Origin of the sequence: Cupriavidus alkaliphilus (assembly GCF_900094595.1) — a bacterium.
GTDB lineage: Bacteria > Pseudomonadota > Gammaproteobacteria > Burkholderiales > Burkholderiaceae > Cupriavidus > Cupriavidus alkaliphilus.
Genome location: NZ_FMAD01000006.1, coordinates 115,074 through 172,314, shown reverse-complemented (window position 1 = coordinate 172,314; position 57,241 = coordinate 115,074). Strand labels below are relative to the sequence as shown.

Here is a 57,241-nt window from a genome sequence, read left to right as displayed (position 1 = left end):
GCGGAATTGCCGGCCGTCACGGTGCGCGCCAACAGCGACGATGAAACCGCCACGGGCCCGGTCCACGGCTTTGTCGCCAAACGCAGCGCCACCGCCACCAAGACCGACACGCCCGTGATGGAGACGCCCCAGTCGATCACCGTCATCACGCGCGACCGCATGGAGGCGCAGGGTGCGCAGAGCGTGCAGCAGGCCATCGGCTATAGCGCCGGGGTCTACGCCGGTCCCTACGGCAATGACGCGCGCGGTGACTGGGGCAAGTTCCGTGGCACGGACTTCACGCAGTATCGCGATGGCTTGCTGAACCAGGTCGGCTTCTACAACAACGTGCGTCCCGACGTATACGCCCTGGAGCGCATCGACGTGCTGCGCGGGCCGTCGTCGATGCTGTTCGGGCAGGGCGCGGTCGGCGGCATCCTGAACCTCGTCAGCAAGCGTCCGCAACCGGAAGCGGCGCGCGAGATCGGGGTGCAGTTCGGCAACTACAACCGCAAGCAGGTGCAGGCCGACGTGACCGGGCCGCTCGATGCGGACGGCAAGTGGCTGTACCGCCTGGTGGCGCTGGCGCGCGACAGCGACACGCAGGTGGACTACGTACAGGACAACCGCTACCTGCTCGCGCCGTCGCTGACATGGCGGCCGACCCAGGACACCTCGCTGACGCTGCTGGCCAACTTCCAGCGCGACGTGAGCGGGACTTCGGTCGGTTTCTTCCCGTGGCGCGGCACGCTGACTCCGAACCCGGGCGGGCAGATTCCCGACCACCTGTTCATCAGCGAACCCGGCTTTGACCGCTACACCGCAGAGCAGCAGTCGGTCGGCTACGAATTCCAGCACAAGTTCAACGACACCGTGACGGTGCGGCAGAACCTGCGCTACTCGCACAGCTCGGTGGACTACCGCAGCATCTATGCCGCCGGATTCAACGGCGCCGGCCATGGCTGGGTGCCCGGCAGCAATTCGCTGCTGCGCCGCACGGTGTACGTCAGCCAGCCGACGTTGAACTCGTTTGCCGTCGACACGCAGGCGCAGACCAACTTCCGCACCGGCCCGGTCCAGCACACGCTGCTGACCGGCGTGGACTACCAGCACTCGGAAATCACCGGTAACGCCGGGGTGGGCGGGACTGCCGCGCCGCTCAATATCTTCAACCCGGTCTACGGCAATTTCACGCTGCCGGGCACGCGGGCCCTGAATCCCGCCACGCAGGCGCAGACCGGCCTGTACGTGCAGGACCAGCTGGCCTGGAACAAGTGGCTGCTGATGCTGGGGCTGCGCTATGACTGGTCGCGCGCCGCGCAGGACAACACGCCGTCGGCCAGCCGCGACGACAGCGAGCTGACCAAGCGCGCCGGCCTGATGTACCGCTCGGACATCGGCCTGAACCCGTACGTCAGCTACTCCGAGTCGTTCCAGGGGCTGGCCGGCTTCAACAAGGCCAACCAGGCCTTCAAGCCGCTGCGCGGCTCGCAGTGGGAGGCGGGCATCAAGTACCAGCCGCCGGGCAAGAACGCCACGCTGACCATCGCGGCGTTCGACATGCGCGAGAAGAACCGCAAGACCGCCGGCGTGGTCAACGGCATTCCCGATTCGGTGCAGGTGGGCGAGGCGCGCACGCGCGGCATCGAGGTGGAGGCACTGGCGTCGCTGACGAACCGCCTCGACGTGATCGCGACCTACACCTACCTGGATGCGCGCGTGACCGACGGCACCCCGGCCGAGGTCGGCAAGAAGCTGGCGAGCACGCCGTCGAACATGGCATCGCTGTGGGCCAACTATCGCTTCAAGCTGTTCGGGATACCGGGCTTCGTGGCGGGCGGCGGCTTGCGCTACGTCGGGCCCAGCTATGACGGCAACGATCAGAACCGGGTGGGCGGCGTGACGCTGTACGACGCCATGATCGCCTATGACCACGGCCCCCTGCGGGTCGCGCTGAACGCCAACAACCTGTTCGACAAGCAGTTCCTGACCACCTGCCTCGCGCGCGGCGATTGCTACTTCGGTGCGCGCCGCACGGTGGTGGGCACGGTCACCTATCGCTTCTGAGCGGGAATGGCGCAAAGAATCGAGCCCCCGGCCGGGGTGGTCGGGGGCCCGATCAGCAATCAGACGCCCGTCGGCGTCCAGCAACGAGTGTAGTCCGGAAAATCGCCATGGCAAGGGCAGCGGCGGATCGGGCATGCCGCCGCTTGCGCCCGTCGCGCTAATCCGCGTCGGGAATGGGCGCTCCCTGCACTTTGGGCGCCGGCTCGGACTGCATGGCATGGGCCGGCAACAGGCGCAGGAAGGTGCGGGCGATCTCCGGGTCCCGGCACGTCAGCCAGTCGTCCCACTGTGCGCGCGGCACGATGACCACGGCGCGCTTCTCGTCGCCCGGCTTGTGGAAGCGCTGCAGCAGCGCGTGCTGCGCCGAGTTGACGGTCAGCATGGTGAAGGACAGCGCCTGGTCCGGCCAGCCGCGCCACAGCCCGGCAATGCCGAAGGCCGGCTCGCCGGGCAGCCAGACGCGCCAGCGCACCGGCTTGCCCGGCGCCGCACCGTCCGCCGCATCCTCGGGGTACGCAAACTCATAGAACGCCGTGGCCGGTATCAGGCAGAACTGGCCCTGGCGCCAGTAGCGCGCGAAGGCGGGTCGCTCGCCCACGGTTTCGCTGCGGGCATTGGTGGTGTCGTAACGCCGTGCGCCCGGTGGAATGCGCGAGCGCGGCACCATGCCGAACGAGGCCAGGTCGGCGCTGCGTGCACCGCCGTCATCGGCGCGCACGATCGGCGCTGCATAGTCGGGGTAGGTCTCGGCCTTGTACCCGCCCGCGGGTGGCTCAACGCCGAAGATTTCCCGCAGGATGCGGCGCTGGACCGGGGCATAGTTGGTGCACATGCGCTGTCTCCCGAAGGTGATGCCCGTATCGTGTGGGGCCGGGGGCGCCGCGTCAAGGTCGCTTCGGCGCCCCGTTCGCATGGCAGGGATGGCAAAAACCGTCAGCCGCGCTGGCGGATTCGGTTATTGCCGGATCGGCGCGCCGTGGCGCACACTCTTGCGGCAGCCGTGGCGTGGCCAACGCGCACGGCCACCGACTACAAGGCACAAGCCGGATTCAGGAGACTTCATGCGCGACTACGCCCAAGCTTTCGACGGATTTTCCTATGACGACGCCGTGGCCCGACAGCTGCACGGCAGCCTGGCGGCGATGAACGCCTGCGTCGAATGCTGCGACCGGCACGCACAGCCCGGCCGCATTGCGCTGAACTGGGAAGGGCGCAACGGCGATGCGCGCAGCTGGACCTTTGCCGAACTGCAGGCGCTGTCGGCACAGTTCGCTGGCTTCCTCCAGGCGCAGGGCGTGCAGCCGGGCGACCGCGTCGCCGGCTTGCTGCCGCGCAACGCCGAACTGCTGGTGACGATCCTCGGCACGTGGCGCGCCGGGGCCGTGTACCAGCCGCTGTTCACCGCCTTTGGCCCCAAGGCCATCGAGCACCGGCTCAATGCGTCGGGCGCAAAGATGGTGGTCACCGATACCGCCAACCGGCCCAAGCTGGACGAGGTAGCGGGATGTCCTGCCATCGTCACCGTGGCCGGCACCCAGGGCAGCACGGCGCAACACGCCGTGAGCGCGGGCGATTTCAGCTTCTGGGCGGAGTTGGCACGCCAGCCGGCATCGTTCGCGCCGGTGATGCGGCGCGGCGACGACCCCTTCCTGATGATGTTCACCTCCGGCACCACCGGCCCGGCCAAGCCGCTGCTGGTGCCGCTCAAGGCCATTGCGGCGTTTGCCGGCTATATGCGCGACGCGGTCGACCTGCGCGACGACGACGCGTTCTGGAACCTGGCCGACCCGGGCTGGGCCTACGGCCTGTACTACGCCGTCACCGGACCGCTGTCGCTGGGCCATGCCACCACGTTCTACGACGGCTCGTTCACCGTCGACAGCACTTGCCGCGTGATCCGCAAATACGGCATCACCAACCTGGCCGGGTCGCCCACGGCGTACCGGCTGCTGATCGCGGCGGGCGAAGCCGTGTCCGGCCCGCTGCGCGGGCAGCTGCGCGCCGTGAGCAGCGCCGGCGAGCCGCTCAACCCCGAAGTGATCCGCTGGTTCGCCAGCGAGCTGGGCGTCACCATCCATGACCACTATGGCCAGACCGAGCTGGGCATGGTGCTGTGCAACCACCACGCCCTGGCCCACCCGGTACGCATGGGTGCGGCCGGCTTTGCCAGCCCCGGGCACCGCGTGGTGGTGGTCGACGACGCACTGCGCGAACTGCCAGCCGGCCAGCCGGGCACGCTGGCGCTGGACCTGAAGCGCTCGCCAATGTGCTGGTTCGGCGGCTACCACGGCACGCCTACCAGCGCCTTTGCCGGCGACTATTACCTGACCGGCGATTCCGCCGAGCTCAACGACGACGGCAGCATCAGCTTTATCGGCCGCGCCGACGACGTCATCACCACCTCGGGCTACCGGGTCGGGCCGTTCGACGTGGAAAGCGCGCTGATCGAGCACCCGGCGGTAGTCGAGGCCGCGGTGATCGGCAAGCCAGACCCCGAGCGTACCGAACTGATCAAGGCCTTCGTGGTGCTGGATCCGCAGCATCCGGCCTCGCCCGAACTGGCCGAGACCCTGCGCCTGCACGTGCGCCAGCGCCTGGCTGCCCATGCCTACCCGCGCGAGATCGAGTTCGTCGCCGAACTGCCCAAGACCCCCAGCGGCAAGGTCCAGCGCTTTATCCTGCGCAACCAGGAAGTCGCACGCGCGCGCGAGGCCGCGGGCGCCTGAGCCTTGCCGTACCGGCTGGCGGGGGCAGGGCCCGCCGGGCCCGCGGCGGACCGCTTCCTATAATGAGGAAGCGGTTGCCGGGGTCCCGGGGGTGAAGGAGGCCGCGGCGCCGCTCCCGCGCGCCTGCAGGCAGGGGCGCGCATCCCTCCATCTCCAGACCAACCGGCGAGGCGACAACATGCAGAGTAGCGAAGCGGTGCTGACGCAGGCGCGCGCAGCCCTGGCCCATGTGCCCTATCAGGGCCATGTCCTCCATCCCACCATCCATCTGCGGCTCTCGGACGGGGCGCTGATCCTCGAGGGCGAGGTGGCCGATATCGTCGACAAGACCCGGGCCGCGGCGACGCTGCGGCGCGTGGACGGCGTCACCAGCGTGATCGACCACCTGCGCGTGACCGACGGCGGCGCCCCGGTCGGCGACGGCGAACTGCGCGACGCGGTGTGCGAGCGCCTGCTCAATGCCGTCGAATTCCACAGTTGCAAGATTTGCGCGCGCGTCAAGGGCAAGCCGGAGGCCATGCGCGAGCCGGTGAACGAACGCAACGGCTGGATCGAGGTCGCGGTGCAGGACGGCGTGGTGACGCTGTGGGGGCAGGTGATCAGCCTGTCGCACATGCGCCTGGCCGGCGTGCTGGCGTGGTGGTCGCGGGGCTGCCGCTGCGTGGTCAACGAACTGGTGGTGGCGCCCGCCGAGACCGACCGCGACGATGAAATCACCGAGGCGCTGATGCTGGTGCTGGAGACCGATCCCTTCGTGGATGCCGCCCAGGTCAGCGCGCATACCCAGGACCGCGTGGTGACGCTGGAGGGCTGCGTCAACAGCGAGCGCACGCGCCGCCAGGCCGAGCGCGATGCGTGGTACGTGCAGGGCGTCGAGGACGTGGTCAACCACATCTCGCTGCGCCCCTGAGCGCGGACGCGGGACCGGCTACCGGTGCGCGCCGCGCTGCGCGGCGGTGTCTTCCATGCGCCAGTAGCGCCGCCGCGCCCGCAGCGCAAAGCGGGCGCGGTAGTCCGACATCGACATGCCGGTGGCACGCTGGAACAGCCGGCGGAACGCCGCGGCATCGCTGTAGCCGCACGCCTCGGCAATGGCATGGGTGCCGTGCAGCGTGACTTCCAGCAGCATGCGTGCGCGTTCCACGCGCAGCGTGTGCAGGTAGTCCAGCGGCGTCATGCCGGTGACCTGGCGGAAATGCCGCAGCAGCGTGCGTTCGCTGACCGCCGCCGCCTGTGCCACGGCGGCGAGCCGGTAGGGCTCGGACACATGGTCGCGCAGCCATTGGATGGCGCGGTAGACCGGGCTGTCGGCGGTGCGGCCGAGCCAGCGTTGCGACACCAGCGCCGGCACGCTGCGCTGGCGCTCGGGCTGGAACAGCATCAGCCGCGACGCCGCCTGCGCCAGGTCAGGGTCGTGCAGGTGTCCCAGCACGCGCAGCATGAACTCCACCTGCAGCGCGGGCGCCACGCAGGAAAACACTTGCCCGTGCACGCTCATGGCCGCGTCGCTGGCCAGATCGCAATGCGGGTACTGGCGCGCCATCCAGCTCTGGAACATCCACGGCGCCCCCACGCTGGCGCCATCCAGCAGGCCCAGCTGCAGCGGCAGGGCCATCCCCGATGCACACGCGGCGATCCAGCCGCCGGCGCGCGCATGGCGCTCCACCAGGCGCAGCGCCGCGGCATCGCGCAGCACCAGCTCGCCCAGCTGCGGCGCATTGCTGGCCAGCAGCGCGGGAATGACCAGCAGCGTGCGGCTGCCCGGCGCACGCGCGCGCCGCGTCGACGACACCAGCCCGGGCAGCTCCGTGGCCAGCGTGCGGCCGTTGGCGCCGCACAGTTGCCAGCTCAGCGTCGGCGCGGCGTCGGGGCGCTGCAGGCTGGCCACGCCTGCCACCGTGCGCAGCACGTCGAGCGTGGTGAACAGGCTGCCGGGCATGGCTTGCGGCAGCCACAGCAGGCGCACGTGCAGCGGGACGTTCTGTGACGATGGCGCGATGGAGGTGGCGGAGGCGGTGGGGGCTGGCATGCCTTGGGGCGGTTCGCATGGTTGGGGGTGCCGGGGGCGGCGGGACGCCTTGGCGGGATCGGCATCCGGATTGGCGATATTGAACCTCCCCATAGTGGCTGGCAAGGACTAGCATCGTGCCGTTGTGCCGCGGCGAAAGGCCAGGACCGCGGCACCGCCAACAAGACCACACCGAGGAGATTCCATGCCGTTTTCCGTTCGCCACGTTGCCATTGCCGCTGCCCTGACGCTTGCCGGGGCCGGCACGGCGGCCAGTGCCGCGCAGCCCGATGCCGTGCTGCTGTCGGCCGCGCAGGCCGCACAACCCAGGGTCGTGCAGTCGCTCAAGGAGATGGTGTCGATCGAATCCGGCAGCGCTAATGCAAAGGGGCTGGCGCAGATGGCCAGCTATACCGAGAAGCGCCTGCAGGCGCTGGGTGCAAAGGTGGAGCGCCTGCCCGTGACCAAGGGCCCGGGCACCATGGTCAAGGCCACCTTCACCGGCACCGGCAAGCGCCGCGTCATGCTGATTGCCCACCTTGACACCGTGTACCCCGACAACACGCTGGCGACGCAGCCGATCCGCGAGGAAGGCAACCGGCTCTATGGCCCGGGTATTGCCGACGACAAGGGCGGCATCGCCGTGATCCTGCACTCGCTCGAGATCCTGAAGCAGCAGGGCTGGCGCGACTACGCGCAGATCACGGTGCTGTTCAACCCGGACGAGGAGGTCGGCTCGGTCGGTTCGGCCGAAACCATCGCCACGCTGGCGGCGCAGCATGACGTGGTGCTGTCGTGCGAGCCCACCGCGGCCAAGGACGTGGTCAAGGCCGAGGCCCTGCTGCTGGGCGCCTCCGGCACCGCCACCGCCACCATGCAGGTCAAGGGCCGCGCCTCCCACGCCGGCGCCGCTCCGGAGCGCGGCCGCAATGCGCTGATCGAGCTGGCCCACCAGCTGCAGCAGACCCGCGACGCGGCCAGCCTGGTGCCGGGCTCGCAGCTGAACTGGACCCAGGCCCAGGCCGGCACGGTGCGCAACCAGATCCCGGAAAGCGCCGTGGCCTATGGCGACGTGCGCACCACGGCAGCCGGTGCCGCCGAAAAGCTGAAGGTGGCGCTGCAGGACAAGGTCAAGTCCAGCCAGCTGGTACCCGACACCCACACCACGGTGACGATGGAAGAGGGCCGTCCGCCGTTCGTGGCCGACGCGCGCGGCCGCGCGCTCGCCAAGCGCGCGCAGGAAATCTATGCCGAACTGGACGGCCGCACGCTGGCGCTGGCCGAGGGCACCGGCGGCGCCACCGACGCCAGCTACGCGGCTCGCTCGGGCAAGCCCGCGGTGGTGGAAAGCTTCGGCCTGGCGGGCTTCGGCTACCACGCGCGCGATGAATATATCGAACTGGATTCGATCGTGCCGCGCCTGTACCTGATGACGCGGATCCTGCAGGATATTGGCCGCAACTGAGCCGTCGCCACCGAGCCCGCCCCCGGGCTTTCCCCCATCCCGGCAAAGGCCAGCCACAGGCCTGCTACAGTGTCATGGCCGCCTGCCTGGCGGCCATGACAAAAGAGCATCCGGGGAGACAGCAGATGAATCGCAAAGGCCTGGTCGACGCCGCCATGGCGCTGGAAGACCTGGCGGCCGGCAACACGCCCGCGCCCGCCCAGGTGGCGGCGGGCGCCGCCGCACTGGAGAAGATCCATGCCGATTTCCCGGCCTGGCGCGACGTGGGCGATGCGCTGTTCGGCCTGAAGGCGCTGGCCGGCGGCAGCGGCATGGGGCTTGACGCGAAGGGGCGCCAGCGCGCCGGCCGGCTGGCCGATGTGGTGCGCAGCCTGATCGACCAGATCTGACCGCCCGCACCTGAGCGGCCGCGCGGCTACAGCATCGACTCGATCGGCAGGATCGACAGGAGCCAGATGCCGAGACGGCGCCACCAGCTGGTGTTCGGCTCGGTATCGTGGCGGATGACTTCATCGCCGCGCCGTTCCAGCCAGTAGAGCTGGCCGGACTCATCCAGCTTGACCTGGTACGCCGCTTGCGGAACCACGCTGGCGAAGGTGGATTCGATCCGGCCCGCCAGGTCTGGACTGTCGATGATGAAGCCGAGTTCGGTGTTGAGCATGGCCGAACGAGGATCGAAATTGAACGAGCCCACGAAGACCCGGCTGCCATCGACCGCAAAGGTCTTGGCGTGCAGGCTGGAGCCCGAGCTGCCGAAGGGTCCGGCGCGCTCTTCCTTCTTGCGGGGCGCCGCCGCGCGGCGCAGTTCGTACAGGTCCACGCCGGCCTCGAGCAGGGCCTTGCGCCGCTTGGCATAGCCCGAATGCACGGCGGCCACATCGGTGGCCTCCAGCGCATTGGTCAGCACGCGTACCGCGACGCCGCGCCCGGCCATATCGGCGAAATAGGACGTGCCGCCGGTCGACGGCACGAAGTAGGGCGAGACCAGGTCGAGCTCGCGCTGCGGCTCGCCCAGGATTTCGCGCAGCTGGTGCGCCACCAGCGTGCTGCGCGAGGCCTCGCCCAGCGCCTTGGCGGGGTTGTCGCTGACCATGCGCGTGCTTGCCCACTGGAACTGCAGCGTGCCGTCCAGCATCCGCCGTACGTCGGGCAGTTCGCGCACCGCGGCCAGGTAGGCCGCCGCGGCCGGGTTGCGCTCGACCTCGCGGGCGTGCCCGGCCAGCGCCTGCAGCCGCTCCACGCTGACCGGCGGCAGCAGCCGGTCGACCGGGTAGGCCGACGCACTGGACCAGTAGCGGTCGAAATCCTGCGCCACGTCGCCGGCCGCGGGCCCGACGGCGATCACGTCGAGGTCGGCGAACAGCACGCCGTCGGTGGCGCCGAAGTATTCGTCGCCGACATTGCGCCCGCCGATGATGGTGGCGACGCCGTCGGCGGTGAACGACTTGTTGTGCATGCGCCGGTTCAGGCGCCGGAAATCGGTCAGGAAATTGAGCGCCTTGGGGTGGCGGATCACGAACGGGTTGAAGATCCGCACTTCGACATGGGGATGCGCATCCAGCGCGGCCAGCAGTTCGTCCATGCCGGCAATGCCGTTGTCATCGAGCAGCAGGCGCACGCGCACGCCACGATCGGCGGCCTCGTGCAGGGCCTCGAGCAGCAGCGTGCCGGTCAGGTCATCGCGCCAGATGTAGTACTGCACGTCGAGCGTGCGCTGCGCGGTGCGTGCCAGCTGCACGCGCGCGGCAAAGGCGGCGTAGGCGTTCTCCAGCGGGTGGATGCCGCTCAGCCCCGGATGCCGCGCCGCTTCGCCGGCCAGCGCCTGGCCCAGCGGCGTGGCCCGGGCTTCGGCCGGCGTCAGCGCAGACGATTCGGTGCGGGGATCGAGGGGTGGCAGCGCGCAGCCGCCGAGCAGGGCGGCGCAGCACAGCATCAGCGAACTGGCGCGCAGGCGGCGGTGGGGGACGAATGCGGCGTCGGTCGGCAATGGCATTGGGCGTCGGGGCGGCCCCGTTGCGGGGCCCTGGGGTGGCGGCGATGGCGCCATGTTGCCATGGCGCGCCGCGGGCGTCGCGATTCGGGCAGTCGGAATGCGGCTGCGCCATGCACCAGACTGCGCCCTGCGTGCGCCATGGCGAAGCATGGCAGGGCAAAAGCCGTCGAGTCGTGGGGTACGGCGCTGGCCCGGAACCTGCATAAGCCGCGGCAAGAGTAGAAGCGTTCACCAGCCGCGTGCCAGATCGACGCGCATGCGGGCTGGCCGGGAATTGCTCTTGAAGTCCGTGCCCCGCGCCGTTGCGCAGGCTGGCACCGTCGACCTCAGGAGCGCGCTGTCCCGGCGCGCATTGTCGTCGGCGGCCATGCCTGGGCCGGCGCGGGGCCACCCCTGACCCGCCTGCCACTAGGAATGCCATGACCCAGCCAGACCAAGCCAGCACCCTGGACGAACTCCGCCGCGAATCGCGCATGGGCGCGTTCGGTTCCGAAACCCGCCAGCGCGAGATCCGCCGCATCGACCTGTCCGACTACGCGCGGCGCAAGCCGCAGATTGCCGACGCGCTGTGGCAGGCATCGGTAGACGTCGGCTTCTTCCAGCTCGCCAACCACGGCATCGACCTGGCCAGCGTGCGCCATGCCTTTGCCATGACCGAGCGCTTCTTTGCGCTGCCCGATGAAGTGAAGGCGCAATACCCGCTGCAGAAGGCCAACAACGCCGGCTGGGAAAGCCGCGCGCAGGTCCGGCCCTCCATCGGCACGCCGGACCAGAAGGAGTCCTACCAGATCACGCGCCCGCACATGGACGGCCTGTGGCCGGGTGAGGACGAACTGGCGGGCTTCCGTGAGGCCATGCTTGCCTTCGAGGCGCAATGCTGGGAAGTCGGCATGAAGGTGCTGTCATGCTTTGCCGACAAGCTGGGCTTCGCCAGCGACTTTTTCACGCAGGCGCACGATCCGCGCGCGCCGGACTACCAGAGCACCTTGCGGCTGCTGCACTACTACGCGATCCCGCCCGAGCTGCGCGACGGGCTGGGGCTGTGGCGCGCCGGCGCGCATACGGATTTCGACTGCCTGACGCTGCTGTTCCAGCGCCCGGGCCAGGGTGGCCTGCAGGTGTGCCCTGGCAAGGAGATGGCGGCGCAGGCATGGACCCCGATCGAGCCGGACGAGACCGTCATCACGTGCAATATCGGCGACATGCTGATGCGCTGGAGCGATGACCAACTGCCGTCGAACTTCCATCGCGTCCGCAATCCCGCGCCGGGCGAGTACATGGGGCCGCGCTACAGCATGGCCTTCTTCTGCCAGGCCAACCGCGGCGCGACGATCGCAGGGCCGGCCGGCAAGTATCCGCCGATCAGCGCAGGGGATTACCTGCGCCAGCGGGTCAATGCGAACTTCAAGGGGTACTGAGGAGAGCGCGGCAGCGCGGCGAGCCCGGACACGCGTGGTTCAGGCCCGCCCGCCCAGCGCGCGGCGCTCAGGACGCCGCCACCACGCCGCAGGCAATGCGCCCGCCCGCATTGCCGGTGGGCTGCGTCTTGTAGTCGTCCGGATCCTTGTGCACCACCACCGCGCGGCCGATCACGCTGTTGGCGCCCGTGCCCACCGACAGCGACGGCAGCAGCATGCTGACGCGCACGTTGCCGCTGGCATCGGCGGTGACGTTGTTCATGTCGCCCGCATGGTGGTCCGGCATGGTCATCTGCCCGTGGGGCTTGCCGGTCGGGTTGAAATGGCCGCCCGCGCTCATGGCGTCAGGCGCGGAACAGTCGCCTTTCTCGTGGACGTGGAAGCCGTGGACCGAATTGGGCGGCAGCCCGGTAATCGCGGCGGTCATCATCACGCCGCCCGGCTGCTGCTGGAAGGTGACGGTGCCCGCGGTGTTGGAGCCGCTCTTGGGCTGGAGCGTGGCCGACGCCCGGGCACCGCTGGTGGCGCCGGCGGCGGACGGCTGGGCCGCGGACGACGAAGGCATGCCGGAGCCGGCGCAGCCGGCCAGTGCCAGGGTTGCGGCAATGCAAGCCGCCAGGGGGAGAAGCGCTTGTTTCATCGGAATCCTCTTATTGTCGTGATTTCGGAAGAAACAGTATAGGTCGGCGGCCGCTGAACCGATTTCCGGTTTTGTCCTACATGCCGCCAGGCATACGCGCCGCTGGCGGATCGCGCCAGCGAGGCGCAGAGGCTTGGGCCAGCCTCTCAGGACAGCCCTCAGGCCGCCACGGGCAGCGGCTGCTGTGCCGCACCAAAATGCGGATGGCGCGAGAACAGCTCGGCCGCCCAGTTCACGAACACCCGCACCTTGGCCGACAGGTGCCGGTTCTGCGGATACATCGCCGAGATCGGCAGTTCATCGGTCTGCCAGTCGGCCAGGATTTCCACCAGCCGGCCGCTGGCCACATAGGGCTCGGCCATGGCGCGCGAGATGCGGGCGATGCCATGGCCTTCCAGCGCGCAGCCGAGGTAGACATCCGCGTCATTGGTGGAAATGGCGGAGGGCAGCAGCACCTCGCCGCGCTCGGTGCCGCGCGCCAGCGGCCACGGCATTTCCCGGCCGGTGCGATTGGACAGGAAATTGACCGCCTTGTGCTGCGCCAGTTCGGCCAGGTCGCGCGGCGTGCCGCTGCGCTTCAGGTAGATCGGCGAGGCGTAGAACGCCAGTTGCACATGGCCGATGCGGCGGGCCACCATGGCTTCGTCCAGCGGAATGCCGACGCGCAGCACTACGTCGACACCCTCCTGCAGCAGGTCGATCGGCTTGCCGTTGATGGTCAGCTCCAGCTTCAGGTCCGGATAGGCCTGGAAGAATTCATGCAGGTGCGGCACCAGCACCAGTTGCGCCAGACCGGCGGTGGTATCGACCGACAGCGTCCCGCGAGGAGAATTGTTCTGGCGCGTGAGCGACTGCTCGGCCTCCTCGACATCGGCCAGGATGCGCACGCAACGCTCGTAGTAGGCGGCGCCGTCGTTGGTCACGCTGATGCGGCGCGTGGTCCGGTGCAGCAGCTTTACGCCGAGGTGGGTCTCCAGGTTCTGGATCAGGCGGGTCAGCGTGGCCTTGGGCAGGTCCATCGATTCGGCGGCACGCGCAAAGCTGCCGACGTCGACGACCCGGGTGAATGCCTGCATTGATACGAGACGGTCCATGATGAGGTTCCGACGATAGATCCGAACGGCGTGCCGCCCGCGCTCGTGGCGCACGCGGCCTGTCTTGTTGTTGTTGTGATGGGGAGTCTGCCGGCTGCTGGCACTGGTGCGCGCTGGCTGGGCGCGATGCCGGCCTGATTCTGTCAGGCGTCCGGCGCCGCGGGGAGTCCAACGGGCGGGCCGGGCGCGCAACGGCCTGGCCAACCGCCGCGCGTGCCGAGAGCGGGAGTGAATCACAAAATCCAAGACCTTGTCATGCGTGGGGATTTCGTTTTGCAGACGTATGACAGGCCAGTTTGCGATTATTCCAATCCCGGAACAGTGCATTGGCGATCTCTCGCTTTATCCCATCCTCGTCAATCACCATAATCCGTTGCATCGCAACACTCAAGCGCATTGTCCATGCCGTGCGCCGATGCCATGTCACAGAAGCCAGGCCAACGCTCCGCAGCCGCCAGCGCCGCCACTGCCCCCGCGGCAGCCGGGCCGGGACAGGCGCGCGTGGCCGAGCACACGGTGACCAGCGACGGCCGCGAGATCCTGGTGCGGGTGTGCTATCCGCCGGGTTACCCGGCGCCGGGCATCGACAGCGCTGCGCTGCTGCCCTGGCTGGTGTACCTGCACGCCGGCGGCTTCGTCGACGGCGGCCTGGAACACGCCTGCCACCTGGTGCAGGACCTGGCCACGACGGTGCCAGCGGTGGTGGTAACGCCGGCGTATTCGCTGGCGCCCGACCACCCGTTCCCGGCGGCGCCCGAGGACGCGCACAGCACGGTGCAATGGGTGTTGCGCAATGCCCGGCGCCTGAAGGTCGACAAGACCCGCTTCGCGCTGGTGGGCGAGGAAGCCGGCGGCAACCTGGCGATCGCGCTGGCGCAGATGCTGCGTGACCGCGGCACCGCCCAGCCGCGCGGCCAGTGGCTGATCCGGCCGGTGACCGACCCGTGCCTGCAGCACGCCTCTTGCGCAGGGTTCGACGGCGGGCAGGTGCCGATGGAAACCCTGAAGCGCCTGGCCGAGAACTATCGCGACTATCTGCCGACGCCGGCCGATACGGTGCATCCGTATGCGGCCCCGGCGCTGGCCTCGCGCCTGGCCGGGCTGCCGCCCACGCTGGTGCAGGTGGCCGAACACGACGCGCTGCGTGCCGAAGGCGAAGCCTTCGCCGGGCGCCTGGGCAAGGCCGGCGTGCCGGCCCAAGCCATGATCATGCCCGGCGCCTGCGGCGACGGCGTGGAAGAGGCCCATGACAGTTGTCAGGCATGGGTCGACGAAGGTGCGCGGTTCCTGCGGCGATGTCTGGCCGTGGCCGACGCTACCTCACCCTGACTGAACGCCGCGCTGGCGCCAACGCCAGCCGGCCTGGAGCCAAGCCCGCCGGCTGAGCCGCTCCAGACAACCGCCAGCCGGCTCTGTTTCGGCCAGAGCCAGGACCGCAGCGCGCGCCGTGATGCGCGCGGTCCCAAGTCCGACCATCAGTTTGACCATGGTTCCGATCCGCCCGCGCGGACCGGCAGGCGGCGTTCGGCCATTTGCTTTTCCGGTTGAAGAAAACCCGATCCAGGAGTTTGAGAAATGCAGCAGCAGAAGCGACGTACCCTGATTGCCCTCGCCATCGTCGTGGTGCTCGGTGCCGGCGTGGCCGGTTCGATCCTGCGCCCTTGGCACAGCGGCGAAGCCCACGCCAACACGCCGCCGCCGGCGCCCGCCATCGAGGTGGCCGCGGTGGTCGGGCAGACCATCACCGAGTGGGATGAATTTTCCGGCCGCCTGGAAGCGGTGGACCGGGTGGAGATCCGCCCGCGCGTCGGCGGCACCATCGATGCCGTGCACTTCCGCGAAGGCGCGCTGGTGAAGAAGGGCGATCCGCTCTTCACCATCGACCCGCGGCCTTATGCCGCGGAGGTGGCACGTGCCGAGGCCGCGCTGGCCGCGGCGCAGGTGCGCGCGGCCCACGCCAAGAGCGAGGGCGAGCGCGCACAGCGCCTGCTGGACGACAACGCGATCTCGCGGCGCGAGTTCGACGAGCGCATCCATGCCGCGCGCGAAACCGGCGCCAACGTGCGCGCCGCGCAGGCGCAGCTGGAAACCGCGCGCCTGAACCTGGCCTACACCCGCATCACCGCGCCGGTGTCCGGCCGTGTGTCGCGCGCCGAGATCACGGTGGGCAACCTGGTGGCGCCCGGCGTGGCGACGCCGCCGCTGACCACCGTGGTGTCGGTGTCGCCGATCTACGCCAGCTTCGAGATCGACGAGCAGAGCTACCTGCGCTACACCGCTCCCGGCGCCGGCGGCGGACAGGCCAACCTGCCGGTCTTCCTGGGCCTGGCCAATGAAGACGGCCATCCGCACCAGGGCAAGATCCAGTCGGTCGACAACCGGCTCGATACGCGCAGCGGCACCATCCGCGTGCGCGCGGTGTTCGACAACGACGACGGCCGCCTGCTGCCGGGCCTCTACGCCAAGGTCAAGATGGGCGGCGGCGCGCCGCATGCGGCGGTGCTGGTCAACGACCGTGCGGTCGGCACCGACCAGGGCAAGAAGTTCGTGCTGGTGGTCGACAAGGCCAACAAGCTGGTCTACCGCGAAGTCGAACTCGGGCCCAACTATGAAGGCCTGCGTGTGATCCGCAGGGGGCTGAAGCCGGGCGAGAACATCGTGGTCAATGGCCTGCAGCGCGTGCGCCCGGGCGACACGGTGCAGCCCAAGGTGGTGGCCATGGCATTCCGCAGCGAACTGGAACCGCGCGGCACCGCCCCCGACCGCAAGCAGGCCGCGAGCGAGAAGGGTGAGGCAGACATGAAGCCGGTGAGTTAAACCATGCGCACCGATGGCTTGCTCCCCTCTCCCGCTGAGGGGAGCGGGGGGCCGCCTGAGCGATGTCTGATCGCGTCGTGAATGGCAACCACCTGAGCCCGCACACCCAGCGCCCCTAGTTTGCATCGTTTCCCAGGCTGTTGATGGTGCCCGCCACAAGCGGGCCGCCAGGGGAGCGCTTTTAGCAGAGACCAAGATGAATCTCTCAAAATTCTTTATCGACCGCCCCATCTTCGCGGGGGTGCTGTCGGTGCTGATCTTCCTGATCGGCGCCATCTCGATGTTCAAGCTGCCGATCTCGGAGTACCCGGAGGTGGTGCCGCCGTCGGTGGTGGTGCGCGCGCAGTATCCGGGCGCCAACCCCAAGGTGATCGCCGAAACCGTGGCGTCGCCGCTGGAAGAGCAGATCAACGGCGTCGAGGACATGCTGTACATGTCGTCGCAGTCCAACAGCGACGGCCTGCTCACGCTGACCGTGACCTTCAAGCTGGGCACCGACCCGGACAAGGCGCAGCAGCTGGTGCAGAACCGCGTCTCGCAGGCCGAGCCGCGGCTGCCGGAAGACGTGCGGCGCCTGGGCATTACCACGGTCAAGAGCTCGCCGGACCTGACCATGGTGGTCCACCTGGTCTCGCCCAACGACCGCTATGACATGACCTATCTGCGCAACTACGCGGTGATCAACGTCAAGGACCGGCTGGCGCGGTTGCAGGGCGTGGGCCAGGTGCAGCTGTTCGGCTCGGGCGACTACGCCATGCGCGTGTGGCTCAACCCGGAAAAGATGGCCGAGCGCCAGCTTGCCACCGGCGACGTGATCAAGGCCATCCGCGAGCAGAACGTGCAGGTGGCGGCCGGCGTGATCGGCCAGTCGCCGTCGCTGCCCGGCGCCGACCTGCAGCTGTCGGTCAATGCGCAGGGCCGCCTGAGCACGGTAGAAGAGTTCGGCGATATCGTCGTGCGCACCTCCGCCGACGGCGCCGTGACCTACCTGAAGGACGTCGCCCGGATCGAGCTGGGCGCGTCGGAATACGCGTTGCGTTCGCTGCTCGACAACAAGCCCGCGGTAGCGATTCCCATCTTCCAGGCGCCGGGCTCCAACGCCATCCAGATCTCGGATGACGTGCGCAAGACCATGGAAGAGCTGAAGCAGAACTTCCCGGACGGCATCGACTACAGCATCGTCTATGACCCCACGCAGTTCGTGCGCCACTCGATCGAGGCGGTGACGCACACGCTGTTCGAGGCGATCGCGCTGGTGGTGCTGGTGGTGATCCTGTTCCTGCAGACCTGGCGCGCATCGATCATCCCGCTGCTGGCGGTGCCGGTGTCGATCGTCGGTACCTTCGGCCTGATGCATCTGTTCGGCTTCTCGATCAATGCGCTGTCGCTGTTCGGGCTGGTGCTGGCGATCGGCATCGTGGTCGATGACGCGATCGTGGTGGTGGAGAACGTCGAGCGCAATATCGAGGAAGGGCTGACGCCGAAGGAGGCCACCTACAAGGCCATGCGCGAGGTCAGCGGCCCCATCATCGCCATCGCGCTGACGCTGATCGCCGTGTTCGTGCCGCTGGCCTTCATGACCGGCCTGACCGGGCAGTTCTACAAGCAGTTCGCGCTGACCATCTCGATCTCGACCATCATCTCGGCGTTCAACTCGCTGACGCTGTCGCCGGCGCTGTCGGCGCTGCTGCTCAAGAGCCACGACGCACCCAAGGACTGGCTGTCGCGCTGGATGGACCGCGTCTTCGGCGGCTTCTTCAAGCGCTTCAACAAGTTCTTCGGCCGCAGCGCCGAGAGCTATGGCCGCGGCGTGAAGGGCGTGATCCGCCGCAAGGGCTCGGTGTTCGGCGTCTATGCGGTGATGCTGGCGCTGACCTGGGGCGTGTTCCAGCTGGTGCCCAAGGGCTTCGTGCCGGCGCAGGACAAGCAGTACCTGGTGGGCTTTGCCAAGCTGCCTGACGGCGCCACGCTGGACCGCACCGAAGACGTGATCCGCAAGATGAGCGACATCGCGCTCAAGCATCCGGGCGTGGAATCGGCCGTCGCCTTCCCGGGCCTGTCGATCAACGGCTTCACCAACAGTCCGAGCGCCGGCATCGTGTTCGCCACGCTCAAGCCGTTCGAGGATCGCAAGAGCGCCGAGCTGGGCGGCGCGGCCATCGCGGCCGAGCTGAACCAGAAGTACGCGGCGATCCAGGATGCCTTCATCGCGGTGTTCCCGCCGCCGCCCGTGCAGGGCCTGGGTACCATCGGCGGCTTCAAGCTGATGATCGAGGACCGTGCCGCGCTGGGCTATGACGCGCTGTTCGAGGCCACCAACGCGTTCGCCAACAAGGCGCGCGCCACGCCCGAGCTGACCGGCATCTTCAGCAACTACCAGGTCAACGTGCCGCAACTCGACGTCAAGCTGGACCGCGTCAAGGCCAAGCAGCTGGGCGTGCCGGTGACGGACGTGTTCGACACGCTGCAGACCTACCTGGGCTCGGCCTATGTCAATGACTTCAACAAGTTCGGCCGGACCTACCAGGTCAAGGTGCAGGCCGACGCGCCGTTCCGCGCCCATGCCGAGGACATCCTGCAGCTGAAGACGCGCAACGCCGCCGGCGACATGGTGCCGCTGTCGTCGCTGGTGCAGGTCAAGCAAGGCTTCGGTCCGGACAGCGTGGTGCGCTACAACGGCTTTACCGCCGCCGACATGAACGGCGGGCCCGCGCCGGGCTTCTCGTCGGGCCAGGCGCAGGCCGCCGCCGAGCGCATCGCCGCGGAAACGCTGCCCAAGGGCATCAAGTTCGAATGGACCGAGCTCACCTACCAGGACATCCTGGCCGGCAATGCCGGGATCTGGATCTTCCCGCTGTGCGTGCTGCTGGTGTTCCTGGTGCTGGCTGCCCAGTACGAGAGCCTGACGCTGCCGCTGGCGGTGATCCTGATCGTGCCGATGAGCCTGCTGGCGGCAATGACCGGGGTGTGGCTGACGCAGGGCGACAACAACATCTTCACGCAGATCGGCTTCATCGTGCTGGTGGGCTTGTCAGCGAAGAACGCGATCCTGATCGTCGAGTTTGCGCGCGAGCTGGAGCATCACGGCCGCACCGTGGTGCAGGCCGCGATCGAGGCCAGCCGCCTGCGCCTGCGCCCGATCCTGATGACGTCGTTCGCGTTCATCATGGGCGTGGTGCCGCTGGTGATCTCCACCGGCGCCGGCGCCGAGATGCGTCATGCGATGGGCGTGGCGGTGTTCGCGGGCATGCTGGGCGTGACCTTCTTCGGCCTGTTCCTGACGCCGGTGTTCTACGTGGCGCTGCGGCTGCTGGCGACCCGGGGCCAGCGCCGCGCGCAGCCGGCGCAGGTCGAACACCAGGCCGTGGCTTCGGCTGAATGACGCATGCTTTCCGCCCTCTTCCGCGAGCGGGAGAGGGCGGCTACCTCGGCGGGGGTGCCCCCGCCCGAGCACAGAACAATGAAGGAAAGAACATGATTGCCCAGATCTCAAGGCAGTTGCCCCGTATCGCCACGCTGGCCGCCGCGCTGGTGCTGGCCGGCTGCTCGCTCGCGCCGACCTACAAGGTGCCGGAGACGGCCACCGTGCCGGCCTTCAAGGAAGCCGAGGCCGCCCAGGCCGAAGGCGCCCAATGGAAGACCGCGACGCCGGCCGAGGGCCAGCATCGCGGCGAATGGTGGAAGATCTTCGGCGACGCCGAACTGGACCGCCTGATCGCAGCGGCCGGCGAATCGAACCAGGATCTCGCCATCGCCGCGGCCCGCCTGAAGCAGGCGCGCGCCTTCACCGGCGCGACCGAGGCGGACCTTTATCCGCAGCTGAGCGTGGGGCTGGACCCGACCCGCTCGCAGCCGTCGGCGGCCTCGCAAGGCCTGCCCGACGGCACCCGCGTGCCGCCGCAGACGGTGCTGAAAGCGCGCGCCTTCGCCAGCTATGAGCTGGACCTGTTCGGCCGCGTCGCGTCCAGCGTCAATGCCGCCCGCGCCGAAGGCGAGGCTGCCGAAGACCTGTACCGCTCGGTGCAGCTGGCGCTGCAGGCCGACGTGGCGCAGGCGTATTTCGCGCTGCGCACGCTCGACAGCGAGCGCGATTTGCTCAACGCCACCATCAGGCTGCGCGAGGATGCGCTGTCGCTGCTGAAGAAGCGCTATGACGCCGGGGAAACCACCGACCTCGATCCCGCCCGCGCCGAAGCCGAACTCGGCACCGCGCGCGCGGACCTGGCCGGCATCGAGCGCCGCCGCGCCAACCAGGAGCATGCCCTGGCGGTGCTGACCGGGGTGCCGCCGGCGGCGTTCTCGCTGCCGTCCAGGCCGTTCGATGCCGCGCCGGTGGCGATCCCCGCCGGGCTGCCGTCCGAGCTGCTGGAGCGGCGCCCGGACATCGCCGCGGCCGAGCGCCAGATGGCGGCTGCCAACGCGCGCATCGGCGTGGCCAAGGCGGCGTTTTTCCCGCGCATCACGCTGACCGGGTTGTTCGGCTTTGAATCGGCTGACCTGTCCAACCTGTTCAAGTGGTCCTCGCGCACCTGGATGCTGGGGCCGCTGATCGGATCGAGCATCGCGCAGACTGTGTTCGACGGGGGCCGCAACAGCGCCAACCTGGCCGGCGCCCGCGCCGCCCACGAGGAAACGGTGGCTAGCTACCGCCAGACCGTGCTGGTGGCCTTCCGCGAGGTGGAAGACAGCCTCGCGGACGTGCGCTGGCTCAGCCAGCAGGCCGGCGCGCTGGACAGCGCACTCGGCGGCGCCAGGCGTGCGGCGCGGATCTCGCGCAGCCGCTATGACGCGGGCGCGGTCGACTACCTGGCGGTGATCGATGCCGACCGCACCGTGCTGCAGTCGCAGCGCGAGGCCAACCAGGTTGCCGGACTGCGCGCGGCCGCGACGGTATCGCTGGTGCGGCGGCTGGGCGGGGGCTGGGGCCCGCTGCCGGCAGCCGTGGCCGCGGCGCCTGCGGCCGAGGGCGCCGCCGCCCCGGTGGCGCGCTGAGCCACGCAGGGGACTGGCGCGATGCCGGGCAGTCACTACACTGTAAGCATCGCGCCATGCGTACGGGATGCACGGGTGCGCCCCGGTTGCGTCCTGTCCCGCCGCCATGCTTGTCCGACACAGGAAACTGCTCTGGGGATTCGTCTTCGCCGCGCTCACCGTGGGCGCGCTGGTGGCACCGCTGCCGGGACTGGAACGCACCGCCATCCATGACGAGGTGGTGATCGCGCGCCCGCCGGCGCAGGTCTTCGACTTTGTTGCAACGCCGCGCCACTGGCCCGCCTGGCATCCGGCGTCGCTGGCGGTGGCGGGCGCGACCGACCATCCGCTCCAGCGCGGCGAGCGCGTGGCCGAGACCTTCATGCTGGCCCGGCGCGGCGGCGTGGTGGTCTGGACCGTGATCGAAAGCCACCCGCCGCGCACGTGGTCGATCGAGGGCGTGGCCGCGGGCCAGCGCGTCGGCACCATTACCTACCGGCTGACGCCCGCGATGTCGCCCTCGCTGACGCCATCGGCCGAACGCACGCGCTTCGAGCGTGAGTTCCGCTACCGCTCGCCGACGCTGCTGTTTGCCCTGATCAACCGTCTGATGCTGCGCGACCAGCTCCAGGCCGAGTCCACCGAAGCCGTGCGCCGGCTCAAGGCCTTGCTGGAGACCCAGCTGCCGTCATAGCGCGACGCCTTGCGCGAGGCACCGATCCGGCCTAAGTTGGAGCCATCCCTGCGTGCGTCCAGCGAGGTCCGTATGCCATTCCAGCTGCAATCCACCGCATTCGCTCCCGGGGGCGAGATCCCGGCAGAGCACACCTGCGAAGGCGCCGATATTTCCCCGCCGCTGGCCTGGACCGGCGTGCCGCCCGGCACGGCCAGCCTGGCGCTGATCGTTGACGACCCCGATGCGCCGGACCCCGCCGCGCCGAAAATGACCTGGGTCCACTGGCTGCTCTACAACCTGCCGGCTCATGCCGGTGCACTGCCAGCGGATATCGCCAAGTCCGGGCTGCCAGCCGGCACCCGTGAAGGCTTGAATGACTGGCACCGCAACGGCTACGGCGGCCCGTGCCCGCCGATCGGCCGGCACCGCTACGTCTTCAAGCTCTATGCGCTGGACGTGGCGTTGCCCGACCTCGGCACGCCAGACAAGGCGGCACTGGAGCGAGCCATGCAAGGCCACGTGCTGGCCAAGGCGGAACTGGTCGGCACTTACCAGAAGCTGCAGCGATAGCCTGGCGGTGCGCAGGCCCCGGCCCTGGCGTTTGCCGCTGTTGCACAATACCGGCTTTGCAATCCTTGCATCGACCGGAGATACCGCATGGCAAAGCAGGGCGCACTGGGCCTCAGGGGCATTGCGTTGTTCGAGGCCGCCAAGGGACTGCTGGTGATCGTGGCCGGGCTGGGCCTGGCCGCACTGCTGCATCGCGATGCCCAGGCACTGGCCGAAGCCATCATCCAGCGATGGCATGTCAATCCGGCCAGCCGCTATCCCACCATCTTCCTGTCACTGCTGCAGCATCCCGACAATGCGCGCCTGTGGGCCATCGGCGGATCCGCCGCGGTCTATGCGCTGATGCGCTTTGCCGAGGCCTATGGGCTGTGGCGCGGACTGGCCTGGGGCAACTGGCTCGGGGTGTGGTCGGGTGGCATCTACATCCCGCTGGAACTGTACGAGGCCTTGGTTCATCCCAGCTGGCTGCATGGCGGGCTGGCCGCGGCCAACCTGGCCATCGTGCTCTACCTGGCGCGCGGGCTGCTGGCAAGGTCGACCACCAGGGGGTCGTGATCCGACGACCGGTAGGGGCCGGGCGCATAGAAGTCCGGCGCGGCGCCGGACCCCGGGCGCGGGGCATAGGAGAAGGCCGCGGGCTCGTCGGCATTGACATGCCACGCATGGACGGCAACCACACGCGCCGCGGCGCTGGCGTCGGCCAGCACGTGGTCCAGGTACCCCGCCTGGGCATCATAGACATAGCTGTAGGCGTGCGGGCCGGCAAAGCGCGCGACCAGATCGGCGTAGCCGTGCCGCGCCAGCAGGCGTATCGGATCCTCCATCGCGTAGCTGTTCAGGTCGCCGATCACCAGCACGCCCGCGTCCGCGATGCCGGTCGGCGCGGTGGCCAGCCAGCGGGCCAGGGTGTCTGCGGCCTGCACCCGCGCTGGGTTCCAGCAGCCCTGGCCGTCGCCCTGGTCCGCCTGCGCGCCCGCCGCTTCCACGCAGTTCTTGGATTTGAAGTGGTTGACCACCACCGTCACCGGCGCGCCGCCCGCCGCGGCATGGAAGGTGGCCGCGAGCGGCTGGCGGCTGCGCTCGCCCAGCCATGAGGTGGCGGCCCGCCCGGCGGGCAACGCGGTGCGCGCGTTGTACAGCAACCCGACCGCGATGGCATCGGCGCCTAGCGCAGGGCTGCCGGGATCGATCACGCGCCAGTCCGGCCCCAGCATCGCGGCCAGCTGGCGAATCGCGCCGGTCGGGCCGTAGCCATTGTTCTGGAGCTCCATCAGGCCGATCACGTCGGCGTCCAGGCCGCGCAGCGCGGCCACCAGCTTGGCCTGCTGCCGCGCCAGCGCTGCCGTGTCCTGGGCGCCGCGGTTGCCGGGCGCATCGAGGCCACCGCCCTGGCCGTCGCCATTGAAATAGTTCTGCAGGTTGAAGGCAGCCACCCGCAGCGCGGTGGCGGGATGGCGCGGTGGTGCGGTGCCGCGCGGGTTGGCGCGCTGGTAGACCGGTGCCCCGGCGCCACGCACCGGCTGCAGCCGCCACCGGCCGTGGCGCTGCTCCAGCACGCCCTGCACGCCGGTGACGGTGTCGCCCGCGCGTACCGGATGCTCTGCCGACAGGCGCGGGGGCGGGTAGGGCACCACGGCGGGAAACTGGCGTGTCGAGCCATCGTCGAGCCACAACCGGTTGCGGGCGTTGGCCGTCGCGGCTTGCCGCGCGGCCGGGCCCGGCAACGCCTGTTGGGTAGGCGCGATCGGTCGCCCGTGGCTCACTACCACCGTGCCATAACGGCCAAGTTCATGCGTATCGCTGACGGTCAGCGTCTGTGGCAGGCGCACCAGCATTCCTTCCATTGCAGCGAGGTCGGACTCGCTGGCCAGCGGCAGCGTCAGCGTCTGCGGCGTGACGGACACGCCCTGCGTGCATACCACCGGGGAGCCAGCGAGCGCCAGCTGCGTTTGTCCGAATTTTTCCTCGATCTTTCCGGACACGCGAACCATGTCGCCCACATTGGCGCGGGTGCGTGGCGCATAGACAAAGAGCCCCTCCGAACGACCTGGCCGATGCACGCGCTGCGCATCCGCTGTCTGCAGGAAGAAGCCGCGCAGCCCCCCGTCGCCGCTGAAATCTGCCGTGACGATGGCCTGCAATTCGACCATCCGTCCCGCAAGAGGCGAGGACTGGCCGGGGACGCGCACGTCGGCCAGCGCGGTGGCGGGGCTGCCGCATGGCTGCATTGCAGCATCGGCGCCGGACGGCAGGGCCAGCAGACCGGCCAGGCACAGGGCGGGCAGTGCATTGAGGGCAATGCCGCGTTCAGGAAGAGGCAGGCGCATGGCGGTTTCAGCAGGTCGTGGCAGGGTGGACGATGCTAACCCCCGCGTGTAACGGAATGCTTGCCGCGGGCATGTGACGCCGCGATCGTGCTAAGGTAGTAAAGACCCGCCGGTACCCGACCGGCGCCGGCATCCACTTCATCGCCTACAACGTCATGATCAAGGAAATCGCGCAAATCACCATCAAGCCCGGCATGGACAAGCAGTTCGAGCATGGCGTGAGCCAGGCCACGCCGCTGTTCCTGCGCTCGCACGGCTGCCACGGCGTGCAGTTGTTCCGCTCGATCGAGCAGCCGGACCAGTACACGCTGGTGGTGGACTGGGAAACCGTGGACGACCATATGGTCCTGTTCCGCGAATCGCCTGAGTTCCAGCAATGGCGTGGCCTGGTGGCGGAGACCTTTGCCGCGCCGCCCAACGTGCACCACGAGTCCAAGGTCCTGTAAGCCCGCGCCATGAACACCCGGCCCGATCGTCCCCGCCATTTCTCGATGCTGCGCGAACTGCAGCTGGCCGATGTCTTCACGCTCGGCAACGCGGCCTGCGGCATGGGGTCGGTGTTCTTCGCGATGTTCTTCGTCGCGGACCAGCAGCTGTCGCATTTCTACACGGCGGCGGCGCTGGCCCCGCTCGCTTTTATCTTCGACGTGCTCGACGGGCGCATCGCGCGCTGGCGCCACGCGCATTCGGCGCTGGGGCGCGAGCTGGACTCGCTGGCCGACGTGATCTCGTTTGGCGTCGGCCCCGCCACGCTGGCCTTTGCCGCCGGCATGCGCGGCGGCTGGGACCTGGCGGTGCTGATCTACTTTGTCTGCTGTGGCGTCAGCCGGCTGGCGCGCTTCAACGTCACCGCCGAATCGCTGGCGGCCGGCAGCGACAGCGGCAAGGTCGCGTACTTCGAAGGCACGCCCATCCCCACCAGCGTGCTGCTGACCGCCGTGCTGGCATGGTGCGCCTCGCAGGGCCTGCTGGGCGGCGAACTGCCGGGCGGCGCATGGGTGCTGGGTCCCGCCGTGCTGCATCCGCTGGTGCTGCTGTTCGCGCTGTCGGGCACGCTGATGGTCAGCAAGACCCTGCGCATCCCGAAGTTCTGAAGGCGCCCGCCATCATGCGGCCGCGGGCTCCGTCCGTTCGGCCGTACGCGTGCGGCTGACCGTCAACGCCATCAGCGCGGCCACCAGGCACGCCGCCCCCGCCGCGTAGAGTGCCGGCGTATAGGTCAGCAGCAGCGTGCGGCTCAGCCCCGCGCCGAACGCCGCCACGGCCGCGCCGATCTGGTGGGCCGCGAAAATCCAGCCGAACACCATTGGCGCGCGCTCGCGCCCGAAAGCGGTGGCCGCCAGCTTGACCGTCGGCGGCACGGTGGCGATCCAGTCGAGGCCGTAGAACATCGCAAAGATCGACAGCCCGTACAGCGTGAAGGTGGAGTGCGGCAGCCAGAACAGCGACAGGCCGCGCAGCGCGTAGTACCAGAACAGCAGCTTGCGGCTGTCGTAGCGGTCGGAGAGCCAGCCCGACAGGATGGTGCCGACAAAATCGAACGCGCCCATCATGGCCAGCGCCGACGCCGCCGGCACCGGGCCCATGCCGAAGTCGCCGCACAGTGCGATGAAATGCGTCTGGATCAGGCCGTTGGTGCTCAGGCCGCAGATGAAGAAGGTGCCCGCCAGGATCCAGAATGTTTGCGTCCGCGCGGCTTCGCGCAGCACGCGGAATGGCCCCCGCAACGTAAAGGGCGCGGCCGCAGGGGCGGCGGGCAGCGTGACCGGGTGGGACGGCACTTCGCCGAACGCCGCCAGGCCGACATCTGCGGGCCGGCTGCGCATCAGCCCGAACACCAGCAGCGCCAGCGCCGCGCAGGCGGCCAGCACCGGCAGCACGGCCACGCGCCAGCCCATATGCTCGATCAGCCAGGCCGCCACCGGCAGGAATGCCAGTTGCCCGGTGGCAGCGCTGGCCGTCAGGATGCCGATGACCAGGCCGCGCCGCGCGCTGAACCAGCGGTTGGCCACTACGGCGGCCAGCACCAGCGCGGTCAGCCCGGAGCCGACCCCGAGCATCAGGCCCCACGCAACGAAGAGCTGCCACAACTGCGTCGACACCGTGGCCAGCGCCATGCCGCCGGCAATCAGCGCCAGCGCGGCGCAGACCACGTTGCGCACGCCGAAACGATCCATCAGCAGCGCCGAGAACGGCGCCATCAGCCCGAACAGCGCGAAGCGGAAGGCCAGGATCGACGAGATCTGGTCGGTGTTCCAGCCCATCTCCCGGCTCAGCGGCTGCAGGAAGGCCCCGGGCAGGCCCAGCGCGGCCGAGGTCGTCAGCATCACCAGGAAGGTCAGGGCGGCGATCAGCCACGCGTAGTGGATGCCGCGCCGGTCGAGCCGGCTGGAAAGGGCTTGCGCGAACATGGGGTTCTCGTGGTCTGGGTTTCGGTGCGGGTCGGAGAGGGCAAAGGAAGGGCATCCCGCTGCGTTCAGCCGCGGGTTGCCGATCAGTCTTCAGGAAAAAAGCTTGGTACTAGCCGGTGCTGCCCAGCAGGTGAGCCCGCACCGCGCTCAGCATCTCGTCGGAGAGCGGATCGCCTTCGGTAGCGCGCGCCAGCGTCAGGGCGCCAACCAGTAAAGCCATGCGCACCAGCGCCTGGTCGTGGCGTTCGTGCGGATCGTCAGACGCCACGGTTTGCGCCATGTCATCGATCATGGTTCGCAGCCCATCGGCATAGGCCTGGCGCACCGGTTTGCCGGCGGGCTCGCGGGCGACATCGACGGCCAGCGCGGCGGCCGCGCAGCCGACCCCGGGGTTGGCACAATGCGCGGCCGTCAGGTAGGGCTCGACCAGATTGGCGAGCATGGCCTTGCGATCCCCGCCGGCCCGTGCAAGGCGGCGCTCCCAGCGGGCGGTCGATTCCTCGAACGCGCGCTTGCAGGCCTGCGCCGCCAGCGCGTCCTTTGACGCAAAGTGGCCATAGAAGCCGCCATGGGTCAGGCCGGCACCCGCCATCAACTCCGCCACGCTGACGCCGTTGAGGCCGCGCTCGCGGAACATCCGCGACGATGCCTGTTCGATCGCCTCGCGGTTCTTGTCGGTTTGCTCGCGTGATGCACGTGCCATCTGCAGACCTCGTTGGGAATTTAGCTCTCTCGAAGCTTAGATGACGATGATCATTTATTCAATAGATGTTGGGCATCATTTATTCTGCTTTGCGGAGGGATAATGTGCATACATATGAATGCGTCTTCAGCAAGCTGAAGCGTTTTCCCGTATCGTCTTGCCTGAATGACCGCCCCGGCCTGCAGTGCGCCCCCGCACCGCCGAATCCGGCCACGGCGGCAACCGGTACAGACAGTGTCCAGCACAGCCCCTCTCCAGACCGCCTCCGCGGCGGACGCCATGACCTCGCGCGAGCGGCGCGGCATGGCTGCCATCCTGATTGCAGTCGCCCTTGCCACCCTCGATACCGCCATCGCCAATACGGCGTTGCCATCGATTGCGGCGGACCTGCGCGCCACCCCGGCGGCTTCGGTCTGGGTGATCAACGCCTACCAGCTCGCCATGGTGGCGACGCTGCTCCCGTTCGCGGCGCTGGGCGGCGTGGTTGGCCACCGGCGCATCTACCTGGGCGGTGTGCTGCTGTTCACGGCGGCTTCGGTGGTGTGCGCGCTGGCGTGGTCGCTGCCGACACTGGCGGCGGCGCGGGTGCTGCAGGGCATCGGCGCGGCGGCCATCATGAGCGTCAACACGGCGCTGATCAGCGCGATCTTTCCCACGCACCGGCTTGGCCGCGGGCTGGGGTTGAATGCGCTGGTGGTCGGGGTTTCGTTCGCGGTGGGGCCGACGGTGGCGTCGGTGATCCTGTCGTTCGGCACGTGGCCTTGGCTGTTTGCCGTCAACCTGCCGATCGGCCTGCTGGCGCTGGCGATCGGCCGCGGTTCCCTGCCGCAGACGGCGCGCAGCACGCATGGTTTCGATCGCGTGGCCGCGGTGCTCAGCGTGATTGCCTTTGCTGCGCTGATCCTCGCGCTGGGCGAGGGCGCGCAGCGCGCGCCGCTGCACCTGTCGCTGGCCGCGGCGGGCATCTTTGCGGTGGCGTTCGCGCTGCTTTTGTGGCGTGAGCGCGGCCATCCGGCGCCGATGCTGCCGGTAGACCTGTTCCGGCGGCCGATGTTCGCGCTGTCGACGCTGACCGCGGTGTGCTCGTTCGCCGCGCAAGGCCTGGCCTTTGTCTCGCTGCCGTTCTACTTCCAGCACGTGCTGGGGCGAGGGCAGGTGGAAACCGGCTTCCTGCTGACGCCATGGTCGGTGGTAGTGGCGCTGATCGGGCCGCTGGCCGGGCGCTTGTCTGACCGCTACCCGCCGGCCGTGCTGGGCGGCGTGGGGCTGGCGGTGCTCAGTGCCGGCATGCTGTCGCTGGCGCTGCTGCCGGACAACCCGAGCACGCTCGATATCGGCCTGCGCATGTGCCTGTGCGGCGCCGGGTTCGGCTTCTTCCAGTCGCCTAATCTCAAGGCCCTGATGACCAGCGCCCCGCGTGAGCGCAGCGGCGGCGCCAGTGGCGTGGTGGCTACGGCGCGGCTGCTGGGACAGGCCACCGGCGCGGCGCTGGTGGCGCTGTGCTTTGGCCTCGCCGGCGACCATGGCCCCGGCATGGCGCTGGCATTGGGCGCGGCGTTTGCCGGCGCCGGCGCCGTGGCCAGCTGGATGCGGCTGGCCGCCGCCGACGCGCGCGCGTAGGCTGGAACCGCCCGGTTGCGTATCAGTTCAGGCGTGTGATCCGGTTCGCCGCGCTCGGGCCGACCGGTGATCTTGCCTTGAAGTAGTCTTCGAAGACATCGATGTCGACTGGCCCGGCCTGCTGGTTCGTGCCCTGCTTCAGCACCGTGAAGTTGTCACCGCCCGAAGCCATGAAGTTGTTCACCGTGACGCGGTAGGTCTTGGCCGGCTCGATCGCTATGCCGTTGAGCTTGAGCGAGGCCGGATCGACACGGTTGCCCTGGCCCGCGACGGCGCCTGCGGGCTTGCTGGCATCCCAGGTATAGGTGAAGCCGCTGGAAACCTGCAGCACCCGCCCGCCCGCAGGTTGCGGCGCCTCCCATTGCTGTTCCAGCAGGCGGAGGATCTGCGCGCCGGTCAGGTCCATCGTCACCATGCTGTTGCCGAAGGGCATCACGGCGTAGAGCTGCCCGAACGTGGTCTGGCCACCGGTGGCGGCGTCGTACACCAGGTTCTGGCGCAGTCCGCCGGGATTGGTGAAGGCGATCACGGCCGGCCCGAACGACGCATCGGAAGTGCCGGCCAGGTAGGCGTCGGCCACCAGGTCGCCCAGTGCCGACTCGCCCGCGGCAGTCTGGGTGCGATCGATGGTGGCGGTAATGGCGCCGACGACCGCGTTCTTGATCGGCGCGGTCAGTTCCACGTAACGCCTGACCATCGCGTCGACGGCGCTGTCTTTGGCAAGCGCGGTGTAGCCGGCAGGCAGCGCGATCGGATTTCCGTTGTTGTCCTTGATCACCAGATCATTGACCGCGACACGGTTGTTGGCCACCTTGGCCGAGACCTTGCGCGTCGACGGATCGATCGTGATATCGATTTCCGAGGCCAGCCGGCCGTAGAAGCCCGTCTGCGTCAGCAGCTTGCCGTCCGGCCGGGTGCAGACATATTCCTGGTGGGTGTGGCCGCTGATCACGATATCTACGGCGGGGTCCAGCTTGTCGACGATCGACACGACAGTACCGTTCAGTCCCGGGCAGCTCTTGTCGTTCACCGTGCCCGCCGTGGTCGAACCGCCTTCATGGAGCAACACCACGATGGCATTGACGTTCTGCTGCCGCAGTTCAGGAATCAGCTTGTTGACCGTGTCCGCCTCGGCCTCGAAGGACAGTCCCGCCGTGCCCGCGGGTGTCACCACCGACGGCGTATCCTTCAGCGTCATGCCGATGAAGGCCACCTTGGCCCAGTCAAAGGTCTTGATCTGGTATGCCGGCAGCAGCGGCTTGCCGGTCGCCTGGTCGATGACATTGGCAGCCAGGTACTGGAACTTCGCCCCGGCGTACGCGCCGTTGGTCATGCACGTATCCACGCCGACAATGCCGCGCCTGCCGTCAGCCGACCTGGGAAAGCAGCCGCCGTGCTGCAGCCGCAGCAGCTCATCGCGGCCTTTGTCGAACTCGTGATTGCCCACCGACGAGATCTCCAGGCCCATCTGGCCCAGCACATCGATCGCCGGCTCCTCATGGAACGCCCCGGAAACCAGTGGCGAAGCGCCGACCATGTCACCGGCAGCCACCACCACATTGTTCGGGTTCTTCGCCTTCAGGCTTTGGATCAGCGAGGCCAGATACGCGGCACCGCCCGCCGAAACGCGGGTGCCAGCCGGGTTGGCTGCATCCTGGACCACCACGCTGCCGCCCGGCGCTTCCAGATTGCCGTGGAAATCATTGAGCCCGATGATCTTGACCGATACCGGCGCGTCCGCGGCCGGAGCCGGGCTGGGCGCCGCCGGATTGCCCTCGTCACTGCCGGAACCGCAGGCGGCAACGATGCCTGCAAGAGCGAGCGCACCCAGGCTCGCGACGACATACCGTTTGCGTGTCATGTGGCCAATCCTTTGGGAAGCGGCTGCAGGCAGCCACTCTATGGGCCCATCGTGACTGCTTCATGACGCGGGGATGTCATGCCATGGCGCTAACCTGGAGCGCCATCAACGCCATGCACCCAATGCCAATGCATCGCTACCTGATCGCCTGCACGCTCGCTGCTTGCGCGGGCATGGGCCACGCCCGCGCTACCGAACTGCCGCCAGCCGTGACGCTGGCAAGCCGGCATGCCATGGCGGCTTGCCAGGAATTCATGCATGACGATGCCGACGAATACCGTGCCTGCATCGACGCCGTCGCCCGCGAAATTCCGCGCGGGCGCAAGGATACGAAGGCCCGGTTGCTCGGGCATTACTACTATGCGTGGGTCGGGGCCAATAGCTCGGCGCGCCTGTCGTTACCCGGAGCCGAGGCGGCGGCGCGGGTCTATCTGCGGGAATTCCGTGCCTTGCAGCGCCAGCTCGGGATGGATGACAAGACGTTGTGCAAGGCGGTGCCGGGGGATTGTGGGCAGCGGGTGGGGGTGATTGAGAAGATGGAAAGGGAGAAGGGGCGGTGAAGGGGGGAAATTGCTCGGCGCAAAAATTGAACGCCGCTAGTCGCTGTAGGCCCGGAGCAGGTCACGTATCTCTTCTTTGGTCAACTGGCCAGTGGCGAGCGCAGCCGAAAAGTCATCCTTCCCCAGCGGAAAGCGCGCGAGCAGCGAGTGAAGGCTCTCTTTGTCCAAGGGCGTAGCAGTCAGCGGATCCAGCCAGAATTTCTCCGTTGCTTCCCGAGTGTCCAGCTTTGTGCTCTCCACATTGATGTAGACCTTGTATCGGACAAAACCCTCGGGGAAAGCGCGATCAAGATACAGAGATGTGCCCCCGGGGCAGGATAGCGGCAGGGCTGTCTGAGCTGCCCCCAGTGAGCAGCAATGGATACTGCAGCTTGTGTACCCTGGGGACTTCTTCGTGCTCGTGCTTGTGTACCAGGGATGCGCCAGCTATGGCTCCGATGATTGCGGAGAGGATCGGGGTTATTAGGCGCTTCATGGTGCTGTCCATTCCTCCCGGCGCTTATTCGGTCACGCCAGTTGGTGTGTCAAAGTCAGTGGTGACAAGGTTCGCATCACGCAAGCGCCTGGCGTAGGCTACGAGGTCTTTGGGGTACATCCTGTGGTTGATGCCACTGTCATCAAGGTCAAGCAAGTAACTTGTGGCGCCGGCCTCGAAAACCCAGTATCCATAGTAGAAGGCTCTATCGTTCTCAATCTTCTTGTGGGCGTTATACCAACGTGCTCCATCCTGAAATCGGTACCATTTATTTACGTAGTCGTTGATGTGCCAAAGCGCGATACCTTTCTCCTCTTGAAAGTAGGGCTCGACAAGCGTTGCATACGGCTTATCAAAAACAACTTCATCCATACCGTCTTGCGGGTCGGAAACATAGTCCGCGATCAACTGTTCGTATAGTGCGTCTTCGTGGCGATTCTGCATCGCAGCTATGATTCGTCTAATGGACCGGCGATCGTGAAGCAAGATCGCTATGCTAATCAGGTGAATGGCTTCCTGGTATTCAACCCGGTTGTTGAAGTCAACCGCCGAAACTGCCAGATCGGTGTCTCCCCGGTCTTTGAATTTCTCGCGTAGAAAGATCCGAAAACGAATGTTCAGTTCATTCCAGCGCACGAACTCGTCTGCAACCAGGCCGAATCCGTTGGCCAGTTCGTTTATGTCAGCCCCAGCGGTATATTCCAGCATCCACAGTCACAAGTAGTGCGAGAAGATCGAGCCTTGGGTGCAGACCAGATAATAGGGGTTGAGGTTTTCTGTTCTAATGCTTGTCCGGCATGCGTCGATGCCTTCAAGCAATTCCGATCGCGCATTCGAATAAAGCGCTTCGTACAGTAGTGGTTGGCGGCGCCTGGCTCCGGAGTTTGCAGTGGTAGCTGGAAAGGCGGCAGGGTGCCTGGTCATTTCTGTCATGATCCCTATGGTGGTGCGAAACCGTCTGTTTGCTTCGGCAATCCATCATGAGTTGGCCTGGTTGCGTTTTGCACCCCGGAGCTTAGCAATGGCGATGTTCAAGCGCATAGGTTAAGTCGGTTGGTGGATCACTCCAAACGCAGCATCCTGCTGAAACTTCACAGTGCTGGATCTGATTGATCGATATCCCACTGCCAGAATGTGGAGCCGTAATCCGTTCCCTTGATTTCAGGGAAAATCTCGCCAGCTTTGAAGAAGCGGCGAGAAGCAGCCTTCGCTGGCGTAAACCACCATCCGTCCCGTGGTGCAGGCGCACCTGCAGCAATACTTCCGGAGTAATTACTTGTGTCGGTTTCTCTATGCAGCCTTCCAAAATCGACCCAATCTTTTGGATAAAATGGTAAATCTCGATAGCTTGAGTCGTCAATATCAAGCACTACAGTAGTGGCTGCTGCTTCCCACGACCAATACCCATAAAACGCGACATCTCCTTCGCCGTGTTGATCGATATAAGGTTCGCGTCTACTCGCGTGATACCACTCATCGAGGTAAGTGCTCATCAAGTGCGGACGGTGTTCAGGATCAGCGGCAAATACCTTAAATAATTTGCGGTAAGGTAGATGGCGCGCGGCTTCATCCGGCGGCTCTCCACGTCCGGGACTAGATGGCGCCACGAGGCGCTCCAGTAAGCCGTCGCTAACGCCCATTTCTAGGTTGCCATAGTCTAGGAATGCCATCACCCTAGGCATCATCGGCGTGTATCCACTGAGAAGCCCAAAACAAACCATACGCAGTGCGACGATCCAGTATTCCTCATCGCGTAAGGTCACATGCGGTGTTAAATATCCTTCGGATTCCGGCGTGGTGTGATAATTTTCATGGAATGCAGCATACTCCTCAGCCCATCTCAAGACGTATGGCCAAACTTGTGCAATCTGTTCTACCGGCGCGCCGGCTGAGTATTGCATGCTCATCCAATCCAGTGCACTCCACAAGCGCTGCTGAGTGGATGTTGAAAGCGCGCCAGGTTTAGCCTTTGCTGCATGCTTTGGTAGGTCCATTGTGACCATTGCGATGCCACCAAGCTTGTCATTAAATCGCTTGTCATAAGTACTGTACCGTAGGCGAGGCTCTCGTCTACGTTCGAACCTGTCGAGAGGCACCCTCCACGCGGACCAGCGCTCCCAGTCGATTCGGTTGTGCTTCATGATTGTCCATGTCTGGGGAATCGTTGCACGTCGGCACTGTCAATTTTGCCGGCGTCCAAAGTCTGCGAGATCCGCCGGATAGAAGGGCTTGTCGCGGAACTCCGCATCATCGATATCAAGAACGATTGAAATTGCCGCCGCCTCGAAGCTCCAATAGCCGAGGTAATTGTGAATACGTCCCTGTGTGTGCGATTCATAATAGGGTTCGTGCCGACTAGCCTTGTACCATGCGTCAAGATAGCTGCTCATCAATGTGACGCGCTCATCTGCCGGCGCATCAAAGATCTTGAGCGCCTTGGAGTAGGGTAGATGTCGTGTGCACTTGCCTGGTGGTGCGCCGCGATGTGACAAGTACGGTGCCACAAGGCGCTCCAGCAACCCATCCATGTCGTCGTTTTCGTAGTCCCACAACGTTGCGATGCTGCGTAGCAGACTGGCGCGCCCCAATAAGATGGCGAGACTTGTCAGGCGAATCGCAGACCAATAATCCCAGTCATAAAGATCAAGATGAGGAACTTTCCGGGTGCCGGCGTTGGGGGTGCCGTGGAACATCACATGATATTTCGCGAACACTTTCCAGCTGGACACCACCTCTGGAAAGAAGTCACGCAGATCGTCCAGCGACCCGCCGGCACTGTAATGTACGTGAATCGCAGCTAGGTAGTCCCAAGCCTTTTGCCTCGTGCCACCCATGACGGCAACAATGGCCTCATTCCGATCTGGGCTTTCTTCTATCCTTTTGACAATGTTCTCATCGGTTATCAGTTTTTGGCTTTCTATTGCATCATTTATTAGGTCAATGTAAGCTTTGGTGTCCAGCCTTGAGTCTCGGGGATTATAAAAGGCGGACTCGGGAATAGGATTGAGTGTTGCCATATCTCTTGATGGCATCGATGCCGCGTCGAATGCCTTGCGTCTTACTCAACCTGGACGGCGATGGTGGCGGCGGCCTGGCTTTCCAGCAAGCGCGCGTGGGCGAGTACACCAGCCTGATCGGGGCATTGTCATGCACGGCTTCGAGCGTTGATTGCTTCTCGTAAGGCGTTTCGTCAGAGCTTTGGATCCGCCTCGTCGATGTCCCATTGCCATATTGTGCTGCCATAATCAGACGAAGCACCGGGCTTAGTTTCTCCCTGCAGGAAATACCGCCGAGATCCGCTTTTTGCGGGAGTCATCCAGTAGCCAGCCTTGGGACAAGGCTGCCCAGCGTCGCAGCGTAGGGTCGTCGCTGTCGCCATATTTGGTCCATCCTCGAGGTTGGAATGTGTTCTTGCCCAGGCGACGAGATCCCGGGGATGATAAAGATAGGGGTGGAGGCTGCTGTCGTCCTCAATATCAAGCAGAAGTACGGCCGCTGCCGCTTCAAATGACCAATATCCATAGTAGCCGCCAGTCCGACCTTCGGCATCAGGCTTGTGTGCGTTGTGCCATGGCGCTCCTGCGAGATCCTTATACCAGCGTTTAAGGAATTTCTGCAGATGTCGTAGTGCATCTTCATTGTCGGTGCTATCCATCGCATCGGCCAATGATTCAAATGGTCTCGTTGCGAGTAGTGTATCGCTCTCGTAGCGATCCATGGGCGCATATGAGAGAAAATCTTCAATCAGGAAATCGGCGCCAACATTTGTTTTATCGGGACCATCCAAAAGCTCAGCAATTCGTGGAAGTAAGTCTCGTCGATGCAGTAAGAAGCAGAGGCTTATCAAACCAAGGCAAGGGCAATATCCATCGAAAGAATCAATCTGGAGGCCGATCGCGTTTGGGTACTTCGTAGTACATACGAAGTTGCTTGATGGCCCGTTCGTGCGCCACCACGACGTTTTCCAACTCGGCGCGCATGGGTTCGATGGGCTCCCCCCCCCTGTGTGTCTCAAAACGAGGAGATTGAAGAGGTCGAAAGCCGCCATGCGATATGATATCAACCAGCCTTCCGCCTCGGAGCTTCCAGAGCCAGCCGGCGTCGATTCGAATAAATCAATTCCCTTTGGTATTTCCTCAAGAGAGCGTTGATAATTACTTTCGCTCAAAAATTGCTGGCGGCGTCGTTCATGAAAATTCACAGATTGTTTCATCATCTTTTGCGTGCCACACCGGTCAACCCCAGTCGCAATGAGCTAGCCCATTTAAAATGAAAAGATGGTCATTTTCGGTAATTAGCGAAGAGCGCTCGACACCGCGATCGATTGCAAGGCATATAATATTCTCCGAGGCATCCGCTCATTCTTGGTAAAATGAGAGGGATCGATTCCAGGTTGTGTATGAGCTCACTTGCTTCAGCCAGAAGAGGATTTTCTTGCGTTCGGTTTCGTTTGGAACAAACGCGGCGGAGTTCGAATCATCAGTGGCACTCATGATGCAATAATAATTTTTTCGAGCTGCCGCCATGGAGCGCAGACGGGACGGACGTGAGTGCAAGTGGGGGAATCCAAGGCCAATTATAGTCTTGGATCCGACTGATCAAGGTCCCACTGCCAAATAGTTGCGCCATAGTCTGACGCAACGACAGGCATGATTTCTCCCTGCCGGAAAAAGCGCCTCGAGCCTGCCTTAGCCGGAGTCATCCAATAGCCAGTCTTGGGACATGGGAGATTGCTATCGCTACGCAGTCGCTCGTGGCATTCCGGTTGCTGCGGAGAGTCAGATGCCTTCTCTACGAAAGTCCAGGTTGTATCCACGGCCTGCGTTACAGGTGAGCCTTTTACGATCGCTTCATATTCAGCGGCCATCTCGTCGTCAAATCCTGCAAAAGGATTTGATACCTTGAGGCCAATTATCCGATAAGCAGGCTGCATCGGTTGGCCTTGAACGCAGAATGCCAGGCTGAAGTTATTTTCGCCGCCAAGCCATTGTGCTGGTACCCAAACGCCGGTACGTGGGCAAGGTTCCCCGGGAGAAATTGTGAAATGGCTGTCAATAGTATGTCGCGGGTATGTTGACGGCGGAGATAAAATTCCAAAATCCTTGGCGTATTTTATGGAGTCAGCCCGATCGCCTGGATGACTATCATCTCGATCAAGATATTTGCGATCATTGGTGATTGAGCTTCGATTCAACCACTGCCTACCTTTAGTGCGATTGTTGCTCAGCGTTGTCTTGCCGGTACCGCAGGCGTAACTCAGCCTTTGGAAAGTGTCATCCCATTGCTTGCGCTGTGCATCACTCATCCAGCCGAGCGGTTGCTCGACCAGCCCCCGGTAATCGGTCGTTGGCTCGTTGAGGGATCCGATCATCGGCATATAATCGCCACCGTTCTCGATAAAGTCGATGCCGCGTCGAATATTGTAAGCGTGGGTCAAGTAGCGGGAAACCCAGTAGTCCAGGCGTGCTTGTCCATGGAGTCGATGGCCCGTCAGAAAATTGTTATGCAATTCCGCAAACTGTTCGCATAAACGGGCACACTCCTCATAATAGCGCAGCGACGTTGATTGGTAAAGAAACCATGCGTCCTGATCTAAGTCGCGTATCGTTTTATAAGGTCGCAAATTTGCTTCGCTCATTGAATGTCGTCCGGTAATGCCAAGATGATTTCATTCGCCTGATTTTTATTCCAATCGGCAAATCCCCAGCCGGTTTCAAAAGGACCCTTCACATGCAAATCATTGGCCTTGTCTCGTGCGACCGCTGTAGCTTTCCGGCCGGTGACGTCTGTCCAAACGATCCGGGTATCTGGTTTGCCGTTGCGATCCAAAAGATTTTCGCCAGACTCAAGGTCAATACGTGGTTGTGAGGGTAGCAGATTGTCGGGAGTTGGAAAGAACACAATCTGATCCGCACCCCCCGGTAGGTGATATGGCGTCCCATCCAAGGGTTGCGAGGCTGCGGGACCGCGCCAAACCGTGAGTGCTTCACCTGGGGGTAGCTCGTAAACTACGTATTGACCATTCTGATTCCATTCAGGCTTGACGGCCAGCTTTTCGCGCCAATCGGCCCGACTCCTGAGGCTTTGAAAGGTCTTCTCGTCTACCCAGAAGATGCCGCCGGCAGCATTCGTCGGGTCTACGATACGATAGAGTTTCCTGGGCCCCGCAATGGTGTCAATTTTAAGTTGTTCTCTTTCAAAGGTGGCTATCAGGTTGGCATCGATCGCCGGTGGGTTTGGTTTGCCAGAGGCAGTTCTTTTTGCCAGCACTTCCTCCAAGGCCAACTCAGCCGCCTTGGCCTCCTCATTGGTGGGAGCCGGGTGAGGGAGATCTTCGGCAATTCGCACCCATTTCGGTGGATTTTTGTTCATCAATTGCGCCGCCCCTTGCGGACTAATTGGCGCAATCCATCCCTTGTTATGCGTCTGCGTATACGCAATCCAGGCATGATCATCCAGCCGCTTGGCTGTGATTTTTAAAATCGTGCGAATCGGGCTAGTGAACTGCTCCAGCCCATTTGCAATTTGTTGTTTGTTCTTTGCAAGAAAGTCAAGAAAGTCGTTCAATTTCTCGCGCGTAGTGCCAGGAACAATATATTTCAATCTTCCGAGCAATTTCTCAGTTTTTTCAGCGGCCGTGAGGAACTGGGTCCTTAACTTGGCGCCGTTGACCAAATTTGCGAGTTCAGCAATCTTCCGAGCACAGAATCGGTAGATGTCAGCCACGCCTTCCTTTGTGGCCCATTTCACCACCCTGGAACTGCTGAGAAACTCGGTAATCTTGGGCAGGGCGGCGTCGAGCGCTTGTTCGGTAGCGCGGCCAAGCTTGCTTGCATCGAAAATTTCATCGACCCGCCGCAAGTACTTGCGAATGTAGACGAAGGCGATCTTGATGACGCCCTTGATTACCGAGCCGACCTCCGGGAAGAAGCCGATAATGGTCAGGGCGATGAAGAACAGGATCAGCTTGTTGCCGGGGTCCTTCCGATACGCACGAATATTCGCACACAGGTCGCGGATGTCGCAGATCGTATCGACGATCGGAATCAGGGAGATGACCATGTCGGCCGCAATCTGGCCGGCAGAACGGTCTTCGTTGAAGTCGCCCTGAATCGCTTCCCATAGCCAAAGGCCGACGCCTTTGTCGTCAGGCTTGGCTTGGCCGCGGACAAGGCCCCATGCCTCTTCTGTCTGTTGTTGGGTGCTCATGCGGTCGTATTCGTCTGGTCCTGGTTTAGCCGTGCTTCCTCTTCACGGATGAGCGGTTCGGTCGCTGCCAGCAAGTCATCCAGGGTGGGACGGGGCACGTCCTTTGCAGCGGGGTTGTTCTTGTATGTGAGCGTGGCCTGACCCCACGGCACGGCTTCTTCCCGCTGCTCCGCAACGCCATTCAGCTTGCCCGTACGCTTGGTGCCATCGGCAAACGTGAGTTCGTATTCGATGTTGCGCATAGGCTGACCTTCATAGCCCAGCAGGCTCATCTCGATCCAGTTAGGCTGGCTCGCTGCGATTGGCAGCGCCGGCAGCGCTGCTGCGTTCCCCCCAGCCCCCACCAACGGATGCCCAGCACCCTTCACCGACAACAACCCCGGCGTCTCAAACGTAATCGCATTCCCATCCAGCACGATCCGCGACGAGCCGCCGTGCAGCACTACCTTCTTCTGCGCCAGCACCTCGATGCCGTCGGTCGATGACGTCACCGTCACGGCCTTGTCCGCCATGACAGCCAGCGCATCGGTATGCGCCTGGATGGAAACCGGTCCCCCAGCCGCAATTGCACGAATCCCATGGTGCTGGCTGAACAGGCTCACGCCCTTGGCTGCCGCCGCGGCGAAGGTGTTGCCGGCGCCGACATGCCAGTCAGCCTGTGCCAGGCCCAGCAGATGCCTTCCGGCAAAAATGCTGGTGGTGGCCTGCGTGGCCAGTGCGATCGAACTGGGCGATTCCGCGACGAGCCATGGTTGCCCGAAGCGCTCGGCGGCGGTGCCCGTATCCGGGCGCCTGGCGTCCTGGTCGTTGACCCGGTCCGGATAACTGCCGTCCTGCTGCGGGTCGATGGCCTTGGTCAGCGGCTCGAAGGCGGCGACGGCGCCCAGCGGCAGCGCCTGTTGCGAGCTGGCGGCGTCGGACAGGCGCTGTGCGGTACGCTCGGCGGCAGTCATCTGCCCGCGCGCCTCGCGGATGTCGAGCATGGTGCCGCCGGCCCTGGCCTGGACGGTGGTCGACAGCAGCAGCCCGTTGCCGGCGCGCACGATGGCCCAGGCGTCGGTGCGCAGTTCGGCGCCGGTGCCGCGCCAGGCGCCGCGTTCACCGCTGGCGGGGGCTTGGGCAATCACGTAGCCAAGGTTGAGCTGGGTGTCAGCGGCCGAGCTGGCCAGGCGCATGCGCAACTGGCCGGTGTTGTCGTCGACTACCCACTGGTTGTAGCCGCCGTCGGCGAGGTTGTGCGAATGCCAGCCGGACAGGGCAGTGTTCAGCGGCGCCTCGCTGGCGGGCCAGGGCAGGGCGTCCTGCTCGTTGTGCAGCTGCGCCACCACCATCGGACGGTCGATGTCGCCATCGAGGTAGGTCAGCATGACCTCGGTGCCGGCGCGGGGCAGGTGATGCGCACCCCAGTTGGGGCCGGCCGCGGCGGTAGCTACGCGCACCCAGGCGGTGACCTGGGTCAGGTCGTCCTGGGCCGGGTCGGCGGCGGTGTCGGCACGGGGGTCAGCCATTGGCGCGCGCAGCCAGGGCAGGCGCACGCGCACGCGGTGATCGCGCTCGGTGGTCAGCGGGGCGCCGCCTTCGGCGATGACGACGGCAGGCTGGCCTTCGGGTGCGGTGGGCTTGGGCGAGTACACCGGCACGATCGGGGCATCGGCGCGCACGGCTTCGAAGCGGTTGCGGTAGCTGCCGGCTTCGATGTCGGACAGGCCCAGCAGCAATGCTACTTCGGCGCCCAGATTGTTGGCTGCTTCATGGCGCACGGCCAGCGTGACGAACTCGTTCGCGGCGGTATCGAAGTGTCCGGTGAGGGTAAAGCGTTCGCCGGCGCCCAGCGCGCGGACGCTGCCTTCGCCCGCATAGCGCAGGTAGCGGCTTTCATGCGCTTGCACCTGCAACTGCGCCGCGCGCCGGGCCGCGTCGGCGTCAGGAAAGCGATAGGTGCCGCGGGTCTCGAAAGATTCCAGCGTCGGCCATTCGCCCAGGCTCTCGCTGCTGCCATCGCCCGCGGTGGCGGCCAGGGACTTATAGTCCCACGAGGCAACCGTGACGGCATTGGTGCCGGTGGCTGCCAGCAACGACCAGTGATCGATGGCGTCTTCGCGCTCGGTCGCGTCGCTGCGGTGGAAGCGGATGCTGGCCTGCGCGCAGGCGGGGCGTTCGGCCTGGGTGTCGAAGATCACCAGGCAATGGCGGGACTGGACCTTGTCCTCTTGACCGGAATGCCCGGCATCGTCCTGCTGATGCTCGAAGCGGTACGACAGGCCTTCCTCGGCCAGCAGGCGCGTGACAAAGGCCAGATCCGTCTCGCGATACTGGCAGCAGATGGAGCGCTTGCGCATCGGCTGGCTGACTGCCATGCGGAATTGAGCGTGCGGGTAATCCGCCAGGACGTCTTCGATGATCTCCAGCGCGGTCTTGTCCTGGTAGACATAGCAATCCGTGCGTGCGCACAGGCGATCGAACCAGGTGCCCACCGTCAGGCGGTAGCGGGCCAGGCCACCGTCGCCGCCGATGGCCGCGCAGGTCTGCACATAGCCGTGCCAGGCGCGGCGCGTGCCGTCGGCAAGCATCAGGCGCAGCGTGATTTCCTCGGAGGCCAGGCGCGCAGTGTCCAGGTGTGCGGATGGGCTAAGGCAATCGATCTGCAGCTGGAAGGGCGTGCAGACCCCCTCCTGCGCGACGAAGCGCTCCACGACCAGATCGTCTGCGGTAAGCGCCGTCTCCAGGGTGATCTGGCGCGTGCGCTGGCCGAGCAGGCCGGACAGCGCGGCCATCGCGGAGGATGGGTAAGAGGACAAGGGCTTCATCGGAGCATCGTCGCGCTAGAGGGGACGGTAGGCGGTCAAGCAGGCGGCAAGACCGTCATCGATGGCATCAACGCGGCATCAGGGCAGCGAGATGGTCAGGTGCGAATAGCGCGGGCCCAGCTTGATCACCTGCGAGTAGCCCTGCAGCGTGTCGCTGGTCTGCGAGCGCAGCGTAGTCGACAGTCCAAGGAAGGCCAGCAGGGCGATCAACGCAAAGACCGCGCCGAAGATCCACAGCGGGGTTTCGCGCTTGAGCGCGTGAGAGATCTTGTCCGGGATCGGCCATTGCGGGGCGAAGGCGGCACGCTTGCCCTTGATTGCCGAGATCTCGTCGCCAAGGCGCGCGGTCAGGTAGGCCAGCTTCTCCGGCCCCTCCAGGATGTACTTGCCGCGGAACCCCAGCAGCAGGCACATATGGAACACTTCCAGCGCCTGCAGGCGCGGGGCGCCCTGCGCGCGCAGTTCTTCCAGCTTGGTGAAAAACCCTTCGCCCGCCAGCTGCTCGCCGAACAGCACCAGTTGCAGCGGACGCCGCTCCCACGTGCTGCGGATGCTGAAGCTGGACGCGAGGATGGTCTCATCGATGGCGGCGCAGAACGCGTACTTGGCATCGAAGATGTCTTCGGCCGAGACGTTGAGCCGCTTGGCGCCGCGCTCGAAGTCATCGAGGAAGTCGCGTACCTTCTGCAGGAACTCCTCGGCGCTGCCCGGTTGCTGGCCGTTGCGCAGCAGAAACAGCATAAAGAAGCCGTCGTAGAGCAGGTCGAGCAGGGTGCGCGCGTGCATGGCGCCGTCGGCGGAGCCTCCGGCGGCAGGGGAAGGCTGGCCGGCCGGCGCAGCACCGAACAGCGAAGGCGTGGAGGTAGCGCTCATGAAGTCACCGCAATCAGTTCAAGTTTGAGTTCCCGGATGCCGGCCGGGGTGTAGATGGTGATGGTCTGGGCCTGCAGCATGCGGTCGTAAAGCGCGCCGCGCGCCTCGATCGCGAAATAGCACGCGCCAGGACGCACCGGGATGGCGGGCGGCACCTGCGGCGTGTAGCTCAGCGGCACGCCCGGCATCGACGACAGCACCAGCTTGTCCACGTCGTCCGGAGCGCCGACTTTGAAGCGGCTTGGGATGGCCTCGACCAGCTCGGCAACGGGCATGTCGGCGCTGACTGACAGGTAGAAGCTGGTCTTGTCGTCGATCTTGCCGGAATCCAGCCGACCCAGATGGAACGAGGGGCGGGTCTCGTCCAGCGCGATCGAAAAGTAGCGCGTAGAGATGACGGTATCGAGCAGGTCGCGGATGATGCTGTCCAGCCGCGCAAAGACCGGGCCCGGGCTGTCGTGGTCATAGACCGGAAGATCGGCCAGCGTGTGGCTCTTCGAAAAGGTCATTAGCGCGCCGGCCAGGCGCAGCATTTCCTGGAAGAGGCGCTCGGGATGCAGCTCGGGATGGTGGAACAGGTGCGCCAGCGCAGCGAAAGAAGCGTTGGCAGTGTGCAGCAGCCAGAACGACGCGATATCGCCCGAGCGGAATTCAATGATGTTCTTGGTGGGTTCGCGATGGAAGCCGTACAGTGCATTGACCTTGGCCTGCAGCGCGTCGATCAGGCGCCGCAGGCGCAGGTACAGCACGGCCGATGCATTGATCGACAAGCTGGGGGCGACAAAGGTCTCGTCCAGTTCGAAGCCGCCGGTCGCGGTGCGCCGGATGCGCACGACCGGCAGAGAGATGAACTGGTCGCGCGGCTCGGTCTCGGCCACCAGCCGTACCGCCTTTTTCAGGTAAGTGATGGCTGCCGGTTCAGCCTCGGTGAACAGGTCCGACGTTTCGGTCTGCAGGCCGACATAGCGGGACGACAGCGATCCTTCCGCGTCGTCGCGGTAGTTGCCGCCGGCGTCATGCAGCGGCTGCAGGGCCAGGTAGAAGGTCAGTTCCGAAGTGCCGGCGGGAATGGCGTCAAGCACCACGGGTGGCGGCAGTTCGTCGGCCTGGGGCGCGGAATACAGCTCGCCGTCGGGGAAGAACAGCGACAGCTCGGTCACGCGCAGCACCCCGCTGGCAAGCGCATCCGTGTCAAAACTGGCATTGCGCACGCCCCAGCCGTAGGGCTGGATCACTTGCGCAGTGGCGTGCAGGCGCGACTCATGGTATGCGTCCTGCCGCTGGAAATGCTGGGGCCGCAGGAACAGGCCTTCGCCCCACAAAATCTTGGCGGAATAACTCACGTTTGCCTTTGTTGTCCTTGTTGGTGCCTGGTCGGCTAGTTCAGGTGCGGCAGCCGGCTGCCGAGACGAGGTTCAGATTGCTGCTGGCCGCGGCACCCGCCGGCGTGATGGCATCGCCGACGGTCAGCGTCATGGCGCAGGCGTGCAGGCCGATGGTGATCCCGGACTTTTCGCTCTTGGCAGTGTCAAAGGCGAATTTCCAGCGCTGCGGGGCAGGGCTGCGAAACAGTGCCACCACGCCGAACGTTCCCGCTTCGCGCGTGACCTTTTCCACGATTTCATAGCGCTGGCCAGGAATTAGAGTCATCTCTCTAACCTGGACCAGGTCAGCGCCCAATGTCTTCTGTTCTCGTTGCGGGTCGATGAAGGTATCGAACGGCGCCTGCAGGAAACTGGTGGGATCCTTCAGCTTGTAGAGCCGCACCACGATGGCAGCCGGCCGGTTATCAGCTGCCGCATTCAGGTTGTTGCCGGCGTACAGCTTCAGCGGGACTTCGCGCGGCGGCTTCTGGGATTCCGGCACGTTGGACGGCTTGAGGCCAACGGCTTCCAGCGCGCCGCTGGCTGCGCCCGCCAGCAGCGTGCCGCCGACCGAGCAGCCTGTCAGCGCCGCAATGCAAACGGCCGCGGCCAACGCGCCCAGTCCGGCGCGCTGGCCCGTGACGTGGCGGCGCGGGGCATGAGCGGCTGGCTCGCTGTACGGCTCCAGACTGAATTCAATTTGTCGCATGACAGAAGTAAGAACTATCTAATTCAGCAGACGGAGACTTATCCGACAAAACAGTAGAGAACTACCAAAAAGTACTAATGCTGACAATATCAGCCGATCTGTTGTCAGCCGTAAGCGGCAGAGTGTACTATTCCGGCCAATTCGGGTTCAACACAGTTCTGACATTATTGGCATTTGGCACTTTTCCCAAACGGATCTTGCCAGGGCCAGGCCCGGATCGCCCCGCCGCAATCTTGAACTTTCACAGAGACTCGCCGTGAACGACTACAAGCCCAAGTCAGGAATCCAACGCACCCTGGTGATGCTGGCCAGCTCCGCCGTGCTGCTGGCCGGCTGCGCAACCTCCAATCCGGGACCGCAGAGCGATGAGTCGTTCAAGCAAAGCATGTCCGAGGCCGAGGCGGCACTGACCAGCGGCCAGCGCGACCAGGCCCTCAGCCTGTTCGAGCAGATCGCCAAGAACAATCCGACGCGCGAAGAGCCGTGGTCGCGCATGGCGCAGATCCAGTTCGGCGCCGAGCACTACCCGCAAGCAATCGTCGCGGCCGAAGAAGCGCTGCAGCGCGACGCCACCGACCGCAAGGCCAAGAGCGTGCTGGCGGTCAGCGGCCTGCGCGTGGCGCGCCGCTCGCTGCAGGAACTGCGCGCCGACAGCGCCCTGGCTGGCGACGTCCGCTCCGATGCCCAGTTGCTGGCCCAGATGCTGCGCGACACGCTGGGCGAGCAAGTGCTGTTCCCCCGCGACAAGAATGCCGCGCCCGCGGCCAAGCCGGTGCCGCGCCGCCGTGCCGCGCCTGCCAAGCCGACGGCCGCCGCAGCGCAACCGGCGCAGGCGGCACAGCCCGCGGCTTCGGGCGGCGGCAGCGCAGACCCGTTCGGCGCCCTGCGCTGATTCCCAGACCGGATTCCGCCAGATCGGAGAGTAGTGATGGCCAAGAAAGAAAGTGTCCAGAAGCGCCTGCAGAAGGTGCGTCCCCCGCGCGTGCAACTGACGTACGACGTCGAGAAGGGCGATGCCATCGAGCAGAAGGAACTGCCCTTTGTCGTGGGCGTGGTGGCTGACCTGTCGGGTCAGTCCGAAGTGGCCCAGCCCAAGCTGCGCGACCGCAAGTTCGTCAATATCGATCGCGACAACTTCGACGACGTGATGGCCGGCATCGAGCCGCGCGCGGCATTCCAGGTGCCGAACACGCTTTCCGAGGAAGGCGGCAAGTTCGGCGTGGACCTGAAGTTCCATTCCCTCGAAGACTTCAATCCGGAAGCCGTGGTCGAGCAGATCGAGCCGCTGCGCAAGCTGCTCGAGGCCCGCTCCAAGCTGGCCGACCTGCGCAACAAGCTGGCAGGCAACGACAAGCTGGAAGACCTGCTTTCGGAGGTGCTGACCAATACCGAGTCGCTGCAAAAGCTCGGTGCCAATGCCAGGAACGGTGGCGACGATGCTTGATAACCAGTCCGCTGCAGTTGCCCAGCCCGGTGCGGCTGTCGGCACGTTGAACCTGCTCGACGAGATCGTCGAGCAAAGCAAGGTGGCGAAGTCGGATTCCGAGCATGCGCGCGCCAAGGACATCATTGGCGAGCTGGTCAGCCAGGTACTGGACGGCACCGTGGTGGTGTCCGACAACCTGTCGGCGACGCTGGATGCGCGCGTGGCCGAGCTGGATCGCCTGATCTCGGCCCAGCTCAGCGCCGTGATGCATGCGCCGGAGTTCCAGAAGCTGGAGAGCACGTGGCGCGGCCTGTCGTACCTGGTCAAGGAGACGCAGACCGGCACGATGATCAAGATCAAGGCGTTGAACGCGACCAAGCGCGACCTGGTGCGTGACTTCAAGACCGCCATTGACTTCGACCAGAGCGCGCTGTTCAAGAAGGTCTACGAAGAAGAGTTCGGCACCTTTGGCGGCGCCCCGTTCGGCGCGCTGATCGGCGACTACGAAATTACCCGCCAGCCCGAGGACGTCTATTTCATCGAGCAGATGTCGCACGTGGCCTCGGCCTCGCACGCGCCGTTCATCGCGTCGGCGTCGCCCGAGCTGCTCGGCCTGGAGACCTTCGCTGACCTTGGCAAGCCGCGCGATCTGGCCAAGGTGTTCGATACGGTCGAATATGCCAAGTGGAAGTCGTTCCGCGAATCCGAGGATTCGCGCTACGTCGGCCTGACCATGCCGCGCTTCCTGGGGCGCTTGCCGTACAACCCGAAGGACGGCACCACGGTCGAGGGCTTTAATTTCGTCGAGGATGTGGACGGCACCGACCATGGCAAGTATCTGTGGTGCAACGCAGCCTGGGCCTTCGGCGCGCGTCTGACCGCGGCCTTTGAAGATTTTGGCTGGTGCGCCGCCATCCGCGGCGTCGAAGGCGGCGGCCTGGTCGAGGACCTGCCGACGCATACATTCAAGACCGACGATGGCGAAATCGCACTCAAGTGCCCGACCGAGATCGCCATCACCGATCGCCGCGAGAAGGAGTTGAGCGACCTCGGCTTCATCCCGCTGGTGCACTGCAAGAACTCGGACTATGCCGCGTTCTTCGCCGCCCAGTCGGTGCAGAAGCCCAAGAAGTACAACACCGACAGCGCGAACGCCAATGCCGTGCTGTCGGCCCAGTTGCAGTACATCTTCTCCGTGTCGCGCGTGGCGCATTACCTCAAGGCCATGATGCGGGACAAGATCGGCAGCTTTGCTTCAGCGCAGAACGTGGAGAGCTTCCTGAACCGCTGGATCTCCCAATACGTTCTGCTGGACGATAACGCCAGCCAGGAGCAGAAGGCACAGTTCCCCTTGCGGGAAGCCTCGATCCAGGTGTCGGAGGTACCGGGCAAGCCGGGCACCTACCGCTCCGTCGCCTTCCTGCGCCCGCACTTCCAGCTTGACGAACTTTCGATCTCGCTGCGGCTGGTTGCGGATTTGCCGAAAGCGGCAAACTCCTGACCGTGATCCCTGCGGGGGAATGCGGGCGCAGTACCTAGCAATGCCAGGAAACTGGCAAGAAGCCTAAATAGCGATTTTCATCGAGGGTCTTTCCATGAAGGATATCTACGTCAAGTTCGGCAGCCCGGCAATCAAGGGCGAATCGCAAGACAAGGACCACAAGGACTGGATCGAGGTCAACACCTGGAAGCACAGCATCACGCAGCCGCGTTCGGCAACCGCGTCCACCGCGGGCGGCCATACCGCCGAGCGCTGCGAACACGGCGAGATGGTGTTCACCAAGGATCTGGACGTGGTCAGCCCGCTGCTGTACCAGCACGTGTCGGGCGGCACCACGTTCGACGAAGTCACCATCGACTTCCTGCGAGCCGACGGTGAAGGCAAGCGCGTCAAGTACCTGGAAATCAAGCTGAAGAACGCCATCCTGGGCGCGGTCTCGGCCAACGTGGTTGCCGAGGGCATCCCCAGCGACAGCTTCACGCTGAAGTACGCTGCCGTGCAGTGGAAGTACACGCAGCAGAAGATCGGCGGCAACCAGGGCGGCAACTCCCAGGGCGCCTGGAGCCTGACCAAGAACGACAAGACCTACTCGGTCTGACGTTCCTGCAGTCAAGCCTTGCCGCGGCAGCGTTGCCGCGGCATTTGCTTGTTCGCTCCCATGAAAGGCTTTGAGCCCAGCCTGCTCGACAAGCTCTTCGACGACGAGCCGCACGCGCCGCTGCCCAGCGCGCTGCGGCAATTGTCGCTGGAGGAGCTGAAGGCGACCGTCGCGCGCGATATCGAGTCGCTGCTGAACACGCGCATCGTCCACGAGGATGCCGATTTCAACGGCTTGCCCGAATGCCGCCGGTCGCTGCTGACCTATGGGCTCAATGACTTCGCGGGGCTGAGCCTGGCCAGCTTTGATGACCGCCAGTACATCTGCCAGTCGTTGCGCAATGCGATCGAGCGCCATGAGCCGCGCTTGCAGAACGTCAACGTCGCGCTGTCGGTCAACGAGCGGGCCACCAGCGTGCTGTGCTTCGGCATCAGTGCAGTACTGCTGGTGGGGCCCGCGCGCGAGCCGGTCAGCTTCGATGCCATGCTGCAGCCATCGACGCTGCAGTACTCGGTCACGCGGGGGCGGGGCTGAAGCGCGGCGGCGCGTCAGGTTGGCTGTCGGAGCCAAAGACCTCTATCGCTGCGTACTTGCCTCACTAGTGTCACCACCGGCCACACAGAATGGAAGACTTGCTGCCATATTACGAACGCGAACTGGCCTTTCTGCGCCGGTATTCGCGCGACTTTGCCGAGCGCTATCCCAAGATCGCGGCGCGCCTGGCAATGTCGGCCGATGGCTGCGACGACCCCCACGTCGAGCGGATGATCGAATCGTTCGCCTTCCTGTCCGCGCGCATCAGCAAGAAGCTTGACGACGAATACCCCGAATTCACCGAAGCGCTGCTGGAGGTGCTGTATCCGCACTACCTGAGCCCGTTTCCGTCCTGTTCGATTGCGCATTTCGACGTGGCCGGCATGGCGGCGCAGTTGAGCGCGCCGGTCAAGGTGCCGCGCGGCACGTTGCTGACGACGCGCCCGGTACGCAAGGTTGAGTGCCGTTTCCGCACCGCCTATGACGTGACCTTCCTGCCGTTGCGGGTCGCTGCCGCCGGCTTTGAGCGGGCAGTGTCTGCCCCGTCGACGGTGACCTTGCCGAAGGGCGCCACGGGCGCCATTTCGATCGAGCTGGAGTGCCTGGGCGAGCAGGGCGGCTTCGATGCGCTGGGCCGCCAGGCGGTACGCGTGTACCTGGACGGCGAGCCGTCATTCGTGGCGGCGCTGGGCGACGCACTGTTCCTGCACGTGGCCGCGGCATATGCGGAAGAGCGCCCGGGTGTGTGGAAACGCCTGCAGCGGGTGCCGGTGCGCGAGGTGGGCTTCGGCGCGGACGAGGCGCTGATCGACACCCCCGCGCGCTCGCATCCGGCATACCGCCTGCTGAGCGAGCATTTCGGCTTTGCCGAGAAATTCAACTTCTTCGACCTTGACCTGGATCCGGTTCAGCGGGCACTGCTGCCCGGCGGCGCCGTACGCCGCGTGACGCTGCACCTGGTGCTGACCGAGGTCCGCAGCGACAGCAACACCGCGCGCCTGCTCGAAGGGCTGGGCGCTGCCCACCTGCGCCTGCACTGCACGCCGGTGGTCAACCTGTTCCGGCAAAAGGCCGACCCGATCCGCATCGAGCATACCGCCACCGCTTACCCGGTGGTGGCCGACAGCCGCCGCGCACACGGTTTCGAGATCTATTCGATCGACCAGGTGCAACTGGTGCGTGAAACCGCCGCCAGTCACGACGTGGTGGAGTTCCGGCCGTTCTACTCTCTGCACCACGGTGAAGATCCGGGCAGCGCCGGCCACTACTGGATCGCCCGCCGCAATGCCCTGGTAGCGGAACGCAGCCCGGGCTTCGAGACCGAAATCTCCATCGTCGATTCGGACTTCGACCCCGCCAGCCCACGCACGGAAACGCTGAGCCTGAGCGTGACCTGTACCAACCGCGACCTGCCCGCGTTGCTGGCGTTCGGCCAGCCCGATGGCGACCTGGCCATGGAGGGCAGCTCGATCGCCCGCCGCATCAGCTTCCTGCGCAAGCCGACGCCGTCGATGCGGCTGAGCAGCGGGCGCTCGTCGCAGTGGCGGCTGGTCTCGCTGCTGGCGCTGAACCACCTGTCCTTGGTGCAGAACGGCCTGGCCACGCTCAAGGAGATGCTGCGCCTGCATGACCTGCCGCGCAGTGCGATCTCGGCGCGGCAGATCGAAGGCATCGTGGGCCTGGACTACAAGCCGACCACGCAGTGGCTGGCCGGCAAACCGTTTGCCACCTTTGTACGCGGGCTCGAGATCCAGCTGACGCTCGACGAGGATGCCTTCGTCGGCACCGGCCTGCATCGCTTTATCCGGGTCATGGATCATTTCTTTGGCCTCTATGTCCACCTGAACAGCTTTGTGCAGCTGGTCGCGGTATCGCGCCGCGGCGGCAAGGAACTGGCAAGATGCGCACCCCGCAGCGGCGAATCGATCCTGGTGTAATCCGCACGCTGCTGCGGCAACCCTACCGCTATGAGTTTTTTCAGGCGGTGCGGTTGCTTGAGCTTCACTATGCGCGCGAAGGTGCCGGCACGCCGGAGCAGGTGCTCGCCACGCGCGTCGCCTTCCGCAATACGCTGTCGCTGTCGTTTCCGCCGAGCGAGCTGCAGTCCATCGAGGCCGCCACGGCGTTGAATGGCGAACTGGAGAGCGATGCGGCATTTGCCCAGGCCCTGGCCGATGGTGCGCTGGACCAGGTCTCGATCACGCCCACTTTCTTCGGGATGCTGGGCGCGCAGGGCGCGCTGCCGCTGCACTACACCGAGATCGTGGCGGAGCGTGAAACCCTGCGCCGTGACCGCGCCGCACGCGCCTTCTTCGACATCTTTTCCAATCGCGCCACGGCGCTGTTCTACCAGGCGTGGAAGAAGTACCGGCTGCCGTTCCAGCATGAAGTTGATCGCAACCGGCATTACCTGCCACTGCTGCTGTCGCTGGCCGGCACGGCAGACAAGTCGATGCGGCGCAGCCTGTCAGCCACGGCCGGGGTTGTGCATGACGAAGCGCTGGCCGGGTATGCCACCGCCGCGCGCCACCGGCCGGTATCGGCCGCCTATTTGCAGCAGGTGCTGTCCGACTACTTCCAGGCTGAAGTGCGCGTGGAGCAGTTCGTCGGCGGCTGGTATCAGGTGCCGCCGTCGCAGTATTCGCGGCTTGGCGGCACCAACAATCTGCTGGGCGCCACAGCACTGGCCGGAGCCCGTGTCTGGCAGCGCGACCTGCGCGTGCGGATCTGGATGGGGCCATTGGGCCGCGAACAGTATCGAAACTTCCTGCCCGGCGCCGAAGGCGCCCTGGCCTTGCGCAAGATGGTGACGGTGCTGTGCGGCGCGACGCTGGAGTACGAAGTCGGCCTCATCCTGCGCGCCAGCGACGTATCCGGCTGCGCGCTCGGCGCCGAGGGCAGCGGCAGGCTTGGCTGGGATACCTTCCTCAGCACCAGGCCCGCGCGCCAGGACCGCAGCGATGCGCGCTACACGCTTGCACCCGTGCATTGAGTACAGCTTTGCTTTCGTCCCGATTTCGCCACTAACGCGCGCCACCAACGCGATTCACACCTACCGGAGCCCAAGCCGCCATGGCCATTCCCCTCAAGACGTTGATCGCCAAACTGAATGCAAGCTGCCGGCAGGCCGCAGAGCGTGCCGCGTCGCTGTGCATGGCGCGCGGCAACTATGAGGTCGACCTGGAGCACCTGTTCCTGGCGTTGCTGGAGAACGCGCGCAGCGATTTCGCGGTGGCCGTGCGCGCCAGCGGCATCGATCCTTCGGCGCTGCAGCGCGACCTGGAAGCGGAAATCGCGCGCTTCAAGAACGGCAATACGCGCACGCCGGCCTTTTCGCCCTATCTGCCGAAGCTGTTCGAACATGCGTGGCTGATTGCGTCGCTCGACTCCCAGACCACCCGCATCCGATCGGGCCACCTGCTGCTGGCCTTGCTGACAGAGCCGGCGCTGGCGCCGCTGGCGGTACGCGGCTCGCATCGCTTTGCCGAGTTCGACGCGGACCGCCTCAAGCATGATTTCGACAAGCTGACCGCCGGTTCCGAAGAGCGGGAGCAGGCGGTGGACATTGTCGATGGCAGTGGCGTCACGGCAAGCGCCAACGGTGCCACGGCAGCGCCCGCGCTGACCGCGACGCCGGCGCTTGATCAGTTCACTGTCGACCTGACTCAATCGGCCCGCGATGGCCGCATCGACCCGGTGATCGGGCGCGATGCCGAAATCCGCCAGGTCATCGACATCCTGATGCGGCGCCGGCAGAACAACCCGATCCTGACCGGCGAGGCCGGCGTCGGCAAGACCGCGGTGGTCGAAGGTCTTGCGCAGCGTATTGCAGTGGGCGACGTGCCGCCTCCGCTGCAGGGCGTGACCGTGCGTACGCTCGACATGGGGCTGCTGCAGGCCGGTGCCAGCGTGAAAGGCGAATTCGAGAATCGCCTGAAGAACGTGATCGAGGAGGTTCGCAAGAGCCCGCAGCCCATCATCCTGTTTATCGACGAAGCCCATACCATCATCGGCGCAGGCGGCCAGGCCGGGCAGAACGATGCCGCCAACCTGCTCAAGCCCGCGCTGGCGCGGGGCGAGTTGCGGACCATCGCGGCCACCACCTGGAGCGAATACAAGAAGTACTTCGAGAAGGACGCCGCGCTGGCACGCCGTTTCCAGGTGGTGAAGGTGGACGAGCCCAGCGAAGCCCTGGCGGCAGCGATGCTGCGCGGCATGGTTCCGCTGATGGAGCGCCATTTCGGCGTGCGCGTGCTGGACGAAGCTATCACCGAGGCGGTGCGCCTGTCGCATCGCTACATCAGCGGCCGCCAGCTGCCGGACAAGGCGGTCAGCGTGCTCGATACCGCTTGCGCCAAGGTGGCGCTGGGGCAGAGCGCCACGCCAGGCGCGATCGAGGACGATCGCAAGGCGCTCGAGCGCCTGGCCGTAGAACTGGCCGCGCTGCAGCGCGAGCAACGCGCCGGCGCCGCGCACGCGGAGCGTCTGGCAACGCTGGAAGCACAGCGCGCCGAGCTGGAACAACGCGTGGCCGCCGCCGATGCGCGCCTGGCGCAGGAGCGCGAGCTGGTGGCACGTATCCAGGCGCTGCGCACCGCGCGGGAGCAGAGCAACGATGCGGAGGCGGAAGCAGCCGAGCCGGCCATGGCCGCCAACAGCGATGTGGTAGCAATGCCGCGCAAGGGCAGCCGCAAGCCAGCCGCTGCGGCTGCGGAGCCCGACGAGCTTGACGGGCTGCTGGCGCAACTTCGTGCGCTCCAGGGTGAGGCGCCGATGGTGCCATTGCAGGTGGACGGTCACGTGGTTTCGGAGATCGTATCGGCATGGACCGGGATTCCCCTTGGCCGCATGGTCAAGGACGAGCTGCGCACGGTGCTGAACCTGAAGCCCTTGCTGGCCGCGCGCGTGATCGGCCAGGACCATGCGCTGGATGCAATCGCCCAGCGCGTGCGCACCGCCACCGCGAACCTGGAAGATCCCAACAAGCCGCGCGGCGTGTTCCTGTTCGCCGGCCCGTCCGGCGTTGGCAAGACCGAAACCGCGCTGGCGCTGGCAGATATCCTCTACGGTGGCGAACGCAAGCTCATCACCATCAACATGAGCGAGTACCAGGAAGCGCACAGCGTGTCGGGGCTGAAGGGGTCGCCGCCGGGCTATGTCGGTTACGGCGAGGGCGGCGTGCTGACCGAGGCCGTGCGGCGCAACCCCTACAGCGTGGTGTTGCTGGACGAGATCGAGAAAGCCCACCCGGACGTGCTGGAGATGTTTTTCCAAGTGTTCGACAAGGGCGAGATGGACGATGCCGAAGGGCGGCCCATCGACTTCCGCAACACCATCATCATCCTGACGTCGAATGTCGGCTCGTCGGCGATCATGCAGGCTTGCCTGAACAAGTCCGCCGAGGAACTGCCTGACGCCGATGCCTTGGCCGAGATGCTGCGACCGACGCTGTACAAGGCGTTCAAGCCGGCCTTCCTGGGGCGTACCAAGGTGGTGCCGTACTACCCGATTCCGGACGACGTGCTGGTGGAGATCATCACGCTCAAGCTCGGCCGCATCCGCGACCGCGTGACCGCCAACCACCAGGCGGAATTCCAGTGGGACAACGCGCTGGTCGAGGCGGTGCTGGCGCGCTGCACCGAAGTCGATGCCGGTGCGCGTGCGGTCGACCATATCCTGAACGGGACGCTGCTTCCGGAGATCGCGCAGACCGTGCTGGTGCGCATGGCTGAAGGCGGCGGCGTCGACAAGATCAAGGTCACCACGGGCAAGAACGGTGAGTTCAAGTACCGCATCAGCTGATATCGGCATGCGCAGACTCGTGACATCGCGGGAGTAATCCATGGTTTCAGCGACCGACCTGGCCAAATTGCTTGGCGCCGCTTTCTCGCAGGCCGACCGCTTGCTGCGCCTGCAGACGCCCCTTGGGCAAGACGCGCTGATGCCGGAGCAGTTGCAAGCGGCAGAGCAGCTGGACGGCGGCGGGTTCCGCATCGAACTGACGGCGGTGTCGGATAACGCCGGCATCGAAGCGCAAAGCCTGCTGGGCCAGGCCGTGCGCGTCGACCTGCTGACCCAGCGCAGCCGCACCACGCTGCGGCCCTTCCATGGCCACGTCACACGGTTTGAGCGCGTGGGCGCCAATGGCGGGCTGGCACGCTACCGGATGGTGGTCGAGCCATGGCTGGCGTTCCTGCGCCACCGGCGCGACAGTTTCCTGTTCCAGGACATGTCAGTAGTCGAAGTGGTGGACAGCGTGTTCGGCGACTACAACGGTCAGGGCAAGCTGGTGCCGGCGTGGCGCTGGGCGCTGCGCGACGCCTCGGCATATCCGCGCCGCAGCATCGTCACGCAGTACGAAGAGAGCGACTTCGATTTTGTGACGCGCCTGCTCGCTGAAGAGGGCTTGTTCTATTACTTCGAGCATGAAGCCGCCGACGGCGAGGCACTTGGCACGCACCGCATGGTGATCGCCGATGCCAACGATGTCTTCCAGGACAACGAACAGGCCAGCATCCGCTTCGGCCGCGCCGATGCCACCGCTGCCGAAGACGTGATCGACCGCTGGCAAGGCACGCGCAGGTTGCAGACCAACGCCGTAGCCGTGGCGAGCTGGGACTATCGTGCCAAGGCGGTTCGCAGTGCCGAGGCCGGTGCATCGACCGAGGGCAATTCAGCCGCCCCGTCCTTGCAAGACACCGATTACCCCGGCCAATACTGGTTCGAGGACGGCGAGCAGGCGCAGCGCCATGCCCGGCAACTGGTGGAGGCGCTGGAAGTACGACGTCTGTCGTTCTCTGGCGAAGGCAGCGTACGCACGCTGGCGCCTGCCAGCCGCTTCATGCTGACCGGCCATTATGACTACGAGCACGTGCAAGGAGACGACGAGCGCCGCTTTGTCGTCCTGGCGGTGACGCATGCGGCCCGCAACAACCTGAACGAGCGCTTCCGGGGCGTCATCGATCAATTGCTCGGGACAGACCAGGCTGCCGCGGCGCTAGCAGAAGGCGCTACGGTAGCCGCGGACGTGCCGTTCTACCGCAACCAATTTACGGTAGTGCCGGCAAAGGTCCCATACCGCCCGCAACAGCTTGACGGGCAGGGCCGCCAACTGCACCCCCGGCCCACCGTCACCGGCGCCCAGACCGCCGTCGTCATCGGCACGGACGGTCGCGTGCATACCGACCGCGACCATCGGGTAAAGGTCCAGTTCCACTGGCAGCGCGGCGCCCGTTCGGCCAGCCGGCTGTCTCATCCCGCCGGCGACGACAACGCCCGCGCCGAAGCCGGATTGGGCAGCTGGGTGCGCGTATCGACCCCGGTTGCCGGCCCCAACTGGGGCGGCGTGGCGCTGCCGCGGGTCGGCCAGGAAGTGGTGGTGGAATTCCAGCATGGCGACATCGACCGCCCGGTGGTGATCGGCGCCGCCTACAACGGCCGCGGACAGGCCAGCGCCCAGTACAACCAGAACCAGACCGGCGCCGCCAACGCCACCGGCAACGCACCCGCGTGGTTTGCCGGCAGCAACGAGGCCGCCGATGGCAAGCAGGACGGCAACAGCCAGCCCGATGGCCAGCAAGGCCATGCCCACAATGCGGTGCTGTCCGGCATCAAGACCCAGGCACTGGCCCACAGCCAGGATGGCACCGGCGGCTACAACCAGCTGGTCTTCGACGATACCGCCGGGCAGAGCCGCACGCTGCTGTCGACCACGCAGGCAGCCTCGGCGCTGACGCTGGGCCACCACCTGGACCAGCGTGACAACGCCCGCCAGGCCGCACTCGGCCACGGCGCCGCGCTGGAGACAGCCGACAGCGGTGCCCTGCGCGGCGGCTCCGG

General features: G+C 65.7%; 46 protein-coding genes (2 of these 46 only partly in view). 26 read left to right on the top strand and 20 right to left on the bottom strand.

Annotated elements, in window-relative coordinates:
- Positions 1-2,046, top strand: partial view of a TonB-dependent siderophore receptor gene (locus GA0116996_RS14550; protein ID WP_092312703.1) — the 3' portion only. It extends 168 nt beyond the left edge of the window; the window shows 2,046 of its 2,214 coding nt (coding positions 169-2,214); its start codon lies off the left edge, out of view; it ends in the stop codon at positions 2,044-2,046.
- 157 nt (positions 2,047-2,203) lie between these two features.
- On the opposite strand, the gene GA0116996_RS14545 is transcribed toward GA0116996_RS14550, so the two are convergent.
- The gene (locus tag GA0116996_RS14545) at positions 2,204-2,878 is read right to left on the bottom strand and encodes an SOS response-associated peptidase (RefSeq protein ID WP_092312700.1); all 675 of its coding nucleotides are present in this window, start codon (positions 2,876-2,878) and stop codon (positions 2,204-2,206) included.
- Positions 2,879-3,107: 229 nt separating this feature from the next.
- Here GA0116996_RS14545 and GA0116996_RS14540 point away from each other — a divergent pair, with 229 nt between their 5' ends.
- Positions 3,108-4,772, top strand: coding sequence for an AMP-binding protein (locus tag GA0116996_RS14540; RefSeq protein ID WP_092312697.1), 1,665 nt, complete (start codon positions 3,108-3,110; stop codon positions 4,770-4,772).
- A gap of 178 nt (positions 4,773-4,950) precedes the next feature.
- Positions 4,951-5,682 carry a BON domain-containing protein gene (locus tag GA0116996_RS14535; RefSeq protein ID WP_092312694.1) on the top strand — a complete coding sequence of 244 codons (732 nt, stop codon included), beginning with the start codon at positions 4,951-4,953 and terminating at the stop codon, positions 5,680-5,682.
- A gap of 18 nt (positions 5,683-5,700) precedes the next feature.
- Here the strand turns inward: GA0116996_RS14535 and GA0116996_RS14530 are convergent, their stop codons facing one another.
- Positions 5,701-6,801, bottom strand: coding sequence for a GlxA family transcriptional regulator (locus GA0116996_RS14530; RefSeq protein ID WP_092312691.1), 1,101 nt, complete (start codon positions 6,799-6,801; stop codon positions 5,701-5,703).
- A 184-nt stretch (positions 6,802-6,985) separates the two neighbouring features.
- Between GA0116996_RS14530 and GA0116996_RS14525 the strand changes: the two genes are divergently transcribed.
- On the top strand, positions 6,986-8,245 hold the full coding sequence (locus tag GA0116996_RS14525; protein WP_092312688.1) for a M20/M25/M40 family metallo-hydrolase: 1,260 nt from the start codon (positions 6,986-6,988) through the stop codon (positions 8,243-8,245).
- A 125-nt stretch (positions 8,246-8,370) separates the two neighbouring features.
- Positions 8,371-8,634, top strand: a complete 264-nt coding sequence (locus tag GA0116996_RS14520) for a hypothetical protein (protein WP_092312685.1) — start codon at positions 8,371-8,373, stop codon at positions 8,632-8,634.
- A gap of 26 nt (positions 8,635-8,660) precedes the next feature.
- On the opposite strand, the gene GA0116996_RS14515 is transcribed toward GA0116996_RS14520, so the two are convergent.
- Entirely contained in the window at positions 8,661-10,238 is a 1,578-nt protein-coding gene (locus tag GA0116996_RS14515; RefSeq protein WP_092312682.1) for a phospholipase D family protein, read from the bottom strand.
- Positions 10,239-10,657: 419 nt separating this feature from the next.
- Here GA0116996_RS14515 and GA0116996_RS14510 point away from each other — a divergent pair, with 419 nt between their 5' ends.
- Positions 10,658-11,656, top strand: a complete 999-nt coding sequence (locus tag GA0116996_RS14510; protein WP_092312679.1) for an isopenicillin N synthase family dioxygenase — start codon at positions 10,658-10,660, stop codon at positions 11,654-11,656.
- A gap of 67 nt (positions 11,657-11,723) precedes the next feature.
- Here GA0116996_RS14510 and GA0116996_RS14505 read toward each other — a convergent pair whose 3' ends face one another.
- Together GA0116996_RS14505 and GA0116996_RS14500 are read right to left on the bottom strand one after the other, a co-directional pair.
- On the bottom strand, positions 11,724-12,296 hold the full coding sequence (locus tag GA0116996_RS14505) for a superoxide dismutase family protein (protein ID WP_092312677.1): 573 nt from the start codon (positions 12,294-12,296) through the stop codon (positions 11,724-11,726).
- Positions 12,297-12,454: 158 nt separating this feature from the next.
- Entirely contained in the window at positions 12,455-13,390 is a 936-nt protein-coding gene (locus tag GA0116996_RS14500) for a LysR family transcriptional regulator (RefSeq protein ID WP_092312674.1), read from the bottom strand.
- 420 nt (positions 13,391-13,810) lie between these two features.
- On the opposite strand from GA0116996_RS14500, the gene GA0116996_RS14495 reads away from it, so the two are divergent.
- From GA0116996_RS14495 to GA0116996_RS14470, 7 genes are all read left to right on the top strand, one after another.
- Positions 13,811-14,719, top strand: a complete 909-nt coding sequence (locus tag GA0116996_RS14495) for an alpha/beta hydrolase (RefSeq protein ID WP_092313339.1) — start codon at positions 13,811-13,813, stop codon at positions 14,717-14,719.
- 246 nt (positions 14,720-14,965) lie between these two features.
- Positions 14,966-16,207: an efflux RND transporter periplasmic adaptor subunit gene (locus tag GA0116996_RS14490; RefSeq protein WP_092312671.1), complete on the top strand. Its 1,242-nt coding sequence runs from the start codon at positions 14,966-14,968 to the stop codon at positions 16,205-16,207.
- A 196-nt stretch (positions 16,208-16,403) separates the two neighbouring features.
- Entirely contained in the window at positions 16,404-19,589 is a 3,186-nt protein-coding gene (locus tag GA0116996_RS14485) for an efflux RND transporter permease subunit (protein ID WP_092312668.1), read from the top strand.
- 92 nt (positions 19,590-19,681) lie between these two features.
- On the top strand, positions 19,682-21,199 hold the full coding sequence (locus GA0116996_RS14480; RefSeq protein ID WP_092312665.1) for an efflux transporter outer membrane subunit: 1,518 nt from the start codon (positions 19,682-19,684) through the stop codon (positions 21,197-21,199).
- A 106-nt stretch (positions 21,200-21,305) separates the two neighbouring features.
- Entirely contained in the window at positions 21,306-21,872 is a 567-nt protein-coding gene (locus GA0116996_RS28500; protein ID WP_244159872.1) for an SRPBCC family protein, read from the top strand.
- 72 nt (positions 21,873-21,944) lie between these two features.
- The gene (locus tag GA0116996_RS28495; protein WP_116601615.1) at positions 21,945-22,424 is read left to right on the top strand and encodes a YbhB/YbcL family Raf kinase inhibitor-like protein; all 480 of its coding nucleotides are present in this window, start codon (positions 21,945-21,947) and stop codon (positions 22,422-22,424) included.
- 87 nt (positions 22,425-22,511) lie between these two features.
- Entirely contained in the window at positions 22,512-22,979 is a 468-nt protein-coding gene (locus GA0116996_RS14470; protein ID WP_092312662.1) for a DUF2127 domain-containing protein, read from the top strand.
- On the opposite strand, the gene GA0116996_RS14465 is transcribed toward GA0116996_RS14470, so the two are convergent.
- Positions 22,931-24,751, bottom strand: coding sequence for an ExeM/NucH family extracellular endonuclease (locus GA0116996_RS14465; RefSeq protein WP_092312659.1), 1,821 nt, complete (start codon positions 24,749-24,751; stop codon positions 22,931-22,933). The two genes, GA0116996_RS14470 and GA0116996_RS14465, sit on opposite strands and share 49 nt — an antisense overlap.
- Before the next feature lie 155 nt (positions 24,752-24,906).
- On the opposite strand from GA0116996_RS14465, the gene GA0116996_RS14460 reads away from it, so the two are divergent.
- On the top strand, positions 24,907-25,197 hold the full coding sequence (locus tag GA0116996_RS14460) for an antibiotic biosynthesis monooxygenase family protein (RefSeq protein WP_025581601.1): 291 nt from the start codon (positions 24,907-24,909) through the stop codon (positions 25,195-25,197).
- Positions 25,198-25,206: 9 nt separating this feature from the next.
- Complete coding sequence (locus GA0116996_RS14455) at positions 25,207-25,845, top strand: CDP-alcohol phosphatidyltransferase family protein (RefSeq protein WP_092312656.1); 639 nt, start codon at positions 25,207-25,209, stop codon at positions 25,843-25,845.
- Positions 25,846-25,857: 12 nt separating this feature from the next.
- Here the strand turns inward: GA0116996_RS14455 and GA0116996_RS14450 are convergent, their stop codons facing one another.
- Positions 25,858-27,162 (bottom strand): MFS transporter, encoded by a 1,305-nt coding sequence (locus tag GA0116996_RS14450; protein ID WP_092312653.1) that lies wholly within the window; start codon positions 27,160-27,162, stop codon positions 25,858-25,860.
- Between the two features lie 109 nt (positions 27,163-27,271).
- Positions 27,272-27,865 (bottom strand): TetR/AcrR family transcriptional regulator, encoded by a 594-nt coding sequence (locus GA0116996_RS14445; RefSeq protein ID WP_092312650.1) that lies wholly within the window; start codon positions 27,863-27,865, stop codon positions 27,272-27,274.
- A gap of 279 nt (positions 27,866-28,144) precedes the next feature.
- Here GA0116996_RS14445 and GA0116996_RS14440 point away from each other — a divergent pair, with 279 nt between their 5' ends.
- Positions 28,145-29,485 (top strand): MFS transporter, encoded by a 1,341-nt coding sequence (locus tag GA0116996_RS14440; RefSeq protein ID WP_092312647.1) that lies wholly within the window; start codon positions 28,145-28,147, stop codon positions 29,483-29,485.
- Between the two features lie 22 nt (positions 29,486-29,507).
- Here GA0116996_RS14440 and GA0116996_RS14435 read toward each other — a convergent pair whose 3' ends face one another.
- Positions 29,508-31,346 (bottom strand): bifunctional metallophosphatase/5'-nucleotidase, encoded by a 1,839-nt coding sequence (locus GA0116996_RS14435; protein WP_167355512.1) that lies wholly within the window; start codon positions 31,344-31,346, stop codon positions 29,508-29,510.
- A gap of 83 nt (positions 31,347-31,429) precedes the next feature.
- On the opposite strand from GA0116996_RS14435, the gene GA0116996_RS14430 reads away from it, so the two are divergent.
- Positions 31,430-31,906, top strand: coding sequence for a hypothetical protein (locus tag GA0116996_RS14430; RefSeq protein WP_244159870.1), 477 nt, complete (start codon positions 31,430-31,432; stop codon positions 31,904-31,906).
- Positions 31,907-32,405: 499 nt separating this feature from the next.
- Here the strand turns inward: GA0116996_RS14430 and GA0116996_RS14420 are convergent, their stop codons facing one another.
- From GA0116996_RS14420 to tssJ, 11 genes are all read right to left on the bottom strand, one after another.
- Positions 32,406-33,089, bottom strand: coding sequence for a PoNe immunity protein domain-containing protein (locus GA0116996_RS14420; RefSeq protein WP_092312644.1), 684 nt, complete (start codon positions 33,087-33,089; stop codon positions 32,406-32,408).
- Between the two features lie 383 nt (positions 33,090-33,472).
- Positions 33,473-34,522 (bottom strand): PoNe immunity protein domain-containing protein, encoded by a 1,050-nt coding sequence (locus tag GA0116996_RS14415; RefSeq protein ID WP_092312641.1) that lies wholly within the window; start codon positions 34,520-34,522, stop codon positions 33,473-33,475.
- Positions 34,523-34,561: 39 nt separating this feature from the next.
- Complete coding sequence (locus GA0116996_RS14410) at positions 34,562-35,398, bottom strand: PoNe immunity protein domain-containing protein (protein WP_092312638.1); 837 nt, start codon at positions 35,396-35,398, stop codon at positions 34,562-34,564.
- Positions 35,399-35,571: 173 nt separating this feature from the next.
- A complete protein-coding gene (locus tag GA0116996_RS14405; protein ID WP_244159868.1) occupies positions 35,572-36,597 on the bottom strand; it encodes a PoNe immunity protein domain-containing protein in 1,026 nt (341 codons plus the stop codon).
- Between the two features lie 142 nt (positions 36,598-36,739).
- A complete protein-coding gene (locus GA0116996_RS28625; RefSeq protein WP_167355511.1) occupies positions 36,740-36,874 on the bottom strand; it encodes an Imm71 family immunity protein in 135 nt (44 codons plus the stop codon).
- An 83-nt stretch (positions 36,875-36,957) separates the two neighbouring features.
- Entirely contained in the window at positions 36,958-38,019 is a 1,062-nt protein-coding gene (locus GA0116996_RS14395; RefSeq protein WP_092312632.1) for a hypothetical protein, read from the bottom strand.
- Positions 38,016-39,590 (bottom strand): hypothetical protein, encoded by a 1,575-nt coding sequence (locus GA0116996_RS14390; RefSeq protein WP_092312629.1) that lies wholly within the window; start codon positions 39,588-39,590, stop codon positions 38,016-38,018. Before GA0116996_RS14390 ends, GA0116996_RS14395 begins: the two co-directional genes overlap by 4 nt.
- Positions 39,587-42,397, bottom strand: coding sequence for a type VI secretion system Vgr family protein (locus GA0116996_RS14385; protein WP_092312626.1), 2,811 nt, complete (start codon positions 42,395-42,397; stop codon positions 39,587-39,589). Before GA0116996_RS14385 ends, GA0116996_RS14390 begins: the two co-directional genes overlap by 4 nt.
- A 78-nt stretch (positions 42,398-42,475) precedes the next feature.
- A complete protein-coding gene (gene icmH / locus GA0116996_RS14380) occupies positions 42,476-43,270 on the bottom strand; it encodes a type IVB secretion system protein IcmH/DotU (RefSeq protein ID WP_092312623.1) in 795 nt (264 codons plus the stop codon).
- Positions 43,267-44,613: a type VI secretion system baseplate subunit TssK gene (gene tssK / locus GA0116996_RS14375; RefSeq protein ID WP_092312620.1), complete on the bottom strand. Its 1,347-nt coding sequence runs from the start codon at positions 44,611-44,613 to the stop codon at positions 43,267-43,269. The genes icmH and tssK overlap by 4 nt, the downstream gene beginning before the upstream one ends.
- A gap of 40 nt (positions 44,614-44,653) precedes the next feature.
- Positions 44,654-45,343, bottom strand: coding sequence for a type VI secretion system lipoprotein TssJ (tssJ, locus tag GA0116996_RS14370; protein WP_244159867.1), 690 nt, complete (start codon positions 45,341-45,343; stop codon positions 44,654-44,656).
- Positions 45,344-45,644: 301 nt separating this feature from the next.
- Here tssJ and GA0116996_RS14365 point away from each other — a divergent pair, with 301 nt between their 5' ends.
- The 9 genes from GA0116996_RS14365 to GA0116996_RS14325 form a co-directional block, all read left to right on the top strand.
- Complete coding sequence (locus tag GA0116996_RS14365) at positions 45,645-46,235, top strand: tetratricopeptide repeat protein (protein ID WP_092313327.1); 591 nt, start codon at positions 45,645-45,647, stop codon at positions 46,233-46,235.
- A 36-nt stretch (positions 46,236-46,271) separates the two neighbouring features.
- On the top strand, positions 46,272-46,787 hold the full coding sequence (gene tssB, locus GA0116996_RS14360; protein ID WP_012355842.1) for a type VI secretion system contractile sheath small subunit: 516 nt from the start codon (positions 46,272-46,274) through the stop codon (positions 46,785-46,787).
- Positions 46,780-48,270: a type VI secretion system contractile sheath large subunit gene (gene tssC / locus GA0116996_RS14355; protein ID WP_062803262.1), complete on the top strand. Its 1,491-nt coding sequence runs from the start codon at positions 46,780-46,782 to the stop codon at positions 48,268-48,270. Before tssB ends, tssC begins: the two co-directional genes overlap by 8 nt.
- Before the next feature lie 94 nt (positions 48,271-48,364).
- The gene (locus GA0116996_RS14350; protein ID WP_012355844.1) at positions 48,365-48,868 is read left to right on the top strand and encodes an Hcp family type VI secretion system effector; all 504 of its coding nucleotides are present in this window, start codon (positions 48,365-48,367) and stop codon (positions 48,866-48,868) included.
- A 60-nt stretch (positions 48,869-48,928) separates the two neighbouring features.
- On the top strand, positions 48,929-49,402 hold the full coding sequence (gene tssE, locus GA0116996_RS14345; protein WP_012355845.1) for a type VI secretion system baseplate subunit TssE: 474 nt from the start codon (positions 48,929-48,931) through the stop codon (positions 49,400-49,402).
- 89 nt (positions 49,403-49,491) lie between these two features.
- A complete protein-coding gene (gene tssF, locus GA0116996_RS14340; RefSeq protein WP_092312617.1) occupies positions 49,492-51,339 on the top strand; it encodes a type VI secretion system baseplate subunit TssF in 1,848 nt (615 codons plus the stop codon).
- The gene (tssG, locus tag GA0116996_RS14335) at positions 51,303-52,394 is read left to right on the top strand and encodes a type VI secretion system baseplate subunit TssG (protein ID WP_092312614.1); all 1,092 of its coding nucleotides are present in this window, start codon (positions 51,303-51,305) and stop codon (positions 52,392-52,394) included. The genes tssF and tssG overlap by 37 nt, the downstream gene beginning before the upstream one ends.
- Before the next feature lie 80 nt (positions 52,395-52,474).
- Positions 52,475-55,204: a type VI secretion system ATPase TssH gene (gene tssH, locus GA0116996_RS14330; protein WP_092312611.1), complete on the top strand. Its 2,730-nt coding sequence runs from the start codon at positions 52,475-52,477 to the stop codon at positions 55,202-55,204.
- 40 nt (positions 55,205-55,244) lie between these two features.
- On the top strand, positions 55,245-57,241 hold the 5' portion of the coding sequence (locus tag GA0116996_RS14325; protein WP_092312608.1) for a type VI secretion system Vgr family protein. It continues 760 nt past the right edge of the window; the window shows 1,997 of its 2,757 coding nt (coding positions 1-1,997); it begins with the start codon at positions 55,245-55,247; its stop codon lies beyond the right edge, outside the window.

What these genes read in the sequence shown, in the direction of transcription:
- GA0116996_RS14545 (WP_092312700.1), bottom strand. Translation starts at nt 2,878, where the DNA reads ATGTGCACCAACTATGCCCCGGTCCAGCGCCGCATCCTGCGGGAAATC.
- GA0116996_RS14540 (WP_092312697.1), top strand. Translation starts at nt 3,108, where the DNA reads ATGCGCGACTACGCCCAAGCTTTCGACGGATTTTCCTATGACGACGCC.
- GA0116996_RS14535 (WP_092312694.1), top strand. Translation starts at nt 4,951, where the DNA reads ATGCAGAGTAGCGAAGCGGTGCTGACGCAGGCGCGCGCAGCCCTGGCC.
- GA0116996_RS14530 (WP_092312691.1), bottom strand. Translation starts at nt 6,801, where the DNA reads ATGCCAGCCCCCACCGCCTCCGCCACCTCCATCGCGCCATCGTCACAG.
- GA0116996_RS14525 (WP_092312688.1), top strand. Translation starts at nt 6,986, where the DNA reads ATGCCGTTTTCCGTTCGCCACGTTGCCATTGCCGCTGCCCTGACGCTT.
- GA0116996_RS14520 (WP_092312685.1), top strand. Translation starts at nt 8,371, where the DNA reads ATGAATCGCAAAGGCCTGGTCGACGCCGCCATGGCGCTGGAAGACCTG.
- GA0116996_RS14515 (WP_092312682.1), bottom strand. Translation starts at nt 10,238, where the DNA reads ATGCCATTGCCGACCGACGCCGCATTCGTCCCCCACCGCCGCCTGCGC.
- GA0116996_RS14510 (WP_092312679.1), top strand. Translation starts at nt 10,658, where the DNA reads ATGACCCAGCCAGACCAAGCCAGCACCCTGGACGAACTCCGCCGCGAA.
- GA0116996_RS14505 (WP_092312677.1), bottom strand. Translation starts at nt 12,296, where the DNA reads ATGAAACAAGCGCTTCTCCCCCTGGCGGCTTGCATTGCCGCAACCCTG.
- GA0116996_RS14500 (WP_092312674.1), bottom strand. Translation starts at nt 13,390, where the DNA reads ATGGACCGTCTCGTATCAATGCAGGCATTCACCCGGGTCGTCGACGTC.
- GA0116996_RS14495 (WP_092313339.1), top strand. Translation starts at nt 13,811, where the DNA reads ATGTCACAGAAGCCAGGCCAACGCTCCGCAGCCGCCAGCGCCGCCACT.
- GA0116996_RS14490 (WP_092312671.1), top strand. Translation starts at nt 14,966, where the DNA reads ATGCAGCAGCAGAAGCGACGTACCCTGATTGCCCTCGCCATCGTCGTG.
- GA0116996_RS14485 (WP_092312668.1), top strand. Translation starts at nt 16,404, where the DNA reads ATGAATCTCTCAAAATTCTTTATCGACCGCCCCATCTTCGCGGGGGTG.
- GA0116996_RS14480 (WP_092312665.1), top strand. Translation starts at nt 19,682, where the DNA reads ATGATTGCCCAGATCTCAAGGCAGTTGCCCCGTATCGCCACGCTGGCC.
- GA0116996_RS28500 (WP_244159872.1), top strand. Translation starts at nt 21,306, where the DNA reads ATGCTTGTCCGACACAGGAAACTGCTCTGGGGATTCGTCTTCGCCGCG.
- GA0116996_RS28495 (WP_116601615.1), top strand. Translation starts at nt 21,945, where the DNA reads ATGCCATTCCAGCTGCAATCCACCGCATTCGCTCCCGGGGGCGAGATC.
- GA0116996_RS14470 (WP_092312662.1), top strand. Translation starts at nt 22,512, where the DNA reads ATGGCAAAGCAGGGCGCACTGGGCCTCAGGGGCATTGCGTTGTTCGAG.
- GA0116996_RS14465 (WP_092312659.1), bottom strand. Translation starts at nt 24,751, where the DNA reads ATGCGCCTGCCTCTTCCTGAACGCGGCATTGCCCTCAATGCACTGCCC.
- GA0116996_RS14460 (WP_025581601.1), top strand. Translation starts at nt 24,907, where the DNA reads ATGATCAAGGAAATCGCGCAAATCACCATCAAGCCCGGCATGGACAAG.
- GA0116996_RS14455 (WP_092312656.1), top strand. Translation starts at nt 25,207, where the DNA reads ATGAACACCCGGCCCGATCGTCCCCGCCATTTCTCGATGCTGCGCGAA.
- GA0116996_RS14450 (WP_092312653.1), bottom strand. Translation starts at nt 27,162, where the DNA reads ATGTTCGCGCAAGCCCTTTCCAGCCGGCTCGACCGGCGCGGCATCCAC.
- GA0116996_RS14445 (WP_092312650.1), bottom strand. Translation starts at nt 27,865, where the DNA reads ATGGCACGTGCATCACGCGAGCAAACCGACAAGAACCGCGAGGCGATC.
- GA0116996_RS14440 (WP_092312647.1), top strand. Translation starts at nt 28,145, where the DNA reads ATGACCTCGCGCGAGCGGCGCGGCATGGCTGCCATCCTGATTGCAGTC.
- GA0116996_RS14435 (WP_167355512.1), bottom strand. Translation starts at nt 31,346, where the DNA reads ATGACACGCAAACGGTATGTCGTCGCGAGCCTGGGTGCGCTCGCTCTT.
- GA0116996_RS14430 (WP_244159870.1), top strand. Translation starts at nt 31,430, where the DNA reads ATGGCGCTAACCTGGAGCGCCATCAACGCCATGCACCCAATGCCAATG.
- GA0116996_RS14420 (WP_092312644.1), bottom strand. Translation starts at nt 33,089, where the DNA reads ATGCTGGAATATACCGCTGGGGCTGACATAAACGAACTGGCCAACGGA.
- GA0116996_RS14415 (WP_092312641.1), bottom strand. Translation starts at nt 34,522, where the DNA reads ATGAAGCACAACCGAATCGACTGGGAGCGCTGGTCCGCGTGGAGGGTG.
- GA0116996_RS14410 (WP_092312638.1), bottom strand. Translation starts at nt 35,398, where the DNA reads ATGGCAACACTCAATCCTATTCCCGAGTCCGCCTTTTATAATCCCCGA.
- GA0116996_RS14405 (WP_244159868.1), bottom strand. Translation starts at nt 36,597, where the DNA reads ATGATGAAACAATCTGTGAATTTTCATGAACGACGCCGCCAGCAATTT.
- GA0116996_RS28625 (WP_167355511.1), bottom strand. Translation starts at nt 36,874, where the DNA reads ATGAGTGCCACTGATGATTCGAACTCCGCCGCGTTTGTTCCAAACGAA.
- GA0116996_RS14395 (WP_092312632.1), bottom strand. Translation starts at nt 38,019, where the DNA reads ATGAGCGAAGCAAATTTGCGACCTTATAAAACGATACGCGACTTAGAT.
- GA0116996_RS14390 (WP_092312629.1), bottom strand. Translation starts at nt 39,590, where the DNA reads ATGAGCACCCAACAACAGACAGAAGAGGCATGGGGCCTTGTCCGCGGC.
- GA0116996_RS14385 (WP_092312626.1), bottom strand. Translation starts at nt 42,397, where the DNA reads ATGAAGCCCTTGTCCTCTTACCCATCCTCCGCGATGGCCGCGCTGTCC.
- icmH (WP_092312623.1), bottom strand. Translation starts at nt 43,270, where the DNA reads ATGAGCGCTACCTCCACGCCTTCGCTGTTCGGTGCTGCGCCGGCCGGC.
- tssJ (WP_244159867.1), bottom strand. Translation starts at nt 45,343, where the DNA reads ATGCGACAAATTGAATTCAGTCTGGAGCCGTACAGCGAGCCAGCCGCT.
- GA0116996_RS14365 (WP_092313327.1), top strand. Translation starts at nt 45,645, where the DNA reads ATGCTGGCCAGCTCCGCCGTGCTGCTGGCCGGCTGCGCAACCTCCAAT.
- tssB (WP_012355842.1), top strand. Translation starts at nt 46,272, where the DNA reads ATGGCCAAGAAAGAAAGTGTCCAGAAGCGCCTGCAGAAGGTGCGTCCC.
- tssC (WP_062803262.1), top strand. Translation starts at nt 46,780, where the DNA reads ATGCTTGATAACCAGTCCGCTGCAGTTGCCCAGCCCGGTGCGGCTGTC.
- GA0116996_RS14350 (WP_012355844.1), top strand. Translation starts at nt 48,365, where the DNA reads ATGAAGGATATCTACGTCAAGTTCGGCAGCCCGGCAATCAAGGGCGAA.
- tssE (WP_012355845.1), top strand. Translation starts at nt 48,929, where the DNA reads ATGAAAGGCTTTGAGCCCAGCCTGCTCGACAAGCTCTTCGACGACGAG.
- tssF (WP_092312617.1), top strand. Translation starts at nt 49,492, where the DNA reads ATGGAAGACTTGCTGCCATATTACGAACGCGAACTGGCCTTTCTGCGC.
- tssG (WP_092312614.1), top strand. Translation starts at nt 51,303, where the DNA reads ATGCGCACCCCGCAGCGGCGAATCGATCCTGGTGTAATCCGCACGCTG.
- tssH (WP_092312611.1), top strand. Translation starts at nt 52,475, where the DNA reads ATGGCCATTCCCCTCAAGACGTTGATCGCCAAACTGAATGCAAGCTGC.